Source organism: Herbaspirillum sp. RV1423, assembly GCF_000577615.1.
Taxonomy (GTDB): Bacteria; Pseudomonadota; Gammaproteobacteria; order Burkholderiales; family Burkholderiaceae_D; genus Herbaspirillum.
On sequence record NZ_CBXX010000002.1, the window covers coordinates 173,014 to 230,684 of the forward strand.

Annotated in this window: 53 protein-coding genes (1 of these 53 running past the window's edge); 43 read left to right on the forward strand and 10 right to left on the reverse strand. The window is 61.5% G+C overall.

What is annotated here, in order from left to right:
* Positions 1-192: 192 nt before the first annotated feature.
* From RV1423_RS02620 to RV1423_RS02640, 5 genes are all read left to right on the forward strand, one after another.
* Entirely contained in the window at positions 193-1,500 is a 1,308-nt protein-coding gene (locus tag RV1423_RS02620) for an ABC transporter substrate-binding protein (protein WP_231502023.1), read from the forward strand.
* A gap of 14 nt (positions 1,501-1,514) precedes the next feature.
* Positions 1,515-2,228 carry a response regulator gene (locus tag RV1423_RS02625; protein WP_034292815.1) on the forward strand — a complete coding sequence of 238 codons (714 nt, stop codon included), beginning with the start codon at positions 1,515-1,517 and terminating at the stop codon, positions 2,226-2,228.
* 2 nt (positions 2,229-2,230) lie between these two features.
* Complete coding sequence (locus RV1423_RS02630; RefSeq protein WP_034292818.1) at positions 2,231-3,763, forward strand: ATP-binding protein; 1,533 nt, start codon at positions 2,231-2,233, stop codon at positions 3,761-3,763.
* A 149-nt stretch (positions 3,764-3,912) separates the two neighbouring features.
* Positions 3,913-4,797, forward strand: coding sequence for a carboxylesterase (locus RV1423_RS02635; protein WP_034292820.1), 885 nt, complete (start codon positions 3,913-3,915; stop codon positions 4,795-4,797).
* 17 nt (positions 4,798-4,814) lie between these two features.
* A complete protein-coding gene (locus tag RV1423_RS02640; RefSeq protein WP_034292821.1) occupies positions 4,815-5,339 on the forward strand; it encodes a DUF4118 domain-containing protein in 525 nt (174 codons plus the stop codon).
* Here RV1423_RS02640 and RV1423_RS02645 read toward each other — a convergent pair.
* Positions 5,336-6,529 carry an IscS subfamily cysteine desulfurase gene (locus RV1423_RS02645; protein ID WP_051516435.1) on the reverse strand — a complete coding sequence of 398 codons (1,194 nt, stop codon included), beginning with the start codon at positions 6,527-6,529 and terminating at the stop codon, positions 5,336-5,338. The two genes, RV1423_RS02640 and RV1423_RS02645, sit on opposite strands and share 4 nt — an antisense overlap.
* A gap of 237 nt (positions 6,530-6,766) precedes the next feature.
* Here RV1423_RS02645 and RV1423_RS02650 point away from each other — a divergent pair, with 237 nt between their 5' ends.
* The 11 genes from RV1423_RS02650 (at position 6,767) to gcvH (ending at position 17,719) form a co-directional block, all read left to right on the forward strand.
* Positions 6,767-7,696 (forward strand): LysR family transcriptional regulator, encoded by a 930-nt coding sequence (locus tag RV1423_RS02650; RefSeq protein ID WP_034292823.1) that lies wholly within the window; start codon positions 6,767-6,769, stop codon positions 7,694-7,696.
* A 78-nt stretch (positions 7,697-7,774) separates the two neighbouring features.
* Complete coding sequence (locus RV1423_RS02655; RefSeq protein ID WP_231502024.1) at positions 7,775-9,274, forward strand: NAD(P)-binding domain-containing protein; 1,500 nt, start codon at positions 7,775-7,777, stop codon at positions 9,272-9,274.
* Entirely contained in the window at positions 9,271-10,245 is a 975-nt protein-coding gene (locus RV1423_RS02660) for an ABC transporter permease (RefSeq protein WP_034292825.1), read from the forward strand. The genes RV1423_RS02655 and RV1423_RS02660 overlap by 4 nt, the downstream gene beginning before the upstream one ends.
* A 29-nt stretch (positions 10,246-10,274) precedes the next feature.
* Complete coding sequence (locus tag RV1423_RS02665; RefSeq protein WP_034293127.1) at positions 10,275-11,210, forward strand: ABC transporter permease; 936 nt, start codon at positions 10,275-10,277, stop codon at positions 11,208-11,210.
* Positions 11,207-12,214 (forward strand): ABC transporter ATP-binding protein, encoded by a 1,008-nt coding sequence (locus RV1423_RS02670; RefSeq protein WP_034292828.1) that lies wholly within the window; start codon positions 11,207-11,209, stop codon positions 12,212-12,214. The genes RV1423_RS02665 and RV1423_RS02670 overlap by 4 nt, the downstream gene beginning before the upstream one ends.
* Positions 12,207-13,223 carry an ABC transporter ATP-binding protein gene (locus tag RV1423_RS02675; protein WP_034292830.1) on the forward strand — a complete coding sequence of 339 codons (1,017 nt, stop codon included), beginning with the start codon at positions 12,207-12,209 and terminating at the stop codon, positions 13,221-13,223. The genes RV1423_RS02670 and RV1423_RS02675 overlap by 8 nt, the downstream gene beginning before the upstream one ends.
* A 58-nt stretch (positions 13,224-13,281) precedes the next feature.
* Positions 13,282-14,856: an ABC transporter substrate-binding protein gene (locus RV1423_RS02680; RefSeq protein WP_034293129.1), complete on the forward strand. Its 1,575-nt coding sequence runs from the start codon at positions 13,282-13,284 to the stop codon at positions 14,854-14,856.
* A gap of 18 nt (positions 14,857-14,874) precedes the next feature.
* Complete coding sequence (locus tag RV1423_RS02685; protein WP_034292832.1) at positions 14,875-16,197, forward strand: acyl-CoA thioester hydrolase/BAAT C-terminal domain-containing protein; 1,323 nt, start codon at positions 14,875-14,877, stop codon at positions 16,195-16,197.
* Positions 16,194-16,715 (forward strand): CMD domain protein, encoded by a 522-nt coding sequence (locus RV1423_RS29640; RefSeq protein WP_034292834.1) that lies wholly within the window; start codon positions 16,194-16,196, stop codon positions 16,713-16,715. The genes RV1423_RS02685 and RV1423_RS29640 overlap by 4 nt, the downstream gene beginning before the upstream one ends.
* A gap of 12 nt (positions 16,716-16,727) precedes the next feature.
* Positions 16,728-17,318, forward strand: a complete 591-nt coding sequence (locus tag RV1423_RS02695) for a peroxidase-related enzyme (RefSeq protein ID WP_034292836.1) — start codon at positions 16,728-16,730, stop codon at positions 17,316-17,318.
* Between the two features lie 23 nt (positions 17,319-17,341).
* Positions 17,342-17,719 carry a glycine cleavage system protein GcvH gene (gcvH, locus tag RV1423_RS02700; protein ID WP_034292838.1) on the forward strand — a complete coding sequence of 126 codons (378 nt, stop codon included), beginning with the start codon at positions 17,342-17,344 and terminating at the stop codon, positions 17,717-17,719.
* Positions 17,720-17,925: 206 nt separating this feature from the next.
* Here gcvH and RV1423_RS02705 read toward each other — a convergent pair whose 3' ends face one another.
* Together RV1423_RS02705 and RV1423_RS02710 are read right to left on the reverse strand one after the other, a co-directional pair.
* The gene (locus RV1423_RS02705) at positions 17,926-18,618 is read right to left on the reverse strand and encodes an ABC transporter substrate-binding protein (protein ID WP_373419946.1); all 693 of its coding nucleotides are present in this window, start codon (positions 18,616-18,618) and stop codon (positions 17,926-17,928) included.
* Between the two features lie 260 nt (positions 18,619-18,878).
* On the reverse strand, positions 18,879-20,951 hold the full coding sequence (locus RV1423_RS02710; protein WP_034292842.1) for an ATP-dependent helicase: 2,073 nt from the start codon (positions 20,949-20,951) through the stop codon (positions 18,879-18,881).
* Between the two features lie 394 nt (positions 20,952-21,345).
* Between RV1423_RS02710 and RV1423_RS02715 the strand changes: the two genes are divergently transcribed.
* Positions 21,346-21,630: a hypothetical protein gene (locus tag RV1423_RS02715; RefSeq protein WP_034292844.1), complete on the forward strand. Its 285-nt coding sequence runs from the start codon at positions 21,346-21,348 to the stop codon at positions 21,628-21,630.
* A 509-nt stretch (positions 21,631-22,139) separates the two neighbouring features.
* A complete protein-coding gene (locus RV1423_RS02720; protein WP_231502025.1) occupies positions 22,140-23,594 on the forward strand; it encodes a GGDEF domain-containing protein in 1,455 nt (484 codons plus the stop codon).
* Positions 23,595-23,598: 4 nt separating this feature from the next.
* Here the strand turns inward: RV1423_RS02720 and RV1423_RS02725 are convergent, their stop codons facing one another.
* Positions 23,599-24,477: a LysR family transcriptional regulator gene (locus tag RV1423_RS02725; protein ID WP_034292845.1), complete on the reverse strand. Its 879-nt coding sequence runs from the start codon at positions 24,475-24,477 to the stop codon at positions 23,599-23,601.
* A 106-nt stretch (positions 24,478-24,583) separates the two neighbouring features.
* Between RV1423_RS02725 and RV1423_RS02730 the strand changes: the two genes are divergently transcribed.
* The 11 genes from RV1423_RS02730 to RV1423_RS02780 all read left to right on the forward strand — a co-directional run bounded on the left by RV1423_RS02730 (position 24,584) and on the right by RV1423_RS02780 (position 34,910).
* On the forward strand, positions 24,584-25,081 hold the full coding sequence (locus tag RV1423_RS02730) for a heme-binding protein (protein ID WP_034292846.1): 498 nt from the start codon (positions 24,584-24,586) through the stop codon (positions 25,079-25,081).
* Between the two features lie 16 nt (positions 25,082-25,097).
* Entirely contained in the window at positions 25,098-26,663 is a 1,566-nt protein-coding gene (locus RV1423_RS02735; protein ID WP_081768656.1) for an MFS transporter, read from the forward strand.
* A gap of 13 nt (positions 26,664-26,676) precedes the next feature.
* Positions 26,677-26,928 (forward strand): hypothetical protein, encoded by a 252-nt coding sequence (locus RV1423_RS02740; RefSeq protein ID WP_231502026.1) that lies wholly within the window; start codon positions 26,677-26,679, stop codon positions 26,926-26,928.
* 207 nt (positions 26,929-27,135) lie between these two features.
* A complete protein-coding gene (locus RV1423_RS02745) occupies positions 27,136-28,224 on the forward strand; it encodes an ABC transporter substrate-binding protein (RefSeq protein WP_034292847.1) in 1,089 nt (362 codons plus the stop codon).
* 3 nt (positions 28,225-28,227) lie between these two features.
* Positions 28,228-29,070, forward strand: coding sequence for an ABC transporter permease (locus tag RV1423_RS02750; RefSeq protein WP_034292849.1), 843 nt, complete (start codon positions 28,228-28,230; stop codon positions 29,068-29,070).
* A gap of 11 nt (positions 29,071-29,081) precedes the next feature.
* The gene (locus RV1423_RS02755) at positions 29,082-29,879 is read left to right on the forward strand and encodes an ABC transporter permease (RefSeq protein ID WP_034292851.1); all 798 of its coding nucleotides are present in this window, start codon (positions 29,082-29,084) and stop codon (positions 29,877-29,879) included.
* A gap of 11 nt (positions 29,880-29,890) precedes the next feature.
* A complete protein-coding gene (locus RV1423_RS02760) occupies positions 29,891-30,724 on the forward strand; it encodes an ABC transporter ATP-binding protein (RefSeq protein WP_034292853.1) in 834 nt (277 codons plus the stop codon).
* A gap of 53 nt (positions 30,725-30,777) precedes the next feature.
* Positions 30,778-32,016, forward strand: a complete 1,239-nt coding sequence (gene soxC, locus RV1423_RS02765; protein ID WP_034292855.1) for a sulfite dehydrogenase — start codon at positions 30,778-30,780, stop codon at positions 32,014-32,016.
* Positions 32,003-32,587: a cytochrome c gene (locus RV1423_RS02770; RefSeq protein ID WP_034292857.1), complete on the forward strand. Its 585-nt coding sequence runs from the start codon at positions 32,003-32,005 to the stop codon at positions 32,585-32,587. Before soxC ends, RV1423_RS02770 begins: the two co-directional genes overlap by 14 nt.
* Positions 32,588-32,622: 35 nt before the next feature.
* Positions 32,623-33,546, forward strand: a complete 924-nt coding sequence (locus RV1423_RS02775) for a TauD/TfdA family dioxygenase (protein WP_034292859.1) — start codon at positions 32,623-32,625, stop codon at positions 33,544-33,546.
* On the forward strand, positions 33,543-34,910 hold the full coding sequence (locus tag RV1423_RS02780) for an LLM class flavin-dependent oxidoreductase (RefSeq protein WP_034292861.1): 1,368 nt from the start codon (positions 33,543-33,545) through the stop codon (positions 34,908-34,910). The genes RV1423_RS02775 and RV1423_RS02780 overlap by 4 nt, the downstream gene beginning before the upstream one ends.
* A gap of 76 nt (positions 34,911-34,986) precedes the next feature.
* On the opposite strand, the gene RV1423_RS02785 is transcribed toward RV1423_RS02780, so the two are convergent.
* Positions 34,987-36,333 (reverse strand): MFS transporter, encoded by a 1,347-nt coding sequence (locus RV1423_RS02785; RefSeq protein WP_034293137.1) that lies wholly within the window; start codon positions 36,331-36,333, stop codon positions 34,987-34,989.
* Between the two features lie 172 nt (positions 36,334-36,505).
* On the opposite strand from RV1423_RS02785, the gene cyoA reads away from it, so the two are divergent.
* From cyoA to RV1423_RS02825, 8 genes are all read left to right on the forward strand, one after another.
* A complete protein-coding gene (cyoA, locus tag RV1423_RS02790; RefSeq protein ID WP_034292863.1) occupies positions 36,506-37,501 on the forward strand; it encodes a ubiquinol oxidase subunit II in 996 nt (331 codons plus the stop codon).
* A gap of 96 nt (positions 37,502-37,597) precedes the next feature.
* The gene (gene cyoB, locus RV1423_RS02795; protein WP_034292865.1) at positions 37,598-39,601 is read left to right on the forward strand and encodes a cytochrome o ubiquinol oxidase subunit I; all 2,004 of its coding nucleotides are present in this window, start codon (positions 37,598-37,600) and stop codon (positions 39,599-39,601) included.
* Positions 39,594-40,229, forward strand: coding sequence for a cytochrome o ubiquinol oxidase subunit III (gene cyoC, locus RV1423_RS02800; protein WP_034292867.1), 636 nt, complete (start codon positions 39,594-39,596; stop codon positions 40,227-40,229). Before cyoB ends, cyoC begins: the two co-directional genes overlap by 8 nt.
* Complete coding sequence (gene cyoD, locus RV1423_RS02805; protein WP_034292869.1) at positions 40,226-40,696, forward strand: cytochrome o ubiquinol oxidase subunit IV; 471 nt, start codon at positions 40,226-40,228, stop codon at positions 40,694-40,696. The genes cyoC and cyoD overlap by 4 nt, the downstream gene beginning before the upstream one ends.
* Positions 40,697-40,722: 26 nt before the next feature.
* Positions 40,723-41,562, forward strand: coding sequence for an SURF1 family protein (locus RV1423_RS02810; RefSeq protein WP_034292871.1), 840 nt, complete (start codon positions 40,723-40,725; stop codon positions 41,560-41,562).
* Between the two features lie 46 nt (positions 41,563-41,608).
* Positions 41,609-43,015 (forward strand): ATP-binding protein, encoded by a 1,407-nt coding sequence (locus RV1423_RS02815; RefSeq protein WP_051516454.1) that lies wholly within the window; start codon positions 41,609-41,611, stop codon positions 43,013-43,015.
* Positions 43,005-43,541, forward strand: a complete 537-nt coding sequence (locus RV1423_RS02820) for a response regulator transcription factor (protein ID WP_034292875.1) — start codon at positions 43,005-43,007, stop codon at positions 43,539-43,541. Before RV1423_RS02815 ends, RV1423_RS02820 begins: the two co-directional genes overlap by 11 nt.
* Before the next feature lie 551 nt (positions 43,542-44,092).
* On the forward strand, positions 44,093-45,043 hold the full coding sequence (locus RV1423_RS02825; protein WP_155835005.1) for a hypothetical protein: 951 nt from the start codon (positions 44,093-44,095) through the stop codon (positions 45,041-45,043).
* 97 nt (positions 45,044-45,140) lie between these two features.
* On the opposite strand, the gene RV1423_RS02830 is transcribed toward RV1423_RS02825, so the two are convergent.
* Together RV1423_RS02830 and RV1423_RS02835 are read right to left on the reverse strand one after the other, a co-directional pair.
* Positions 45,141-47,216, reverse strand: a complete 2,076-nt coding sequence (locus RV1423_RS02830; protein WP_034292879.1) for a PAS domain-containing sensor histidine kinase — start codon at positions 47,214-47,216, stop codon at positions 45,141-45,143.
* Positions 47,206-48,729: an ATPase domain-containing protein gene (locus RV1423_RS02835; RefSeq protein WP_034293139.1), complete on the reverse strand. Its 1,524-nt coding sequence runs from the start codon at positions 48,727-48,729 to the stop codon at positions 47,206-47,208. The genes RV1423_RS02830 and RV1423_RS02835 overlap by 11 nt, the downstream gene beginning before the upstream one ends.
* A gap of 301 nt (positions 48,730-49,030) precedes the next feature.
* On the opposite strand from RV1423_RS02835, the gene RV1423_RS02840 reads away from it, so the two are divergent.
* Positions 49,031-49,462, forward strand: coding sequence for a response regulator (locus RV1423_RS02840; RefSeq protein WP_034292882.1), 432 nt, complete (start codon positions 49,031-49,033; stop codon positions 49,460-49,462).
* Between the two features lie 42 nt (positions 49,463-49,504).
* Here RV1423_RS02840 and RV1423_RS02845 read toward each other — a convergent pair whose 3' ends face one another.
* The 3 genes from RV1423_RS02845 to RV1423_RS02855 all read right to left on the reverse strand — a co-directional run bounded on the left by RV1423_RS02845 (position 49,505) and on the right by RV1423_RS02855 (position 51,515).
* Positions 49,505-49,759 carry a hypothetical protein gene (locus tag RV1423_RS02845; protein WP_034292884.1) on the reverse strand — a complete coding sequence of 85 codons (255 nt, stop codon included), beginning with the start codon at positions 49,757-49,759 and terminating at the stop codon, positions 49,505-49,507.
* A 182-nt stretch (positions 49,760-49,941) separates the two neighbouring features.
* A complete protein-coding gene (locus tag RV1423_RS02850; RefSeq protein ID WP_034292886.1) occupies positions 49,942-50,436 on the reverse strand; it encodes a GFA family protein in 495 nt (164 codons plus the stop codon).
* 188 nt (positions 50,437-50,624) lie between these two features.
* Entirely contained in the window at positions 50,625-51,515 is an 891-nt protein-coding gene (locus tag RV1423_RS02855; protein WP_034292888.1) for a PCC domain-containing protein, read from the reverse strand.
* 358 nt (positions 51,516-51,873) lie between these two features.
* On the opposite strand from RV1423_RS02855, the gene RV1423_RS02860 reads away from it, so the two are divergent.
* The 5 genes from RV1423_RS02860 to RV1423_RS02885 all read left to right on the forward strand — a co-directional run.
* Positions 51,874-54,294, forward strand: a complete 2,421-nt coding sequence (locus tag RV1423_RS02860; RefSeq protein WP_034293140.1) for an ATP-binding protein — start codon at positions 51,874-51,876, stop codon at positions 54,292-54,294.
* A gap of 63 nt (positions 54,295-54,357) precedes the next feature.
* Positions 54,358-55,077 (forward strand): methyl-accepting chemotaxis protein, encoded by a 720-nt coding sequence (locus tag RV1423_RS02865; protein WP_034293142.1) that lies wholly within the window; start codon positions 54,358-54,360, stop codon positions 55,075-55,077.
* 10 nt (positions 55,078-55,087) lie between these two features.
* Complete coding sequence (locus RV1423_RS02870; RefSeq protein ID WP_034292890.1) at positions 55,088-55,639, forward strand: hypothetical protein; 552 nt, start codon at positions 55,088-55,090, stop codon at positions 55,637-55,639.
* Positions 55,640-55,664: 25 nt separating this feature from the next.
* Entirely contained in the window at positions 55,665-56,033 is a 369-nt protein-coding gene (locus tag RV1423_RS02875) for a response regulator (RefSeq protein ID WP_034292892.1), read from the forward strand.
* A gap of 245 nt (positions 56,034-56,278) precedes the next feature.
* Positions 56,279-57,671 carry the 5' portion of an ethanolamine ammonia-lyase subunit EutB gene (locus RV1423_RS02885; protein WP_034292894.1) on the forward strand. Its footprint extends 5 nt past the window's final position, so 1,393 of the gene's 1,398 nt are visible here — the first part of the coding sequence; it begins with the start codon at positions 56,279-56,281; its stop codon lies beyond the right edge, outside the window.

Consider the following 57,671-nt stretch of genomic DNA (forward strand, 5'->3'; position numbering starts at 1 on the left):
ATTACATTTCTTTACAAAACCTGAGTTCAAATAATGTTCTTATCGCGTTGGAGTGCGTAGAACTCATTTCATAAATAGGCGTGAGATAGGCGTGAGATGCCTTCCAGTTACGCTATAGTCACACGCGCTTTGGAGACGCATCAAACCATAATGATAAAAATGACAAGGCCCGGATTGAAGTTGCACAGGGAGATGAATCTGCGCGCCGCAACATTCTTGTTGGCGGCGATATTGCCGTTCTGTTTTTGCCAGCCTGCGAGCGCTGCCAGCCTTGCAGTACCGGGGCAAACACAGCAGCAATCGCAACAATCTCTGCAGGTGCTGCACTGGTGGACCTCGGTCGGCGAACGCAAGGCGGTCGGCGTGCTGATCAGCAAGCTGGCCGAGCAGAATATCCAGTGGCGCGACGCCGCCATTCCGGGCGGCGCCGGCATCGGCGCCGGCAAGGTGCTGAAAAGCATGGTGCTGGCCGGACATGCACCCGAAGTCACGCAACTGAACGGCGTCATCTTCGGCGAATGGGCCGACCTCGGCCTGCTGCTGGAACTGGACAATGTGGCCGTGCAGGGCAACTGGCAAAAGCTGCTGTTCCCGACCGCGTGGTCGCTGCTGAACAACCACGGCCACGTCGTCGCCGCGCCGCTCGGCATCCATCGCATCAACAATCTCTACTACAACCTGGCGATCTTCAACCGTCTCGGGCTGAGCGTGCCGCGCACCTGGGACGAGTTCGAACAGGTCGCCGTCAAGCTGAAGCGGGCCGGCGTCGTCCCGCTGGCGCAGAGCAGCGAGTCGTGGCAGGTCGCCACCTTGTTTGAAACGCTGGTGCTGGCCGAAAGCGGTCCGGCCTATTATCGCCAGTTGTTCGTCGACTTGAACCAGCGCGCGTTTGCCGATGCACGCCTGCTGCATGCGCTCAGGCGCCTGCGCGGACTCAAGCAGGCCATGTCGGCGCCGGTGCGCGAACGTCCCTGGACCGAAGTGGCGCGCGAGTTTGCCGACGGCGATGCCGCCATGTTCATCATGGGCGACTGGGCCAAGGGCGAGTTCAATGCCTGGGGATTGAACGCCGACCAGCAGTTCGGCTGCGCCGCCGTGCCGGGCACCGCCGATTACCATTTGTACAGCATCGACACGCTGGCGATGTTCGCCGACGATTATTCGCACCAGCCGGCGCAGGAAGTGCTGGCGCAAATTGCGATGTCGCCGGCGGTGCAATCCGACTACAATAAATTCAAGGGCGCGATCCCGGTCTGGCGTTCGCCGGACACCAGCAGGATGGATAGCTGTGCGCAGAATTCGTGGCGCGTGTTCAGCAAGGGCGCGACCTATCAGGCGCCGAGCCTGGTGCATCGCATGGCGGCCGACGAAACCACCAAGGACGCCATCGTCGCCGAGCTGCGGCGTTTCTTCGTCGACGACCAGATCAGCGAGGTCGAGACGCAGCGGCGACTGGCGGCGATCGCCAGGGCGCTTTCGCGCAGCGGTAAAGTGGACTAACCAGACAAGCAACAATGACGCGCAAAATCCTCATCGTCGACGACGACCAGAAAACCCGGACGCTCCTGAAAACCTATCTGGAGAAGAACCAGTACGAAGTGCGCCTGGCGCATAACGGCGAAGCCTTCCTGGCCGAGTTCCAGCGCTATGCCGATGAGCTGTCGCTGGTGATCCTCGACGTGATGCTGCCGGACACCGACGGCTTCGCGCTGTGCAAGATCGTGCGCCGCAAATCGAATGTGCCGATCATCATGCTGACCGCCAGCTCGGATGAGACGGACCGCGTGGTAGGTCTGGAGCTCGGCGCCGACGATTACATCGCCAAGCCCTACAGCCCGCGCGAACTGCTGGCGCGCATCAAGGCCATCCATCGCCGCACCGGCATCGACAACGCCGCCGCGCCGCGCTTCTACCGCTTCGTCGGCTTCACGCTGGATACGGTGGAACGCACGTTGTTCGACAGCGCAGGGCAGGTGGTGGCGTTGACCGGCATGGACTATCAGTTGCTGAAGTACTTCGTCGAACATCCCGGGGACGTATTGGACCGCAATGTGCTCAGCGAAGAAACGCGCGGCCGCGACGCCGGTCCGCTGGACCGTTCGCTCGACGTGCAGATCAGCAAGCTGCGCCTGCGCCTGAACGACGGCGGCAAGCAGCCGCATCTGATCAAGACCGTGCGCGGCGCGGGTTACGTATTCTCGGCCGACGTCACGGCAGCGTCGGCCTGATCATGTCGGGGGTGTTGCCGCCATCACCGCCGTCGCCGCCGGACAGGGCTTTGCGCCGCCCGTCCTTTGCCGCGGTCACGCGCGTGCTCGACTGGCTGCTGCCGAATTCGCTGCTGGGCCGCTTGTCGGTGGTGATGATCTTCGGCGTACTGGTAACGCAACTGGCCGGCGGCCTGATCTGGGCCGCGCAACTGCGCACCAGATCCGAAGCCGAGACGCGCATCGCCGCGCAACACCTGGCGCACAGCGCTTCGGGCGCGATCCGCTATTTCATGAGCTTGCCGTCCAATTACCGGCCGATCATGATCCAGCAACTGCGCGAAATGGGCGGCACGCGCTTCTTCATCAACGCCAACAGCGCACGGGTGCCGATCCCGCCGATTGCGCACAACTCGCTGGCCGACATTGCAAGCGAAGCAGCGCTGGAAACCTTGAAATCCGACCTGGCGTTCCTGCCGGAATTCCATCTTGCGTTCGCGTGGCCGGATAACCTGCCGGTATCCGACGACGGGCTGAAGATCGGCGACCTGCCCGACAGTTGGGTGCAGCACATCCTGTTGATCAAGCCCAATCCGGCGCCGGTGCTGGTGATCCAGACCCAGATCGAGTCGGGCAAATGGCTGTACCTGGCGGCGTTGATGCCCAATCCTTACTTCCTCGACAGCAGCAATCCGCTGTCGCTCGACCGCGTGGTGTTGCAAGGCTTGTCGCTGGCGGCGATCCTGTTGCTGACGATCCTGGTGGTGCGCTGGACCACGCGTCCGCTGGCGGCCTTGTCGGATGCGGCCGAAGCTTTCGGCAAAGGCGAGACCGTGCCGGAACTGCCCGAGACCGGCAGCCGCGAGTTCGTCAAGACCGCGCGCGCCTTCAGCGGCATGCGCGAGCGCATCAAACGTTACCTGGAAGACCGCGAGCGCCTGTTCGTGTCGATCTCGCACGACTTGCGCACGCCGATCACGCGCCTGAAGCTGCGCACCGAATTGCTTGACGACGACGACATGCGCACCGAATTCCACGACGACCTCGATGAACTCGACATGATGGTCAAAGGAGCGTTGCAGTCGGTGAAAGACAGCGATATCCACGAGAATCGCACGGAGGTCCGGCTCGACGCGCTGGTCGCGCGCATGATCCGCGACGCCAGCATGGCCGGTCATGAAGTGGCGTTCGAGCCGTGCGGCATCACCGTGATCGCCAAGCCGCTGGCCCTGAAACGCGCCATCGGCAACCTGTTCGACAATGCGCTGCATTATGGCGAGAAGGTCGAGATTTCGATCCGCCAGTCGCAGGCGCTGGAAGGCGACATGGTCGAAATCGAGATCCGCGACCACGGCCCCGGCGTGCCGGAAGACGCCATGGGCAGCCTGTTCCAGCCTTATGTGCGGCTGGAGCACGGACGCAGCGCCAACAGCGGCGGCATGGGCCTCGGCCTGGGCATTGCGCGCAACATCGTGCAGGCGCACGGCGGCGAATTATTACTGCGCAATCACCCGCAGGGCGGCCTGATCGCCACCATCATCCTGCCCGCCAGATAAACGGCGAGACATCCCGGCTCGTCAGCAGGCGTGAGCGACAATGCGCATCGCTCGATGCGCCGGTTCGCGAATGAAGCTGATTAAAATGCAATACGAGACTACAATGTAGCCCAAAGAATTTTCTTTGGTATCTCGCTAACGAATCACGCATGAATCAGACCGCACGCCAAGAACATCAACTCGAACGCCAGGCCGAGCGCCACAAAGATCACGCGGTAATCTTGCTGCACGGCTTGTGCGGGACGAGCCTGGAGCTGGGCACCATTCCCAAGGCGCTGAAAAAAGCCAATTGCAATGTGGTCGAGATACAGATCCCGAACTATTCCGCCGCGCTGACCGAACCGGGCGTCACGCCCAACTGGATGGACTGGTGCGCCATGGTGGAAAGCAGGGTGGTCAAGCTCAAGGAAGAGTACAAGACGGTGTCGCTGTGCGGCCTCAGTATGGGCGCCACGCTGGCGCTGGCGGTGGCCAGCTTCAGCCGCGAAGTGCTGTGCGTGGTGCTGTTGTCGCCGGTGCTGAAATACGACGGCTGGTCGATTCCCTGGTATCACCGGATGATGAACATTCCGTATAGCCTCGGTTATCGCAACTGGACTTACAAGGAAAGCGATCCCTACGGCATCAAGAATTTCGAGATGCGCCGACGGGTCGCCAATGCGCTGAAAAAAGACGGCGTGGCGGCGGTCGGCGCGGCAGCCATCCCGGCGCGCCAATTATGGGCGGCGCAAAAACTGATGGCGTATGTGCGCAACTCCTTGCCGCTGGTGCGCGCCAGCGCGCTGGTGATCCATTCCATCGACGATGAAACGGCCGCGCCGCGCAATGCCGAGATGATCATGGAGAACATCAAGTCGGAAGTGCGCAAGGTGATCTGGCTGGGCGACTGCTATCACATCATCACGGTCGACAATGAGCGCGAGATCGTGACCAACGAAGCGGTGCAGTTCATCAAGCGCAATATTGAAATGCACAGCAACGACATGTCGCTGAAATATCTGCTGCATAATGCGCCGTTGAAGGATCGCCGCTAGGCGCCCGAGGATATGTCATGACTGCCATCAAACTTAGAAACGCCAAACGCTGGAAGACCGGCGGCCTGCGTCCCATCCTGGTCTGCCTGTGCGGCTTCGTCATCGCTTTCGCCTTGCGCTACGTGCTGAGTCCGGTCGTCGACGAAGCCATGTCGATGCTGTTCTTCGCGATCAACTGCATTGTGATGAGCTATCTGTTCGGCTTTGCCTATTCGTTTGGCTTGCTGCTGTTAAGCATCCCGACGGCCTTGTTCTTTTTCCGCAAGCCGTATTTCATGATGGATGGACTGGGCGACAAGGATGTGTTCCTGATCGTGGTGTACGGCAGCATCGTGATGCTGACGTCGTTCATCATTGAATGGCTGCAGCGGGAACGTTATTCCGCCGTGCTGCAGCAGCGCGTGTCGGAAACGCGCTACCAGATGCTGATCGAGTCCGACCAGGCGCGCCGCGCCGAATATGCCGAGCATTTCGAGGCCGTCGCCAAGCGGCAGAGCGAGGAAGCGCGCCCTGTCGGCGTGGCCGAACCGCGGCAACCTTAGGCCTGCAGCAACTGGTGCAACGTGTTGATGGTGTAGTCGATTTCCGCAGCAGTCGTGTAGCGCCCCAGCGAAAAACGGATGGCGCTGCGCGCCAATGCTGCCGGGCGGCCGATCGCCGTCAGCACGTATGACGGCGCCGCATTGGCGGAATTACAGGCCGAACCGGCCGAGACGGCGATATCCAGCAACTGTCCCGCCACCGACACTTCTCCCCCCAGATCGAAACTCACATTGAGGTTGTGCGGAATGCGCGCCGTTTCGGAGCCGTTCAGCACCACGCCGGGCAGCGCCTTCAGGCCTTGCCACAAACGGTCGCGCAAGATGCGGATGCGCGCCGCTTCTTCATCCAGCAAACTCGCGGCGAGCGCAAAGGCTTCGCCCATGCCGACGATCTGGTGCGTCGCCAGGGTGCCGGAGCGCATGCCGTTTTCATGGCCGCCGCCGTCGATCTGGGCTTCCAGCTTGAGCGCCGGATTGTGGCGCACGAAGAGGGCACCGATGCCTTTCGGACCATAAATCTTGTGCGCGCTGAACGACATCAGGTCGACCTTCAGCGCACGCAGGTCGATGGCGATCTTGCCGGCGGCCTGCACTGCGTCGACATGGAACACGATGCCGCGCGCCCCGCAGATCTCGCCCAGCTCGGCGATGGGCTGGATCACGCCGATTTCGTTGTTGACCATCATGACCGAGGCGACGATGGTGTCCGGCCGCAGCGCGGCCTGGAGCTGCTCGACCGTGACCAGGCCGTCGGCCTGCGGTTGCAGGTAGGTGACTTCGAAGCCGGCGCGTTCCAGCGTGTGCATGGTGTCGAGCACCGCCTTGTGTTCGGTGCTGACGGTGATCAGGTGTTTGCCGCGGCCGGCTTCGCGCAGAGCATGGGCTGCGCCTTTCAAGGCCAGGTTGTTGGATTCGGTGGCGCCTGAGGTCCAGACGATTTCGCCGGCTTGCGCACCGACCAGGGCAGCGACCTGCTTGCGCGCCTTTTCCACAGCGGCCTTGGCTTCCCAGCCGAAAGAATGCGAACTGCTGGCAGGATTGCCGAACTTCTCGGTCAGGTAGGCGCACATCCTGGCTGCCACCTGGGGATCGACCGGCGTGGTCGCGGAATAATCGAGATAGATCGGAAACTGCAGCGGCGCTTCGTCGGCGGCGACTGAGGGGGAGGGACAGGCAGAAGGAGCATTCATGACGATGAATCCGAAGTGAGGATGTGCTTACGGTACGACGAAATGTATAGATGAAAAACGAATATAAACTAATTTCAATATGCAATTTTCAACTTATGGAAAAACTCGCCTCATGAAAGCTGATCGGCCTTGGCTGCACCGTATTCGCAATTTTTCGTATTAAGTTATGCAAAATGATTATACTTAAACAGAATATATATTGCCCTATAATTCGAAAATCATATAAACCATAATAATATGGACTTAAACCAACTGGAAGCTTTTTCGGCGGTCATGACGATAGGCAGCGTAACCGGAGCCGGGCGCAGCCTGGGACGGTCGCAACCGGCCGTCAGCAAGGCGATCCAGGACTTGGAAAGCGAACTCGGCTACGCGCTCTTTGACCGCAACGGTCCGCGTGTGACGCCCACCGACAAGGCTTTCCTGTTGTATGAGGAAGTCGAGCGTTCCTTGGTCGGTTTGCGCACGATCCGCGAGCGCGCCCTCGAAATCGGCCGTGACGAAATCCAGCCCATCCATTTGGTGGCGACCCCGGCGCTGGCCTCGACCATTGCGCCGGCAGCCCTGAAACTGGTGGAAAAGAACGGTCTGCCGGAACATATCCATCTACGCAGCGCTTCGGCTGAACAAGTCGTGCATTCGGTGCTGCACCGCACCGTCAGCCTCGGCCTGACCAGCCTGCCGGTAGGGCACCGCGGCCTCGACCTGCACTGGATCGGCCAGGCGCCGTGCGTGGCGGTGCTGCGCACGGACAATCCGCTGGCGAAGGCGGATGTGGTGACGATCGATGCCTTGCGCGGCCAGCGCATCATCACCATGTCCAATCGCTACCGTTTGCGCCAACGCATCGATATGGCGCTGGGACAGGACAAGCCCCTGGACGTCGCCATCGAAACCAATACCTCCTTCAACGCCATCATGGCCGCGCATGCCGGACTGGGCGTGGCGCTGGTCGAGCCGATGACGGCGCTGGGCATGCCGATCGAAGGCCTGGCGGTGCGACCGCTGGCGGTGAACATCCCGTTTTATTTCGGCGTGGTCACGCCTTTCGGCAAGCCGGTCGACGGCTTGACGCAGGCGCTGATCGGCGCCATCGAAACGGCCGCGCGCGACATTTTGCACGGTTTCGTCAAGCGCGACGCCGGCGACCATGACGATTTGCTGTGAGCGCAGGTGAGCCATTGATCGAACGACAAGCATGCACAAGATATTTCAACTTCAGCCGACACGGAAAGGGCGTTCATCGTGAGTGAAGCCATTGATACCATACCGGCGACGCCGGGAGCCGGCGGGCTGGCCGCGCTGGAAGTCCGCCTGCGGCAAGACCTGGCCTGGCTGGAATTGCCGGCCAAATCATGGATGCCGGCCACGACCGTGGACGGCAATCCGGTGCTGGACGTGGCCATCATCGGCGGCGGCCAGGCCGGCATGGCGGCGGCGGTGTCGCTGCTGCACCTGGGCGTCAATGCAGTGATCTACGATCAGTCGCCAGCCGGTTTTGAAGGGCCGTGGGCGACCACCGCGCGCATGGAAACCCTGCGTTCGCCGAAAAAGCTGACCGGCCCTGCGCTGGGCTTTGCGGCGCTGACGTTCCGCGCCTGGTTCGAGGCACAGTTCGGGCTGGACGAGTGGGAAGCGCTCGACAAGATTCCGCGCCTGCAATGGATGGATTACCTGCGCTGGTACCGCAAGGTGATGGCGCTGGACGTGCGCAACGATCATCGCGTCGGCGCCATCGTGCCGCGCGCCGACGGCGTGGTCGAACTGCACATCGAGGCGCCGGCCGGCAAGTCGGTCGTGCTGGCGCGCCGCGTGGTGGTGGCGACCGGCCGCGACGGCCTTGGCGGCGCCTACCTGCCGCCGCTGGCGCAAAGCCTGCCGCGCGAACTGTGGGCGCATTCGTCGGATGACATGGATTACGGCAAGCTGGCCGGCAAGCGCGTCGGCGTGATCGGCGCCGGAGCGTCCTCGATGGACAGCGCGGCGACGGCGTTGGAAGCTGGCGCCGCGCGCGTGGATCTGTTGATTCGCCGTCGGGAACTGCCGCGCATCAACAAGGGCAAGGGCGCCGGCAATCCGGGCCTGACCAACGGCCACCTGCATTTGCCGGACGAATGGAAATGGCGCATCCGCCATTACGTCAACGTGCAGCAGACGCCGCCGCCGGGCGGCAGCGTGCAGCGCGTGGCGAAATTTCCCAATGCGCGTTTCCTGTTCGGCGCCGCCATCGACAAGGTCGAGGTCAACGCCGACGGCTTGCGCGTGACGACGCCGCGCGGCGTGTTCGACCTGGACTTCCTGATTTTTTCGACCGGGTTTCGCATCGACTGGACCGTGCGTCCCGAGTTCGCGACAATCGCGCCGCACATCCGCAACTGGCGTTCGCGCTATATGCCGCCGCTCGGCGACGAGGACATGGAGTTGTCCGATTCGCCCGATCTGGGGCCGGTATTCGAATTCCAGCAAAAACATCCCGGCAGCCTGCCCGGACTGGAGCGCGTGCATTGCTTCTGCTATCCGGCGGCGCTCTCGCACGGCACGCTGTCGGGCGATATCCCGGCCATCAGCGACGGCGCGCAACGGCTGGCGCAGGGCATCGCCGCCTTGTTCTACGGCGAAGATGTCGAGTTCCACTACGCCAATATCCAGGCCTACGCCGAGCCCGAACTGGTCGGCGACGAATGGACGCCGTCCGAGCCGACCGAGGCCGAGCGAGCGGCATTGGGCGCGGGAGCCGGCCGATGAGCGGGACGATCTTGCGCAGCGTCCTGCAGGCGTTCGCGGTGCTGCTGTTGATGACGGTGATCGTCTTCTTCGGCCTGCACATGATCGGCAATCCGGTCGACATCCTGATCGGCCAGGACGTCGACCAGGTCGATCGTCTGCGCATCATCAGGGAGCTCGGACTGGACCAGCCGATCTGGCGCCAGTACCTGGCCTTCCTCAACGGCGCGCTGCACGGCAATCTCGGCAACAGCTTCGTCTATAACGAACCGGCCATCAAGCTGATCTTCCAGCGCCTGCCGGCCACGCTGGAACTGGCGTTCGCCGCGCTGATCCTGGCCGTGCTGATCGGCATTCCGCTCGGCCTGCTGGCGGGACTGTTTCCCGAAAATCCATTCTCGCGCATGATCATGACCGGCAGCATCCTCGGCTTTTCGCTGCCGACCTTCTGGATCGGGCTGATGCTGATCATGGCGTTCAGCGTCTCGCTGGGCTGGCTGCCTTCGGGCGGACGGGGCCAGACGGCGGGGCTGTTCGGCGTGCAATGGTCGTGGCTGACGGCCGACGGCCTGCGCCACCTGATCCTGCCGGCGCTGAATCTGTCGCTGTTCAAGATATCGCTGGTGATCCGCCTGACGCGCGCCAACGTGCGCGAAGTGCTGCCGATGGATTTCGTCAAGTTCGCCCGCGCCAAAGGCCTGTCTCCGTTGCGCGTGGTGCTGATGTATGTGTTGCGCAATACGCTGATTCCGCTGGTGACGGTGCTCGGCCTGGAGTTCGGCTCGACCATCGCGTTCGCCGTGGTGACCGAAAGCATCTTCGCCTGGCCCGGTTCGGGCAAGCTGATCCTGGACAGCATCAATGCGCTGGATCGTCCGGTCATCGTGGCGTACATGATGGTGATCGTGTGCCTGTTCGTGACGCTGAACCTGATTGTCGACGTGCTGTACAAGGTGCTGGATCCGCGTGTGCGGGTGGAGGCGCGAGTATGAGCGACCTGCCTGCGACAAACGCCGCGCCCATGACGCAGCAGGAAGTGCGGGCCAGGGTTGCGGCCCTGTCGGCATTCCCGGCGCCGCGCCGCGAGTCGCCGTGGCGCCGCGTGATGCGCGGTTTCCTGGCGTCGAAGACGGCCATGTTCGGCCTGGCGGTCGCCGTGCTGCTGATGATCGCCGCGCTGGCCGCGCCCTGGCTGACGCCGCAGAATCCCTACGACCTGATGCAACTGGACGTGCTCGACGCGCGCCTGCCGCCCGGCAGCGCCAACGGTCTCGGCACGTATACCTATTGGCTGGGCACGGACGGCCAGGGGCGCGACCTGTATTCCGGCATCCTGTACGGCTTGCGCATCAGCGTCGGCATCGGCGTCGGTTCGGCGCTGCTGGCCGGCGTGATCGGCACCCTGATCGGTTTGCTGGCGGCCTATGCCGGCGGCAAGGTCGACAGCGCGCTGATGCGGCTGGCCGACTTGGTACTGTCGTTTCCGTCCATCCTGGTATCGATGCTGATCCTGGCTTACCTCGGCAAGGGCATCTTCAACGTCATGGTGACGCTGGTGGTGCTGGAGTGGGCCTATTACGCCCGCACTGCGCGCGGCCAGGCGCTGGTCGAGCGGCAGAAGGAATACGTCGAAGCCGCGCGCGGCCTGGGCGTGTCGGGCTGGCGCATCATGGTGCGCCACATCCTGCCGAACTGCCTGCCGCCGCTGATCGTGATCGGCACTTTGCAGATCGCGCGCGCCATCACGCTGGAGGCGACCCTGAGTTTCCTTGGCTTGGGCGTGCCGATCACCGAGCCGTCGCTGGGATTGCTGATTTCCAACGGCTACCAATACATGCTGTCCGGCGAATACTGGATCAGCTTCTATCCCGGCATTGCGCTGCTGATCGTGATCGTCGCCATCAACATGGTCGGCGACCGCCTGCGCGATGTCATGAATCCACGGTGGCAACGATGAGCGCGCCGACGTCTGTGCCCACACTTGAGGTACGCAACCTGCGTACGCACTTTTTTACGCCCGGCGGCGTGCTGCCGGCGGTCGACGATGTCTCGCTGACGCTGGAGCGCGGCCGCATCCTCGGACTGGTGGGCGAATCCGGATCGGGCAAGACCGTCACCGGTTTTTCCATCCTCGGCCTGCTGGACGCGCCGGGCCGCATCGTCGGCGGCCAGATTCTGTTCCAGGGCCGGGATCTGGTGACGCTGGACAAGAAGAGTTTGCGCGCCCTGCAAGGCAACCGCATCGCGATGATCTTCCAGGATCCGATGATGACGCTGAATCCGGTCTTGCGCGTGGACGAGCAGATGATCGACGCCGTCCAGGCGCACAGCAAGGCCGGCCGCGAGCAGGCGCGCGAGCTTGCCCGCGATACGCTGGGCATGATGGGCATCGCCAGCCCGGAAGAGCGCCTGCGCGCCTATCCGCATCAATTGTCCGGCGGCATGCGCCAGCGCGTGGCGATTGCGATCGCCTTGCTCCACAAGCCGGACCTGATCATCGCCGACGAGCCGACCACGGCGCTCGATGTCACGATCCAGGCGCAGATCCTGTCGGAAGTGCAAAAGCTAGCGCGCCAGCATGGCACCGCGCTGATCTGGATCACCCACGATCTGTCGGTGGTGGCCGGCCTGGCCGACGACATCGCCGTGATGTATTCCGGCCGCATCGTCGAACAGGGCAAGGTCGCCGATGTGCTCGACCAGCCGCTGCATCCGTACACCCAGGGCCTGATCGGCAGTTTGCCGAGCAACAACCGCCGCGGCGAGCGGTTGCGCCAGATTCCCGGCCTGACGCCGAACCTGCTGCATTTGCCGCCGACCTGCGCGTTTGCTGCGCGTTGCGAACGCGTCAGCGAGCAATGCCTGACGCGTCCCGGGATGACCGAGCCGCTGCCTGGCCATGCGGTGCGTTGTTTCCATCCGGCCGTGCCGGTTCATGCAGTGGAGTTCCGTCATGGATAAGGCAAGCGACAAACGCATCCCGCTGGTGGAAGCGCGCCAGGTCGGAAAACGCTTCGGCGAACGCAAGCCGCGCCCGTTCGAGCGTCAGTTGACGGCGCGCGGCTGGATGCGTCCGGCCGCCGTTACGCGGGCGCTCGACACCGTCGACCTGCATGTCATGCCCGGCGAAGTGGTCGGGCTGGTGGGCGAATCCGGCTGCGGCAAGTCGACGCTGGGCCGCATCGTCAGCGGCTTGCTGGCGCCGTCTTCGGGGCAGGTGCTGGTCGACGGCGTCGACCGCAACCGGCTTAGCGCGCGGGAAGCGCATGACACGCGGCGCAAGGTGCAGATGATTTTCCAGAATCCCTACGCCAGCCTCAACCCGCGCCTGCGCGTCGACCAGATCGTCGGCGAAGCCGCGCTGATCCACGGCAAGGCGGACAAGGCCGGACTCGACGATTACGTCTGCGCGCAACTGTTGCGCGCCGGCCTCGCCCCGGAACTGCGCGACCGCTATCCGCACCAGTTCAGCGGCGGCCAGCGCCAGCGCATCGGCATCGCCCGCGCGCTGGCCGTGCAGCCGCAGATGCTGGTGGCGGACGAAGCGGTGGCGGCGCTGGACGTGTCGATCCAGGCGCAGATACTGAACCTGTTCATGGATCTGCGCGAGCAGCTCGGCCTGACCTATCTTTTCATCAGCCATGACCTGGGCGTGGTCGAGCATGTCTCCGACCGCGTCGTGATCATGTACCTGGGACGCATCGTCGAAAGCGCCGCCGTCGATGACCTGTTCGCGCGGCCCAACCATCCGTACACGCAAGCCTTGCTGGCCGAAGTGCCGCGGCTGCAGGCGCGCAACAAGTCCTTTACGGCGATCAAGGGCGAGATTCCCAGTCCGCTGAATCCGCCCCCGGGATGTCATTTTCATCCGCGCTGCCCGCATGCGATGGCGCGCTGCCGCGAAGAAGCGCCGGTGCTGAAGGAAGTCGCGCCGGGCCATGCGAGCGCATGTCATTTGAACGACCAGTAAGCCATATCGCGTTTCAGAACCGCAGTTTTTATCCCACACCCAACCGAGGATGATGAACATGAAGAAAACAGTACTTTCCAGCCTCTTGGCCGTTGCGCTGCTCGGCTCGGCGGCCGTCGGCGCCAACGCGCAGACGCTCAACATCGCTTTCGCCGATCCACTGTCGTCGCTCGATCCGCAACTGAACAATCATGCCGGCGACCGTTCTGTCGACCTGCATTTCTGGGACTTGCTGGTCGAGAACAACTACAACAAGCTGCAACCGGGCCTGGCGGTGAGCTGGAAGAACGTCGATCCAAAGACCTGGGAGTTCAAGCTGCGCCCCAACGTCAAGTGGCAGGACGGCAAGCCGTTCACCGCCGACGACGTGATTTTCTCGTATCAGCGCGCACGCAACGTGCCGGGCAGCGTGGCAACCTTCGCCGGCTACCTGCGTACGGTGGAATCGGTCACCGCCAAGGATCCGCTGACGCTGGTCGTCAAGACCAATATCCCGAACCCGGACCTGCCGCTGAACCTGGCCTCGGTGCATATCGTCAGCAAGCACGTCGGCGAGAAATCCCAGACCGAGAACTACAACAGCGGCGCCGCCATGGTCGGCAGCGGTCCGTATAAATACGTGTCCTATACGCCGGGCGACCGCGTCGTGATGGAACGCAACAATGATTACTGGGGCCAGAAGCAGATCTGGGAAAAGGTCAACTACCGCTACATCAACAACGCCGCCGCACGTACCGCCGCCTTGCTGTCGGGCGATGTCGACGTGATCGACAAGGTGTCGGTGTCGGACCTGGCCAAGCTGAAGCAGTCGCCCAACGTCAAGGTGTTCCCGTACAACGGCCTGCGCGTGCTGCTGCTGCAACCGACTTTCCATGAAGGCCCGAGCCCGTACATCACCGACAACAACGGCAAGCAGCTCGACAAGAACCCGCTGCTCGACGTGCGCGTGCGCCGCGCGCTGTCGCTGGCGATCAACCGCAAGGCGCTGGTCGACCGCATCCTGCAAGGCGCGGCGACCGAAGCCAACCAATGGATGCCGGCCGACACCTTCGGCTACAACCCGGACATCAAGAACATTCCCAACGATGTGAACCAGGCCAAGAAGCTGCTGGCCGATGCCGGTTTCCCGCAAGGCTTCAAACTGACCATCCACGTGCCGAACGACCGTTACCCGCAAGCGCCGGAAACCATGCAAGCCGTGGCGCAGTTCTGGACCCGCATCGGCGTCAAGACCCAGGTGGAGGTGTTGCCGTGGGCGTCGTATTCGGCGCGCGCCAACAAGAACGAGTTTGCCGTCAGCGTGTTGGCATGGGGTAACGGCACCGGCGAAGCCAGCTATGCGCTGGTGAACGTGCTGGCGACCGTCGACGCCAAGAAGGGCCTGGGTGCTTCCAACTGGAACCACTACAGCAATCCGGCAGTCGACAAGGCATTGGCCGATTCGACGGCGGAATTCGACGCCGCCAAGCGTGAGGCCATCCTGCGCAATTCGGCCAAACTGGTCTCCGACGACGTCGGCGTGATCCCGCTGTATCACTATCAGAACATCTGGGCTGCGAAAAAAGGCCTGACGGTGACGCCGGCCAGCAGCGATCGCACCACCGCGATGATGGTGACGCAGGACAAGAAGTAAGCAAGGAAGGAGGACGCCATGTCCACGTTGAACATCACTGTCAGTCCCGCCGATGACCTGATCGACGTGCCGCGCCGCATCGTCGTCACCGGCGCGCAGCCGGGCGAGCTGGTGCAGGTATCCAGCCGCACGGTGCGCGCCGGCGCGGTGTGGCGCAGCAGCGCGCATTTTGTCGCCGACGATGCCGGCCATGTCGACCTGACGCTGGCGCCGGCGGTGGAGGGCGGCTATCGCGGCATCTCGGCGATGGGCTTGTTGTGGTCGCAACGACCTGAAGAGGACGGCAAGCGCGAGCTGTTTCACGCCGATGTGCAACAGCCGCTGACGACGACCTTGCAGGTCAGCGCGGTCAGCGGCGATGCGGAGGCGGAGCTGACGCAGCGCTTGTGTGCCGCCGGCGTCACGCGGCGCGAGGTGCGCGATAACGGCCTGGTCGGCACGCTGTTCCTGCCTCCGGGCGAGGGGCCTTTTCCGGCGGTGATGATCCTCAACGGTTCCGGCGGCGGCATCAACGAACCGCGCGCGGCCCTGTATGCGTCGCGCGGCTACGCGGCGCTGGCGCTGGCGTATTTCAAGGCGCCGGGACTGTCGGATTATATTTCCAACACGCCGCTTGAGTATTTTGAAAAAGGGCTGGACTGGTTGCGCGAGACGGTCAGGCCGCCCGGCGATTTTGTCGCCATCAACGGGCAATCGCGCGGCGGTGAGCTGGTCTTGCTGCTGGGGGCGACATTTCCCGAAAAAGTCTCGGCCGTGTTGGCCTATGTGCCGAGCGCGCTGGTGCATAGCGGGCAAAATGCCGCCGATCCGGCAGTCGGCCGCGAAGGTCCGACCTGGTTGCTCAAGGGCCGGCCGCTCACGCATCAATGGGAAAACAATCGCCACGCCAGTTGGGCGCCGTTCGACGGCGGCGCGCCGCCGCACCGGCATGCGCTCGCCATGCTGACTGCCTTGCAGGACAAGGATGCGGTGGCGCGGGCGCGTATCCATGTCGAAAACATCCAATCGCCGGTGCTGCTGTTTTCGGCCACCGACGACGGCTCGTGGCCGTCCAGCGCGTATTCGAAAATGGTCCGCGACAAGCTGGAAGAAGTCGCGCATCCGCATGCCGTGGAATGGCACGACTACCAGGATGCCGGGCACGCCATCCTGTTTCCCTTTGTGCCGACGACCCAGACGACTTACGCACATCCTGTTTCCAAACGCATCAGCACGGGCGGCGGCGAGCCTGCCGCCAACGCGCATGCGGACAAACATTCCTGGCACCACGCCCAGGAATTCCTGGCCAATGCGGTCAAGGCGCATTTGTCGGCGCATCCAACCCGAAAGGAAGTTTCATGACGACGCAAGTGGAATACCACATCGACAACGATCTCATCGACAAGCTGGCCGGCCTGCAGGCCGGCAGCCAACTGCATGCCTTGCGCCACCAGCGCGAGAAGGTCGCGGTCGCCTCGCAGGGAAGCTACGACACGCTGTTCGACCCGGCGCTGGAAGGCATTGGCCTGGACGAGCGCCTGCTGGTCGCCTTGTACGCCTGTCGGCTGGCCGGTGCGCAAGATGTCGCCGCGCATTACCGCGCGCGCCTGGAAGCCTTGCCTGCCGACGCGGCGCAACTTGCCGTGGCGGCGTCAGGCGAGCCGGAGCAATTGCCCGCAGGCCGCCTGCGCGCCATGCTGATCTTTACGCGCGCCCTGACCGAGCGTCCGGTGGAAGGCGACAAGGCTGCCTTGCATACCTTGCCCGCCGCCGGCATCAGCACGCCGGCCGTGGTCGCGCTGTCGCAACTGATCGCCTTCATTTCCTATCAGATCCGCGTCGTCGCCGGACTGAAGGCAATGAAACTGGCCAGCAACTGATCCGGAGGAATTATGAGCGCCATCATCAAATCGCACGGCTTCACCAATGAAACCCTGGACTGGAAGGCCTGGCTGGACGTCATCGACCTCGACAAGGCCGGCGAAGACCAGATCAAGGTGCTGGAAGAGAGCCATCCCAAGGCCAAGGTATCGGATTACTACCTGTTCCTCGGCCACCAGCCCGACATCCTGCGCCAGCGTTCGGCTGCCTTCAACGCCATCATGTATGCGCCGGGCGGCATGTCGCGCGCCGAGCGCGAACTCGGTTCCATGGTGGTGTCGCGCATCAACGGCTGCGTGTATTGCGCTTCGGTGCATGCTCAGCGTTTCGAACAGTTGGCCAAGCGCAACGACACCGTGCAGCAGGTATTCGACGATCCGTATACTGCCGGCGTCGATGCCCGCGAAAAGGCGATCACGCAGTTTTCCATTGCGCTGACCAAAAATCCCAACGGCATCGACGGCGACAGCATCAAAGCCCTGAAGGACGTCGGCCTGAACGAGCAGGAAATTCTCGACCTGATCCATTCGGTCGCGATCTTCGCATGGGCCAACCGCCTGATGCTGAACCTGGGCGAGCCGGTATTCGCGGCGGCTGAATAAACACCATACGAGAGGAGACAGGCATGCTGATACCCGATGAGCTGGTCTATGCCGATACGCACGAATGGATCAGGCTGGAAAACGACGGCACGCTGACCGTCGGCATCACCGATTTCGGCCAGGACCAGCTCGGTCCGCTGGTCTATGTGCAAACGCCGGAAGTCGGCAGCGCGCTCGCCCGCGGCGCCGAGGCCGGCGTGGTCGAATCCAACAAAACCGCTTCCGATGTGCATGCGCCGGTGGCCGGCGAAGTCATCGCGGCCAATCCACTGCTGACGGACACGCCCGACGCCATCAACGGCGCACCTTACGAGCAGTGGATTTTCAAGCTGCGGCCGGCGGCGACGTTCGACGCGTCAGGGTTTCTGGATGCGGCAGGATATCGGAAATTGATCGGATAAACGCAGGCTTTGCGGGGAATACCGTTTGGTTAAGCCTGTTCGTATCTATCGCAGCCGTCCCAGCGTTGTGAAGACGGTCGATACGACGCTGGGTCCTGACGTGCGTCAGGACGACGGGCTTAAGGTTCTGCAATCGGCTTCAAGTAAAAAAACAAGCACGCGTTATCGAGTGGAGACGGCCATCGGAAGCGGCAGGAATCACGGGGCTAGTCATTTTCCTTGGCGACCAATGCTCCTTCGATGTGATGCCTGGCCAGCGACGCCGCGACAAAGCCGGACGCTTTCATATCCTCTACAAACTTCGAGAGGTAGACGGCAGCTTCATTGCCTCTGGCTTTTGGTACGCCCATCGCCTGGCGGATGACCATGAAGCGTTGATCCAGAATCCGCAATCCGCCGGCCTTTGCGGCATCTTTTTCCAATTGTTGCCGGACTCCGGCAGCTACCGTCAGATGCTGATCCAGAAAGCCCTGGACGACGGCCGGGGAGGTCGGTATCCGGACGATCGTCGCACAGTGCAGTTCGCGCGTGAGGAACAGGTCATAGGCGCTGCCTTGGCCGACAGCCACGGTGATGCCGAGCTGGTCGACCTGTTCGTTGGCGGTGATCGGCGAATCTTCACGCACGGCGTAAAAGCCTTCAATCAATACATAGGGGCCGGTGAAACTGATTTCCTGGCCGCGTTTCGGATCGACCGCGAAAAAGCCGATGTCCGCTTTGCCTTGCTCCACGTTTTCGACCGACGCGCCCGCAGAGCCGACCGCGACCAATTGCAGCGGAACGCCGAGCCGTTTTGCGAGTTCGATCGCAAGGTCCACGGACACGCCGACCGGCTCGCCCGTCCTGGCGTCCAGATCGGCCAGCACCGGATTGCCGAGATTGATCGATGCGCGCAGCATACCGGCAGGTGCGAATATCGACACCATCGCCGACGCCATTGCCGAGTTTGCATGCTGCTGCGGTTGTGAACGATTTGCTTGAGTCATGGTGATTCCCGAGACTTGCGCCAGTGCGGCGGCGTTGCATACCAGAAGGACCGATAGGGTCGAGAAAAATTTCACCTAGTCCTTGATTGTCGAAAATTTCTTCATCCTGCTGACCTTATATCAAAAGTCGAGGGAGCGGTTTCCATCGGTCATGGACGCCATGTTACATGGCTTCATTTCCACATCCCGCGCATGCGCGCCGCCACATCGACCCGCATTTGCTTTGCATCGGGGCGGCCGCTCGGTCCGACCGCGACGACCGGCCAGGCGCTGCTGGAGAAATGCGGCAGTATGCCGGGCGGGATGAAGCGCGTGCGCGAGGCGTAGACATGGCGGTCGCCCTGGGCGTGCTGGCCGCCGGTGAAAAATTTCTGCGGCACCATGAGATGCAGGTCGTCTTTGGCGCGCGTCATGGCGACGTAGAGCAGGCGCCGTTCTTCTTCGATTTCATCGCTGTTGCCGGCGGCGAGGTCGGCCGGGATGCAGCCGTCGACGACGTTGAGGATGTAGACCGATTTCCATTCCTGTCCTTTGGATGAATGGATGGTCGACAGGATCAGGTAATCCTCGTCGAGCAGAGGCACGCCGGACTGGTCGCTGGTGGCGTCCGGAGGATCGAGCGTGAGTTCGGTGAGGAAGCGTTCGCGCGATGGGTAGCCGGAGGCGATCTGTTCCAGTTGCAGCAGGTCGGCCTGGCGCGTGGTCGCGTCTTCGTGCTTGCGTTCCAGATGCGGCGCGTACCAGTTGCGCGCATGGGCGATCTCGCCGGGCCAGCCGGTCTTGCCTTGCGCCATGAACTGCAGGACTTCGACGAAGCCGGTCCAGTCCTCGCCGGCGCGCGGCGGCGCAGGCAGGGCGGACAAGGCGGCGATCGGATCGGCCTGCGCCGACATGGCGTCGAGCACCTTGTGCGCCGAACCGGGACCGACGCCGGGCAACAGTTGCATCAGGCGGAAACCGGCCACGCGGTCGCGCGGATTCTGGACGAAACGCAGCATCGCCAGCATGTCCTTGATGTGGGCGCTGTCGAGGAATTTGAGGCCGCCGAATTTGACGAAGGGGATGTTCCTGCGCACCAGTTCGATTTCCAGCGGGCCGCTGTGGTCGGAGGCGCGGAACAGTACGGCTTGCTCTTTCAGCGTGCTGCCGGCTTCGCGGTTTTCCAGCACGCGCTCGACGATGTAGCGCGCCTGGTCGGCCTCGTCGCGCACCGAAACCAGGCGCGGCTTGTCTTCCGAGGTGCGCTCGGTCCACAGGTTTTTGGTAAAGCGTTCCAGCGCCTTGTCGATCACGCTGTTGGCGGCGGCGAGTATGGGTTGCGTCGAGCGGTAATTGCGGTCGAGCGTGACGATGTCGGCCGGCGGATCGAAGGCGCGCGGAAAATCGAGGATGTTGCGCACCGTCGCCGCGCGGAACGAGTAGATCGCCTGGGCATCGTCGCCGACCACGGTAAGGCCGCGGCCATCCGGTTTCAGCGCCAGCAGGATGGACGATTGCAGGCGGTTGGTGTCCTGGTATTCATCGACCAGCACATGGTCGAAACGGGCGCCGATATCGTCGGCCAGCAGGCGGTCTCCGATGGTCTGGGCCCAGTACAGCAGCAGGTCGTCGTAATCGAGCACGTTGTGCGCCTGCTTGGCTTCGACATAGGCGCCGAACAGCGTGCGCAATTGCGCTTCCCATTCGGCGCACCACGGGAAGACCTTGTGCAGGATGCTGTCCAGCGGAGCTTCCGCATTGACTGCGCGCGAGTAGATCGCCAGGCACGTCGCCTTGAGCGGAAAGCGCTTTTCGGTTTTGGACAGGCCCAGTTCGTGGCGCACCAGGTTCATCAGGTCGGCCGAGTCTTCGCGATCGTGGATCGAGAAGTTGGGATCGAGGCCGATCTGCTCGGCATATTCGCGCAGCAGTCGCGCGCCGATGCCGTGGAAGGTGCCGGCCCACGACAAGGCATCGGCCATGATGCGGCCGTTGGCGCCGAGCGCTTCGCCGCAGATGCGTTGCACGCGGCGCGTCATCTCTGCGGCGGCGCGGCGCGAAAAGCTCATCAGCAGGATACGGCGCGGGTCGGCGCCGTTGACGATCAGGTGAGCGACGCGGTGCGCCAGAGTATTGGTCTTGCCGGAACCGGCGCCGGCAATCACCAGCAAGGGGCGTGCGAGGGCGGACGGCTGCCCCGGCGCGATGCCGAATTCCACGGCCTTGCGTTGTTCGGTGTTGAGTTTTTCCAAATAGTCGACGTTCATCTTGAACCTTGGGGCGACGCTGCGCTGCAAATCGGCGCAAAGCGCTTATTTTACTGGTGTTTTATACAGCTATTCGCATGGTTTGCAAAAACATTCATCCCGACCAAGAAACGTCCTGTTCTTGCCGCGCCGGTGCGGCCGAACGGGTGACGCTGAAATGTTTTTTGGCGAGAGATGAAAGACCGTCAATGAATTCGGTGACAGAGTCGTCTATACTAAACAGGAAGCACATTCTTCCATGCGCTTCGGTATCTCGGGAAAACCAATACTGACGCGGCTTTCCAACATACTTCGTAGCGACGAAATAGTCTCGAATTTATAGAAAAATCGCTTGTGCAAAACGCGGGCGGCTGGTTAGAATTTTCCCTCAACAACAGTCATTGGAGGTGCGGTCATGGATAAAACTCTCGCTCTGCTTGATTGTTTGGCTCAGCTCAAGGAAGCGCAGAACTGCGCCGATGCCTTACTGTCGGACATCGTCGCCGACGCCGTGCGCGCCAACAAAGGCAAAGGGGGCATTCCCAAGCCGGCCACACTGAAAGCCTTCCGCAACGCGCTCAAGTCCGCCAATACGCATTGTTACCAGGCCGAACTGATTCTGGCCGAATTCGATGCATTGCAGACTGTCATGCCGTTGGGACATCCTCAGCCCATCCAGACGATGTTTTACAGCGTGTAAATTCCCTGTGCGTTCCTCGTCCGCCTTGCGCGGGCGGGAATTTTTTCAGGCGTGTAGTCTGTCGTCCTTCCCTCATTGCAAATTCAGCATCACTGTTGTCCTGACGCCGGTCGCGACGCAGAGCCTCAGCGTTCGCCGGGGCGACTGCAATATCATGATGCCTGAATGTCGGCATGGCAACGGCACGCGCGTGCCGTTATTTCTGCCGATGCAACAAAGCCTTTCAGCGTCGCGCTGCTCCAAGGCACTTCACGGAACGTTGTCGCCGCAAGGCGCTCAGAGAATCATGTTGCCCTTGATCCGGGCGACAGACCATCGCGCAGTTTGTGTCTACAATGGCTGCGACAGGCATGTAGCTTGCATCCCCTCCCGCCATCCAAAGCAATATCGAGATACCAGGACATTTTCCAGCCAGGCTTTGCGGAGGTAAATTGCGGCGCGGATTTTCACTCGAGACGAAATGGCCCAGGCCCCTGATCCAGGATGGATGGGGGCTGTCCGCATGCTTCGTGCTGCTGTCTTCGCTGGTGCTCGTGGTGATCTGGGGCATCACGATGATGCATGTCGCCGGCGAGAAAAAACTGGCCATGGAGAGCGCCGCTGCCGAAAGCAAAAACATGGCGGCCGTCATGGCCGCCAATCTCAACGACAGACTGAACCGGGCGGTGCAGTATGCGGCCATCGGCAACAAGGTGCTCGATGGCGATACGGCTGCCGGCGATTACCTGGGACTACTCTTCAACGGCGACAGCGTGTATGTGCGCGCCGCGGTGTTCGATGCCGATATACGGCTGCGCTATTCGTCGTCCGGCCTGCCGACCGAGAGTGAATTCGCGCAACTGATCGGACAGGCTTATCCCGAGGCGCCTTCCGGCGTGAGTCCGAAACCCGGTTCGGTGACCTTCGGCAAGACGGACGGCCATACCTGGCGCATGCCGATGCTGGTGTCGCTGCAAAGTCCCGGCAGCGGAGCGCGCGGATATTTTGTCGCGGTGCTGGATATCGGACGTTTCCTCAATGAATACCAGCAGATCGGCAATGGCTATCGCGTTTCGGTCAATGGCAGCGCGGGAGCTGCGCTGGTGGCCTTGAACGATGGACGACTGGCGAGCGGAAACGACAGCGGCAGCGCCGACAAGCAAGAGGGGCGCGACATTGCGCGCACGCCGCCGGGCGTGAGCAACCAGCAGAAGCTGGAAGCTTATCCGCTGAGCGTGACGGTGAGCCTCGATCCCGGGTTCATCGTCGCGAACCTGACGCAGTCGCATAATGAGTATGTCCGTTACGCCATCGTCATTTCCATTGCGGTGGTTTCCCTGACGCTGATCCTGATCGGCATTTCTTACCATCGGAAGAAACTCTACGAACGCCTGGCGCGTTCCGAGCAGGAAAAAATTTGCCTGATCGAACAACTGGAAAGGGAAAAGACGCGCGCGTATCAACTCGCCTCGCATGATTATCTGACCGGCATTCCCAACCGCATGCTATTCAGCGAGCTCGCCGCGGCGGAGTTGTCCAGGGCCAAACGCAGCGCCAACCTGTACGCTTTGTTCTTCATTGATCTCGACGGATTCAAACCAATCAACGACATGCTCGGCCATGCTGTCGGCGATATGTTGTTGCAGGCGGTGGCGCAGCGGCTGTGCGCGAGCCTGCGCGAATACGATCTGGTAGCGCGCCTGGGCGGCGACGAATTCGTCGTACTGGTGTCGGATATCAAACATCAGAACCAGATCGCCGACATCGCCGACAAGCTGATCAAGACCGTCGGCGCGCCGTTTCTCAACCTCGGCGGCTATGAAGTCAGCACCAGCCTGAGCATCGGCATTGCGCTGTATCCCGACGACGGCCATAGCGTCGACGAGCTGCTGTCCAAAGCCGACGCCGCCATGTATGCCGCCAAGAAAGCCGGCAAGGGCGCCTATCGCTTCCATGACCGCGCCGCGCGTTGCCTGTCGGCCTGAGTTTTTATCGGGCGGCTTGCCGCGCTTTCAACTGCTTCAGGAAAACCTTTACCACCGGCGACTTTTCATGCCGGCGCGAAGCCAGGGCGATCGCACCGGGGATGGATTTTCCTTCTATCTGGCGATAGACCACGCCGGGCATATGCACGCGCTCCATCACCGAGGCAGGGACGATGGCGACGCCCTGGCCCAGCGACACCAGCGTAATGACCGCCACCAGGCCGCCGGGATTGTGAATCGTGCGCGGCACGAATCGACCGCGGCGGCCGACTTCCACTGTGCCGGAAGCCTGCTCGGGCAGGATGAACCGTTCCGATGCCAGATCCGCCGCCGGCAGGATGTCCTTGCGCGCCAGCGGCGATTGCTCCGGCAGCGCCGCCACGAAGTCGTCATACAGCAGCGTCATGAAAGTCACGTCGGCCGGGCAGGGAACGGGCGGGCGGATGAAGGCGAGATCGAGGCTGCCGTTGCTGACCTCCAGCGGCAACGTGTCCATCGGCGCCTCGATCAGGTTGAGCTGGACCAGCGGATAGGCTTCGCGAAAGCGCGCCACTTCGGTTTGCAACAGGCCCGAATAGGCCGCAGAGGCAATGTAGCCGATTTCGATGCGGCCGATTTCGCCGCGGCCGGCGCGGCGCGCCGCTTCCTCCGCCCGTGCGGCTTGCTGCAAGGTGCGCAACGCTTCCTCCAGGAATACTTCTCCCGCCGACGTCAGGCTGACCGAACGCTTGGTGCGATGGAACAACCGCACATCGAGCAGGCGCTCGATTTCCTGTATCTGCTTGGTCAGGGCCGGCGGGGAAATGCCGAGCTGTTCGGCTGCGCGGGCGAAGTGCAGCGTCTCGGCAACGGCGGCGAAACAGCGGAAATGGCGAAGCTCCAGGATAGTCTCCGATAATTAACCTGATGGAAATTAAATTGCACTTTAACTGTAATAAATATAATTATAGGCGGGATTAGAATGACCGGACCCAATCAAAGGAGATGTCATGCAAGCCAGTCGAATTATTGCCGTTGTTACCCTGTGTCTGCTGGGAACAGGAAGCCTCACGCATGCCGGAGCCCAGCAAAGAGAAGCTGCGGCGAGCAAGCGCATCCTGACCTTGGAGAGCGCAAAGACAATTGTCGCCGCAGCGCAGGAAGAAGCGCGCAAGAACGGCTGGCCCGGCGCGATCGCCGTAGTCGACGACGGCGGTTGGCTGATCGTTGCCGAGCGCATGGATAACGCGGCGACCACCGTCGGCCCGTCGATTGCCGTCGAGAAGGCGCGCACCGCCGCCTTGTTCAAACGTCCGTCCGCCGACCTGGAGAACGCCATCAACAATGGCCGTCCCGCAGCGATCACGGCGCCGGGCCTGGTCATGATGGAAGGCGGTCTGCCGATCGTCATCGACGGACAAGTGGTTGGCGCCATCGGCGTCAGCGCCGACACCAAGGTGCACGACAGCCAGATCGCGCGCGCCGGACTTGCGGTGCTGAAACCATAAAAGCAATCCCGCCGCCATGACCGCGCCATCCCGAGCCGAGGAACATCCCGACGCCGTGCGTCGGCGCAAGGAACGCAATATCCTGCTGATCTGCTCCAGCGTGTGCGCCCTGATCGTGCTCGACACCAATATCGTGGCGGTGTCGCTGCCGTCGGTGGCGCGTTCGCTGCACGCCGATTTCAGCGACATCGAATGGATCGTCAGCGCCTACATGCTGGCTTTTGCTTCCTTGCTGTTGCCGGCCGGCAGCCTGGCCGACCGTTTCGGACGCAAGCGCATGATGCTGCTCGGCCTGGGCCTGTTCAGCCTGGCTTCGCTGGGGTGCGGACTGGCCTGGTCGGCCGGCGCGCTGCAGGTCGCGCGGGCGGTGAAGGGCGTCGGCGCGGCCATGCTGCTGACCTCGGCGCTGGCCGTGATCGGCCACGTCTTCCACACTGAAAAGGATCGCACACACGCTTGGGCGGTGTGGGGCGCCTGCATGGGCGTATCGATGACGGTGGCGCCCTTGCTTGGCGGCGTGGTCACGCAATTGCTCGGCTGGCGCTGGATTTTCCTGTTGAACCTGCCGGTATGCCTGTGCCTGGGGACGCTGGTCTATCGCGAGGTGGGCGAATCGGGCGACGCCAACGCGGCCAGGCTCGATCCCTGGGGCAGCCTGTTGCTGAGCGGCGGGCTGTGTTGCCTGATCTGGGCGCTGATCAATGCCAACGCGTCCGGCTGGGACAGCCACGCGACCTTGTTGCGCGCCGGCAGCGGCGTGTTGCTGCTGGCGTTGTTTGTACCGATCGAACTGATGCAGGCGCGGCCCATGATCGACTTGCGGCTGTTCCGCCGGGCGCCGTTCGTCGGCGCGGTGCTAGCCATGTTCGGTTATGCCAGCTCGGCGCAGGTGATGATGACCTTTCTCCCGTTGTATCTGCAAAACGCCTTTTCGTATTCCGCCATTGTCGCCGGACTGGCGATGCTGCCGTTCGCGCTGGCGATGATGGTTTTCCCACGCGTGGGCGCAGCGCTGACGCGTTACATGCCGTTGCACGCTCTCATGGCGCTTGGCATGGCGCTGGTGTGCATCGGCAACGTGCTGGTGGCGATTGCCGCATATGCGGGAACCTACTGGATGGCGCTAGCCGGCATGCTGGTGACCGGCAGCGGCGCCGGGCTGCTCAATGGCAATACGCAGAAAGCCATCATGCATTGCGTGCCGCGCGAACGCACCGGCATGGCGTCCGGCATCAGCACCACCACCCGTTTCGCGGCGATCGTGCTGGCGATCGCCAGTCTCGGATGCGTACTTACGGTGCGCACCGGCAGTTACCTGAAAGACGCTTTGATCGGCGCCAATCTGCCGTTGCCCGTCGACTTCAGCGACGTGGTCGAGCGCGTCGTCGCCGGCGATAGCGCCGCAGCCTTGTCGGGACTCGGCAACAGCCTGCAGGCGCTGCATATCGCCCAGACCGGTTTTGCCCATGCGTTTTCGCTGTTGATGCTGGTTGCGGCGGCGATCGCTGCAGTTTCGGGAGTATTGCTGTTCTGTCTGATGGGCAGCCGCACGAGTGCTCCAGCGGAAGCCGTGCCGGTTTAACCAAGGAGTCGCCATGTCTTCCTCGTCATCCAAAAACGCGGGCAACCGCTCTTTCCTCGCCACGCTGGTGGCGGTGTTCCGGTCTTTCGTCGGCTTGCACAGCGGCAGCGGCGTGCATCATCGGCAGCGAGCCTCGGCTTTCATTCTTGCCATCTTGCTGCTGTTTTCGTTTACTGCGCACATGATGGAGCTGGATGCGGCATTGCTGCACATGTTGGCCGGGCTGGGGACCGACTGCGTGTGGTGCGCTGTGACCCCGTACTGAAGTTGGCGCGCCGCGAAGATATCGTCGCCGGCACTCGTCTGCTATTGCGTCGGCATTACTCGCCGAGTCTCATGTGACGCGAAATACTTTCGCATAAGGACATACGAATTCATTCGTTTGTCGCCGGTTTCCCCTTACCTATACTTGATCGCAGCATTTTCGCCATCGCGGTGATGTGCATCGATATGGATACGGAAAGGGAAACTCATGAGCTTGGATCGCAGAACTGTGCTCAGGCATCTGGCCGCAAGCGGCGTCGGCGCAGGTGCGGCTTTGCTGGGTCTGCAAGCGCGCGCGGCAAACCAGCCGGCAACCATTCGCATCGGCGTGGCGCAGCCGGGCATCGGCAATCCGCCGGTATTTTCCGGCAGTTCAGCCGCCGTGGCCAATGCCAAAGGCTGGGTCGAGGAAGAGTTCAAGGCGGACGGCATCAAGGTCGAGTGGTTCTTCTTCAAGGGCGCCGGTCCGGCGGTTAATGAAGCGCTCACCAACAGGCAACTGGATTTCGCCTTCCAGGGCGACCTGCCTGCCATCGTGGCCAAGTCGGCCGGTCTTAAAACCAAACTGGTGCTCGCCACCGGCGTGCGCTCCAACATCTATCTGGCGGTGCCGCCTGATTCGCCGATCCAATCGGTCAAGGATCTGCGCGGCAAGCGCGTCGCCATCTTCAAGGGCACCAATGCCCAGTTGCCGATCAATCGTGTGCTGGAAGCAAACGGCCTGCACGAGAAGGACTTGCGCGCCATCAATCTCGACCAGGCCACAACGCTGGCTGCGCTGAGCACCAAGGACATCGACGCCGCTTTCGGCAACATCAACCTGCTGCGCTTGCGCGACAAGAATGCCGCGCGCATCGTCTACAGCAGCAAGGGCGGTTCGCCGATCTTCACGACGCAATCGCATGTGCTGGTGACTGAAGAGTTCGCGCAGAAATATCCGGAAGTCGCCGCGCGCGTGGTCAAGACGTTTGTGAAGACGTCCAAATGGGCGTCCGACGAAGTCAATCGCGAAGAAGTGCTGCGTTTGTGGGCCAAGGCCGGTACTCCCTACGAACATTGGAGGGAAGACTACGACGGCGAGCCGCTGCGGGTGCGCATCAATCCCAATTTCGATCCCTTCCTGATTGCGCGTTACAAGGATTCGGTGGAGCAGGCCTACCGCTTCAAACTGAGCCGCGCAAAATTCGATGTCGATCAGTGGATCGACCAGAGTTATCTGAAGGCGGCGCTCAGGGATCTGCGTCTGGAAAACTACTGGCCGATTTTCCAGGCCAACGGCAAGATACTGGGGACCTGAGCGATGAGCGTGCAGCCAGCCGCATTGCAAATCCCGCCGGGCGCAACGCCGGCCCCCGGGACGGGTTCTTCGTTTGCGCGCCGGTTCGGCAAATGGTCGCCGCGCTGGCTGGCCTTGCCGTTTCCCTTGTTCCTCTTGTTGTTGTGGTACGTCGCCGCCCGGTTTGAATGGGTGGCGCCGCAAGTGCTGCCGTCGCCGCAAGCGGTGCTGCTGACGTTCATTGACCTGGCGGCATCGGGAGAGATGTTCGACAACCTCAGGATCAGCCTGCTGCGCGTGCTGTTGGGCTTCGGCGTGGGATTGGCGGGCGGTTTGCTGCTGGGGGTGGCGATGGGACTGTCGCCGGTGTTCAAGGATTATGTCTATCCCTTGTTCAAAGCTTTCAGCCAGGTGCCGGTGCTCGGCTGGCTGCCTTTGCTGATGCTGCTGGTCGGCATCGACGAAGCGCTCAAAGTCATCCTGATTTCCAAGGCGGCGCTGGTGCCGATCGCGCTCAACACGTACAAAGGAATCGAGAACGTGCCGGCGCGTTACGTCGACGTGGCGAAGGTGCTGAAGTTCTCGCGCTGGCAATTGCTGACGCGCGTGATTTTTCCCGCCGCGCTGCCGCCGATCTGGAACGGCGTGCGCTACGGCTTCACGCACGCCTGGCTGGCGCTGGTGGTGGTCGAGTTGCTGGCGTCGTCGGAAGGGCTGGGCTACATGATCGTGTTCGGCCGCCAATTGTTCCAGCTTGATGTGGTCATGGCCGCGGTGGTGGTGGTCGGCGCGGTCGGCTACACGCTCGATCGGGTGCTGGCGCATATCGAAATCATCCTGCTCGGCTGGCGCCGCAGCGGATTCTGAAAGGACGGGCGATGGCGCGATCCGACTATCAGGACAAACATCCCGTTCCCAAATTCCTGCGCGGCTGGATTCTGCCCGCCGTGCTGCTGCTGTCGTGGTGGCTGGCGGTGCATTTTCACTGGTCCGACTCGCCGCTGCTGGTGCCGGTGGGCAAGGTATGGGAAACCGCCGTCGAGCAGTTCCGCAGCGGCGAATTGCGCGTGGCGCTGGAAGCAAGCCTGCGGCGCGACCTGATCGGTTTCGCAATCGGCGTCGGCGCCGGACTGGCGTTCGGCATTGCCTTCGGTTTGTCGCGGCTGTTCGAGCGCATGATCGGCCCGACCTTCCATACGCTCAAGCAGATATCGCTGTTCGCCTGGATTCCCTTGCTGTCGGTCTGGTTCGGCCTGGGTGATGCGGCCAAGGTGGCTTTCCTGTCGCTGGCGGCGTTCTTTCCGGTGGTGCTGAATACTTTTGAAGGCATACGCAGCGTTCCCGGCGAGCTGATCGAAGCGGCGCGCGTATTGAAATTCAATCGCCGCCAGTGGCTGTTCAAGCTGATCCTGCCGGCGGCATCGCCGTCGATCCTGGCCGGCATCCACCTGGCCCTGATCTATGCGTGGCTGGCGACGCTGGGCGCGGAATACCTGCTGGTGTCGGGCAAGGGCATCGGCAACACCATGATCGACGGCCGCGAGTTGTTCATGATGGATCTGGTGATTTTCGGCGTGATCGTGGTCGGTTTCGTCGGCTTTACACTGAACTGGCTGGCGGCGCGGATCGAGCGCCGGCTGTTGGCGTGGCGCGGCCGGTCGGTGGCGCAATTTTAGAGGGGGGAAGTATGTCGCAAGCCGGTACGCTGGATATCCAACATCTGAGCAAATCCTATCCCGTCAAGGACGGCGATCTGGCGGTCCTCGAAGACGTCACGCTGACGATCGCGCCGGGCGAGTTCGTCAGCATCGTCGGCTCCAGCGGCTGCGGCAAGTCGACCTTGCTGCGCCTGATCGTCGGACTTGAGGAAGACTATCAGGGACAAGTCCTGCTGGACGGGCAACGCATCGTCGGCACCAGCCTGCGGCGCGGCATCGTGTTTCAGGAGCACCGGCTGTTTCCGTGGCTGACGGTGGAGAACAATATCCAGCTCGGCCTGCTCAACGCCGACCTGACGCCGGGACAAAAACGGTCGGCGGTGCGAGAGCACATTGCGTTGGTCGGTCTTGAAGGATTTGAAAAATCCTATCCGCATCAATTGTCCGGCGGCATGGCGCAACGCGTGGCGATTGCGCGCGCGCTGGTCAGCAGGCCGGAAATCCTGCTGCTGGACGAACCGTTCGGTGCGCTCGACGCATTGACGCGCGCTTACCTGCAGCAGGAGCTGCATCGCATCTGGCAGGCGGAAGGCATCACGATGATCCTGGTGACGCATGATGTCGAAGAAGCGATTTATCTCGGCGACAAAGTAGTGGTGATGGAGCCGCGCCCGGGACGCATCCGCCGCATCGTGCCGGTGAGCCTGGCGCATCCGCGGGAACGTGCAGCAGTTGGTTTTGCCGAGGTCAAACAGCAGGTGTTGCGGGAGTTTTCCGGCGACAGCGCCAGCCTCGCGGAACCGCCTCTGCGCAGCGATGCGGCAGAGCCGGAGGAGCCGCGCCAATGGCGGTTCGCCATCTGAGGCGAATCACGCCGCGCAGTAAACATAAGCACAACGCAACGAGACAAATACGAATGAGCAGCAAACTGAATCAGACAGCCGGGCGCAGGCGCTTCCTGCGCGGCGGCGCCATATTGGGAGCGAGCCTGGCCGCCGGCGCGCGCGCCGAACCGTTGGTGGTCGCGCCGTGGAGCAAGACGCCGGGCGAGCCGGTCCTGTGGCATCCCTATGGCGAACCGTCGCCGTTCGAAAAAAACGTGGTGCGCCGTTCGCGCGGCCCTGCGCCGTTACCGGGCGCGAATTCGTCGATGACGCCGCTGCAGGACCTGCACGGCATCATTACGCCGACCGGGCTGGTGTTCGAGCGCCATCATGCCGGCATTCCGCAAATCGATCCGGAACAGCATCGCCTGGCGGTGCATGGCCTCGTGGAACGTCCGGTCATTTTCACGATGAACGACCTGGTGCGCCTGCCGTCGGTATCGCGCATCCATTTTCTCGAATGTTCGGGCAACACCGGGCGTGAATGGAAAGGCCCGGGAACGGCCTCGTTGCAATTCAGCCACGGCTTGCTGTCGTGCTGCGAATGGACTGGCGTGCCGCTGGCGACCGTCCTGGAAGAAGTCGGCGTCAAGCCGGAAGGGGCATGGATACTGGCTGAAGGAGCCGATTCGGCGGGCATGACGCGCAGCATCCCGATCGGCAAGGCGTTTGACGACGCCTTGCTGGTATATGCGCAGAACGGTGAACACCTGCGGCCCGAGCATGGGTATCCGCTGCGGCTGCTTCTGCCCGGTTTTGAGGGCAACATGAGCGTCAAATGGCTGCGCCGCCTCAAGGTGGGACGCGAACCGTTCATGTCGCGCGAGGAAACGTCGAAGTACACCGATTCGCTGCCGGACGGCACGGCGCGCCAATTCACCTTTCTGATGGAGACGAAATCGGTGATTACCTTCCCGGCGCCCGATCATCGTTTGAAGGAAAGCGGCTTCTACGAAATTTCCGGCCTGGCCTGGACAGGGCGCGGACGCATCAAGCGTGTCGACGTATCGACTGACGGAGGTCGCAACTGGCGCGAGGCGCGTCTGCAGGAGCCAGTGCTGGATCGTGCACTGACGCGCTTCCGGCTGCCGTGGCGATGGGACGGTGCGCCGGCCGTGCTGCAAAGCCGGGCGCTGGACACGAGCGGTTTTGTGCAGCCGAGCGGCGCACAACTGGTTGCGGCGCGCGGCTTCGAATCCAACTATCACTTCAATGCCATCCAGAGCTGGAAAGTGGCGAGCGACGGAGTCATCACCAATGTCCAGGTGTAGCGCATCGTCCCTCACTGCGTTTGCGCTTGCACTGCTGTTCAGCATGCAGGTGCAAGCCCAGGTCTATGGCGTCGGTCATGCGGCAAGCGAGCGCGATCTGGCGGCATGGAATATCGACGTTGCCGCCGACGGCGCGGGCTTGCCCGCCGGCAGCGGCAGCGTGGAAAGCGGCAAGACCGTCTATGCGCAGCAATGCGCCGCCTGCCACGGCGCCAAAGGCGAGGGCAAGCCGGCCGACCAGTTGGTGGGCGGCAAGGGCACGCTGGCATCGTCCAATCCGGTCAAGACCATCGGCAGTTTCTGGCCGTACGCTACCACGGTATTCGATTTCATCAACCGCGCGATGCCGTACAACGCACCGCAGAGCCTGACGCCGGACGAGGTGTATGCGGTGACCGCCTATCTTCTGCACCTGAACGGCATCGTCGCCGCAGACGCTGTGTTCGATGCGCGCTCGCTGCCCAAGGTACGCATGCCTAATCGCGACGGCTTCATCGGCGATGGCCGTCCGGACACCAGCAACGTCGCCTGTCAGAGGAATTGCGGCATTCCCGTACGACGCAAGCCTTAAACCCCCAACCAGTCATTTTCGTGAAGGAGAACAAGATGTCCGAAGCATTGCTCGATCTGCATCCCGTCGCCGGCCGCATCGGCGCTGAAATCCGCGACGTGCGCCTGTCCGGCGACCTCGGCCGGGAGACGTTCCGCGCCATCCGCCAGGCGCTGCTGAAGTACAAGGTTTTGTTTTTCCGGGGGCAGCAGCACCTCGACGATTCTGGCCAGGAAGCCTTCGGGAAGCTGTGGGGCGAACTGGTGGCGCATCCGACAGTGCCGGTGCGCGACGGCACCGACTATCTGCTGGAGCTGGATTCGGTGCACGGCGGACGCGCCAATTCGTGGCATACCGACGTCACCTTCGACCTGGCGTATCCGCAGGCGTCGATCCTGCGCGCGGTGGTGATCCCGCAGGCGGGCGGCGACACCGTCTGGGCCAATACGGCGCAAGCGTATCTCGACTTACCGCCGGCCTTGCGCCAACTGGCCGACAGCCTGCGGGCGCTGCACACCAACGACTACGATTACGCCGCGCGTTTCAATGTCGACGATGCAGGCTTGAAGCGCTATCGCGAAATCTTCACCTCGACCATCTATGAAACCGAGCATCCGGTGGTGCGCGTGCATCCGGAGACCGGCGAGCGCACGCTGGTGCTGGGACATTTCGTGAAGAAGCTGCTCGGTTACCCGACCGGCGATTCCGATCATTTGCTGCAACTGCTCGGGAGTTATGTCACGCGTCTCGAAAACACCGTGCGTTGGCGCTGGTCCGTCGGCGACATCGCGATCTGGGACAATCGCGCTACCCAGCATTATGCGATCAATGACTACGGCGACCAGCACCGCGTGGTGCGGCGCGTGACGATTGCGGGCGACGTGCCGGTCGGCGTCGACGGACGTCGCAGCGTATCGCGCAATGTACAAGACAAGGTGCGCACGACTGCGGCCATTTCCAGCGTGGCGGTGGCGTCATGAGCGGCCCGAAGAAACAACTGAAGCTGGGCGCCTTCGTGCAGGCCACCGGGCATCATGTCGCCGGCTGGCGCCATCCGCGCTCGCAACCCGACGCCGGACAGAATATCGCGCATTACAGGCAGATTGCGCAGACCGCCGAGCGCGCCAAGTTCGACGCCTTGTTCCTGGCCGACGGCGTGGCGATTCGTTCGCACGATGCCGAAACTCTGCACCTGACTTCGCGCGCCGCGACTTTTGAGCCCCTGACCTTGCTGTCGGCGCTGTCGCAGGCAACCGAATATATCGGACTGGTGGCAACCGTCTCGACCACCTATAACGAGCCCTATCATGTGGCGCGCAAGTTTGCTTCGCTCGACCATCTGAGCAACGGCCGTGCCGGTTGGAACGTGGTGACGTCGTGGTCGGAGTCGGAAGCGCATAACTTCAACCTGGACAAGCATCCGGAGCATGGCGCACGCTACGAGCGCGCCGAAGAGTTCGTCGATGTGGTGCGCGGCTTGTGGGATAGCTGGGAGGATGACGCCTTCCGTTTCGACCAGGCCGAGGGTGTGCATTTCGACAGCAGCAAGCTGCATGCCATCCATCACAAGGGTAAGCATTTCTCGGTGCGCGGTCCGCTTAACGTGGCGCGGCCGGTGCAGGGACATCCGGTGGTGGTGCAGGCCGGTTCTTCGGAGCCGGGGCAGGAGTTGGCGGCGCGCACGGCGGAAGTCATTTTTACCGCCCAGCAGTCGCTGCAGGACGCACAGCGTTTTTACAGCGGCCTGAAGTCGCGCCTGGACAAATACGGGCGCCATCCGGACGAACTGAAGATCATGCCGGGCGTGTTCCCGGTGGTCGGCCGCAGCGAGAGCGAGGCGCAGGAGAAATTCGAAGAACTGCAATCGCTGATCCACCCGGCCGTCGGCTTGTCGCTGCTGCAGCAGCATCTGGGCGGCGTGGACTTGTCCGGCTATCCGCTCGACGGTCCCTTGCCGGACAACCTGCAGGAGCCGAACGGCACCAAGAGCCGCTTCCAGTTGGTGACGGCGTTGGCGCGGCGCGAGAACCTCAGCATCCGCCAACTGTATTTACGGGTGGCGACGGCGCGCGGACACTGGTCGATCTACGGCACCCCGGAAAGCATCGTCGACCGTCTGGAGGACTGGTTCCTCCACGGCGGCGCCGACGGTTTCAACATCATGCCGCCGACCTTGCCGGGCGGACTGGATGATTTCGTCGAACTGGTGCTTCCAGAGTTGCGCCGACGCGGTTTGTTCCGCACCGAGTATGAGGGTAGGACCTTGCGCGAAAATCTCGGACTGGCGCGGCCGGCGCACAAGATCTACCGGCAGGGTGGCGACGTGTTCGACCGGGTGGCGTAAGCAGATTCCCGGGAAGCAAAGAAAAACGGCCTGGCATGCATACGCAGCCAGGCCGTTCTCATTGATGCCTGCAGGATCAGCGAATGTCCAGCGCGCGATTGACGCTCAGCGCCGCCAGCGAGCAGACCGCGCCCGACAGCAGGTAAATGCTGACATACGCCAGGCCGAAATGCGCCGACAGGCCCAACGCCACCAGCGGCGCAAAACCTGCGCCGACCAGCCAGGCCAGATCGGAAGTGAGCGCCGCGCCGGTGTAGCGGTATTTGCTCGGGAAGTTGGCCGTCACTGCACCGGCAGCCTGGCCGTACGACAGGCCGAGCAAGGCGAAGCCGATCAGGATGAAGGTGTCCTGGCCGGTATCGCCGCCGTTCATCAAGGTCGGCACGAAGCCGCTCAGCACTGCGATCATCACCGCCAGGGCGCCTAGCGTGGTGCGGCGGCCGAAGCGATCGGCGATCGGGCCGGACAGCACGATGCCGACCATCATCAGCACGGCGCCGAACACCTGCACCATCAGGAAGTCGCTCATCGAGCGCATCGAATACAGTGAAATCCACGACAGCGGGAACACCGACACCAGATGGAACAGCGCATAGCTGGCCAGCGCGGCGAGGGCGCCGATGATCAGGTTGCGTCCCTGGGTACGGGTGATCTCGATGACGCCGGTCGGTTCCAGTTCGCGCTCTTCCAGCAGGCTCGAATACTCTTCCGAGGCAACCAGGCGCAGACGGGCGAACAGCGCCACGACGTTGATGGCGAATGCCACATAGAACGGATAGCGCCAGCCCCAGTCGAGGAAGTCCTCATTGCTCAGATTGCCGATCAGATAGGCGAAAACCAGCCCGGCGACGATAAAGCCGACCGGCGCGCCCAACTGACCCAGCATGGCGTACCAGCCGCGCTTGTTCTTGGGCACGTTCAGCGCGAGCAGCGACGGCAGGCCGTCCCAGGATCCGCCCAGCGCCAGTCCCTGGCCGATGCGCAGGACGGCCAGCAGGACGATGGCGGTGAAGCCGAGGTGATCATAGGTTGGCAGGAAGGCAATGCCCGCCGTGGACAGACCCAGCAGGAAAAGGGCCAGCGTCAGTTTGACTTCGCGCCCGAGCTTCTTCTGGATTGCCATGAAGAGGACGGTGCCGAACGGCCGCGCGAGGAAGGCAAAGGAAAAGATGGTGAAGGCATAGAGCGTGCCTTCGAGGCGTTGTTCAAATGGAAAGAAGATTGTGGGAAAAACCAACACCGAGGCTATGGCATACACGAAGAAATCGAAGTATTCTGAAGCCCTTCCGATGACCACGCCGATTGCAATATCGCCTGGCGCAATCGCCGGATGATCAGATTTGGCATTATCAGAACCACCGACAGGCGTATTTCCGGAAAATTTACCAGGAAGTTCAGGGTGATGAATATGAGTGCTGGCCATGATCATTGTCTCTCTTTCTTGATTCGGTCTGTGACGCCGCTACGTTCCGCGCAGGCATTGCCGATTTTTGTTGTTGTCCCGACATCAGGGTGGGACAAATTGTCCAATCGCCAATGCTTAACGGTAAGTGTACATTAGCATGATTTGCTAGCTCCGACTGGACTTTCCCTGCATGTTTTCACACCTCATTCGCCGCGGACTCGTTTTCCTGGCTGCAATTTTGTTGGCTGGTTGCAACACGGTTGTCCTGAATCCTTCGGGAGACATCGCCAACCAGCAAGGCCGGCTCATCGTCATTTCGACCATCCTGATGTTGCTGATCATCGTCCCGGTGATTGCGTTGACGATCCTTTTTGCCTGGCGCTATCGCAAGAACAATACCGCCGCGCGCTACGAACCCGACTGGGACCATTCGACCCAGCTCGAACTCGTGATCTGGGGCGTGCCGCTGCTGATCATCATCGCGCTCGGCCTGCTGACCTGGATCAGCACCCATACGCTGGACCCGTACCGCAAGCTGTCGCGCCTCGACGCGCAGCGTCCCATTCCTGAAAACGTCAAGCCGTTGACCGTCGAAGTCGTCGCGCTGGACTGGAAATGGCTGTTCATCTATCCGGAGCAGGGCATCGCCACGGTCAATGAAATGGCCGCGCCGGTCGATGTACCCATCGAGTTCAAGATTACTGCTTCCACGGTGATGAATTCGTTTTATATCCCCGCGCTGGCAGGGCAGATTTACGCGATGCCGGGCATGCAGACCAAGCTCAATGCCGTCATCAACAAGCCGGGCGAATTCGAAGGCTTCTCGGCCAACTACAGCGGCGCCGGTTTCTCGGACATGCGCTTCAAGTTCCATGGCGTGAGCAATGAAGACTTCGACGCCTGGGTCAAGAAGGTCAAATCCGGCGGCGGCGCCCTCAAGCGCACCGAATACCTGGCGCTGGAAAAGCCGAGCATCAAGGACCCGGTGCAGCACTTCAACGCCGTCGACGGCACGCTGTTCCACGCGATCCTGAACCGTTGCGTCGCCGAAGGCCAGGTCTGCATGGACAAGCAGATGATGACCGACAAGAACGTCAAGGATGAAGCCACGGGCGCAAAAGAGGGCGCAGCCAAAGACGCGCCCCAGGAAGTCGCCCAGGCCGGCGGCCAGCACCACCATGAATAATCAATCGAAAGAACTGCCGGCAGCAGCGATGCAAGCGGCCGGCGGAGGCGCCCTGCAATATGGCGCCGCGACCTTCTTTTTCAGCGGAAAGTAACGATGCTAGACCAAATTGACATGACCAAGCTGATCTTCGGCCGTCTGAGCTGGGACGCGATTCCCTTTCATGAACCCATCCTGCTGATAACATTCATCGGCGTGCTGATCGGCGGCGTCGCCGTGCTCGGCGGCATTACCTATTTCCGCCTGTGGGGCACATTGTGGCGCGACTGGATCACCAGCATCGACCACAAGAAAATCGGCATCATGTATGTCATCCTCGGCATCGTCATGCTGTTGCGCGGTTTTGCCGATGCGCTGATGATGCGCGCCCAGCAGGCGCTGTCCTTCGGCGATTCGGTCGGATTCCTGCCGCCGCATCACTACGACCAGGTCTTCACCGCCCACGGCGTGATCATGATCTTCTTCGTCGCGATGCCGCTGGTGACCGGACTGATGAACTATGTCGTGCCGCTGCAGATCGGCGCGCGCGACGTGGCGTTCCCGTTCCTGAACAACTTCAGTTTCTGGATGACGACATTCGGCGCCGGCCTGGTCATGGCGTCGCTGTTCGTCGGCGAATTCGCGCGTACCGGCTGGCTGGCCTATCCGCCTTTGTCGGGCATCCTCGGCAGTCCTGATGTGGGGGTGGACTATTACATATGGTCATTGCAGATTGCCGGGGTAGGGACGCTGCTGTCAGGCATCAACCTGATCGCGACCATCGTCAAGATGCGCGCGCCCGGCATGAACATGATGAAGATGCCCGTTTTCACCTGGACCGCGCTGTGCACCAACGTGCTGATCGTTGCGGCTTTCCCGATCCTGACCGCGGTTCTCGGCATGCTGTCCCTGGACCGCCTGGCCGGCACCAACTTCTTCACCAACGATCTCGGCGGCAACGCCATGATGTACGTGAACCTGATCTGGATCTGGGGCCATCCCGAGGTCTACATCCTGGTGCTGCCGGCGTTCGGCATTTTCTCGGAAGTGGTTTCCACGTTCTGCGGCAAGCGCCTGTTCGGCTACACCTCGATGGTGTATGCAACCATCGTGATCACCATCCTGTCCTACCTGGTCTGGCTGCATCACTTTTTCACCATGGGTTCGGGCGCGAGCGTCAATTCGTTCTTCGGCATCACCACGATGATCATCTCGATCCCGACCGGCGCCAAGATCTTCAATTGGCTGTTCACCATGTACCGTGGCCGTATCCGCTTCGAGCTGCCCATGCTGTGGACGGTCGGCTTCATGATCACCTTCGTGATCGGCGGCATGACCGGCGTGCTGCTGGCCGTGCCTCCCGCCGACTTCGTGCTGCATAACAGCCTGTTCCTGATCGCCCACTTCCACAACGTGATCATCGGCGGCGTGCTGTTCGGCATGTTTGCGGGCATCAATTACTGGTTCCCGAAGGCCTTCGGCTACAAACTGGACGATTTCTGGGGCCGTTGCTGCTTCTGGTTCTGGCTGATCGGTTTCTGGGTCGCGTTTACGCCGCTGTATATCCTCGGATTCATGGGCGTGACGCGCCGCATGAGCCATTTCGAAGATCCTTCGCTGCAGATCTGGTTCCAGATTGCTGCCGTGGGCGCCGTGCTGGTTGCGCTGGGCATTGCATCGTTCATCATCCAACTGGTGGTCAGCTACCTGCGCCGCGACGAGCTGCGCGACACTACCGGCGATCCATGGGGCGCCCGTACGCTGGAATGGTCGACGTCGTCGCCGCCGCCGGACTACAACTTCGCTTTCACGCCGCGCGTGCATGACAACGATGCCTGGGCCGACATGAAAGCCAACGGCTACGTCCGTCCGAAAGAAGGTTTCGTACCCATCCACATGCCGAAGAACACCGGCGCAGGCTTTATCATCGCCGCCCTGAGCGCCGTGATCGGCTTCGCCCTGATCTGGCAGATGTGGCTGCTGGCCGGCGCCGGTTTCATCGCCATCATGGCCGCGATCATCACACATACTTTCAATTACAAACGCGATTACTACATCCCGGCCGACGACGTCGTCCGTGTTGAAGCCAACCGCACACGCTTGCTGGATAGCCATGTCTGAGATTTCCACTTCCTCCGCCGCCACCATGGGCGCAGCGCCAAGCTCGCGTTATTACGTCAAGGAACATCATCCCGAAAACGGCACCTTGCTGGGTTTCTGGATGTACCTGATGAGCGACTGCCTGATCTTCGCCTGCCTGTTCGCTACCTATGCCGTGCTGGGCCGCAACTATGCGGGCGGTCCGACTGGCGCCGAGTTGTTCGACCTGCCTCTCGTGGCGATCAACACTTCCTTGCTGCTGCTGTCGTCGATCACGTACGGCTTCGCCATGCTGGAAATGCAAAAGAAGAAGGTCAGGACCACGCTGATCTGGCTGGCCGTCACAGGCTTGTTCGGCGCCGGCTTCATCTATCTGGAACTGTATGAGTTCGTGCACCTGATCCATGAAGGCGCGGGTCCGCAACGCAGCGGTTTCCTGACGTCGTTCTTCGCGCTGGTCGCAACGCACGGCCTGCACGTCACATTCGGCATCGTCTGGCTGATCACGCTGATGTTCCAGGTCGGCAAGCATGGCCTGACGCCTGAAAACGGCCGTCGCCTGATGTGCCTGTCGATGTTCTGGCACTTTTTGGACGTGGTCTGGATCGGCGTTTTCACCTTTGTTTATCTGATGGGAGTCCTGCCATGAGCGCGCAACAGCATCAAGAACATCCGTCGCACGCCGAGAAGTATGGCCATCAGGACGGTTTTGACGTACATCACCACGACCATACCGCCGACCACGGCAGCCTGAAGAGCTACACCATCGGCTTCGTGCTGGCGGTGATCCTGACCGCAATTCCGTTCTGGCTGGTCATGGGCAACGTGATCGAAAAGTCGAGCACAGCAGGTTTCGTCCTGCTGGGCCTGGCTGTGGTGCAGATCGTCGTGCACATGATCTACTTCCTGCACATGAATTCCAAGTCCGAAGGCGGCTGGACCATCCTGGCGCTGATCTTCACGATCATGGTCGTGGTAATCATGCTGGCCGGTTCGCTGTGGGTCATGTATCACCTGAACCACAACATGATGCCCGGCATGAGCCAGGACCTGTTGCAGGAAGCAGTGCCCGGTTCGATGCAAAACATGCAGCACAACATGCCCGGCATGAAGTGATGCGCGTTGTCGCATCGTAATCGACAGTGATTGACAGTCAGTCTCCGGGGCGCGCCGTTGCGGAAGCAGCGGCGCGCCCCCGGTCTTCCGGGCTGCGCCGTTTTCTGGCGTTTTTCCTGCCCGTCGCTTTTGTCGGCGTATTTCTCATATTTGTTGCTCTCGGCAGTTGGCAGGTCAAGCGCCTGTTCTGGAAGCTCGACCTGATCGAACGCGTTGACCGGCGCGTCCATGCGGCGCCTGTCGTGGCGCCTGGGCCCGATGCATGGCCGGCGATCAGCGCGGATTCGCATGAATATCTCCATGTCCGCCTCGCCGGCACGTATCTGTATTCGCAAACCGCGCGCGTACAGGCCGTCACCATTTACGGCAGCGGCTACTGGCTGCTGACGCCGCTGCGCAGCGCCGACGGTACGGTGACGCTGATCAATCGCGGCTACATTGCCACCGGCGCGCATGATGTGAAAGAGGGCGCAGGCGACGGCCAGGCGGAAGTGACCGGCCTGCTGAGGATCAGCGAGCCCGGCGGCGGTTTTTTGCGCCATAACGATCCCGCTGCCGACCGTTGGTATTCACGCGACGTGCTAGCGATCGCGCAGGTGCGCAAGCTCGGCAATGTCGCGCCGTATTTTGTCGATGCCGACGCTGCTTCCGCCAGTTCGATACCCGAACAGCAGCGCGCCGCCGCCGGCGAGCCGCTCGGCGGATTGACGGTAATTGCCTTTCCCAACAACCACTTGGTTTATGCTCTCACCTGGTACGGACTGGCCCTGATGACGGCCGGCGCCGGCTTCTGGGTCATGCGCGACGAAAAACGCCGGCGCGCGGCCCGTCCCGACCAGGAAAGCAAAGATGGCAAGCAAGGCTGACAATCTGAATCACCCCGACATATCGACGCACCCGAATACCGACGCCATGGATAGCGTTTTCCAACTTTCCAACGTCCCCCCGGCAAGTCCCGAGACATCCGCGAGCGGTCCCGACCGCGCCGCCGGCCACAAGAACATGTTGCAACTGATCCAGTTGCGCTGGATTGCCGTGTTCGGCCAGATCACCACCATCATCGTGGTGATTTTCGGATTCGACATTCACCTGCCGTTGCCGCACATGCTGGAGGTGCTGGCCTGCCTGATCGCCTTCAACATCGGCAGCCACCTGCGCTGGCATGAGCGGCCTTTCGTCACCAACCGCGAGCTGTTCCTGGCGCTGCTGGTCGACGTGGCCACGCTGACCGTACAGCTTTACCTGAGCGGCGGCGCCAGCAATCCATTCGCCTTCCTGTACCTGCTGCAGGTGATTCTCAGCGCCGTGCTCCTGGAAGCCTGGTCGACCTGGACCATCGTCGGCATCACCAGCATCTGCTTTGCCGGGCTGTCGCAATTCTTCGTGCCGCTGTCGCTGCCGCCGGATCCTTACGATGGCCTGTTCAGCCTGTATGTCGAAGGCATGCTGATCTGCTTCCTGCTGATTGCGGCCTTGCTGGCGATTTTCATCACACGCATCAGCCGCAACCGCCGGGTGGGGGATGCGCAACTGGCAGCCTTGCGCCAGCGCGCGGCAGAAGAGGATCACATCGTGCGCATGGGCCTGCTGGCGTCCGGCGCGGCGCATGAACTCGGCACGCCGCTGGCGACGCTGTCGGTGATCCTTGGCGACTGGCGGCGTATGCCGGAATTCGCCAGCAATCCGGTGCTGCTGGAGGAGATCGGGGAAATGCAAATCCAGTTGCAGCGCTGCAAGACTATCGTCAGCGGCATTCTGCTGTCGGCCGGAGAGGCCCGGGGCGAATCCTCGGTCAAGACGACGCTGCACACCTTCCTGGGTGACCTCGCGGAAGAATTCCGCGCCACCCGGCCCGTGGTTTCTTTCGATTACCGGAATGACATCATCCAGGACATGCCGGTCGTCTTCGATTCCGCGCTCAAGCAGATGATCTGCAATGTGCTCGATAACGCGCTGGAGGCGTCGCCAAGATGGTTGAGCCTGACGGCATCGCGCGAAGGCGGCGAGCTCCGCCTGGTGGTGGATGATACCGGACCGGGTTTTCCTACCGGCATGCTGGGGCAGCTCGGCAAGCCCTATCAATCGACCAAGGGCAAGACCGGCGGCGGCCTGGGCCTGTTCTTTGTCGTCAATGTGGCGCGCAAGCTCGGCGGCACGGTCACGGCGCACAACCGTGAAGAGCATGGACACATCGCCGGCGCGTCGGTGCGACTGACGCTGCCGCTCTCGGCCATCAGCCTGGAACCGGAAAACCCCGAAGAATCCGCCGGACCGTCCGGAAAGGAACAAGTGAAAGAGGACAGGCAACATGCCGGCTGAACGTCTGCTGCTCATCATCGAAGACGACGCCGCGTTTGCGCGTACGCTGGGCCGTTCGTTTGAACGGCGCGGCTATGCCGTCCTGCTGGCGGCCAACCAGGATGAGGCCGGAGCATTGCTCAGGCAGCACAATCCAGGCTACGCAGTGGTCGATCTCAAACTCAACGGCAACACTTCCGGCCTGGCCTGCGTGCAGATGCTGCACCAGCATGACGAGGCGATGCTGATCGTGGTGCTGACGGGTTTCGCCAGCATCGGCACCGCGGTCGAGGCCATCAAGCTGGGCGCTTGCCAGTATCTGGCCAAGCCGTCCAATACCGACGACATCGAAGCCGCCTTCGGTCATGTGGCCGGCAATACCGAAGTGGAATTGACCACGCGTTCGACCTCGATCAAGACGCTTGAATGGGAACGCATCCATGAGGTGCTGGTGGAAACCGATTTCAACATCTCTGAAGCGGCGCGGCGTCTCGGCATGCACCGGCGCACGCTGGCGCGCAAGCTGGAAAAGCAGCGCATCAAATAATCAGGATTGGATTGATCACATTTTTCTGTGTATCAATTGAACATCGTGTCTGTATCTCTCTTTGTATCGGATATGAAATGCGTTTCACAGCGCGTGGATTTCTGATCGCGTGAGCTTAATTCTCTATGTTGTTCACGGCGCCGGGAGATCAGTGTTGCGCATCGCTCATTCCCTCGCTTTGTGTATTCCAAGAATGCATCTCGCAAATGAAATTTAATCTACATTAAGTTAGATTAATTTCGATGTGTTTCAGCGGCACAATGTCGTGTTGAAATGTTCTCTTGACAGAGGACATTACGCGTTCATCGGGAAACGAACACAACAGTCTCTACAAGGAGATTTAGGTGAATGGCATTTTTCAGTGTTGCATGATAACGTTGTCCGATAGAGGATTGAGGTGGTTCTAACGGCAGTATCGCGAGAGACAACGGGCCAAAAATCCACGATGACCAATCGCACTCGCTCAGCGTCGGGCAATAATCCTGTTTGCGAAACTGTATCCTGTTGAGTTCACCGATGGAAAAACGAGAGCAGGGCTCGGAAAAATGTTGATGTATTCCGACAAGGAAAAATCCATTCATTTTCTGATCATGCCTGACAGTCAGACGAGCAAGGCCATCGATAATCCGGATATCTCTTTTTCTTTAGGAGCGGGAAATAACTGGAATATCCTGACTGAGATGCTGGAAAATACCCAGGATGAAGCATTTGTCAAAAGTATTCTTGTGCATTTCAAGGACTCGGATTTTGAAGATGAAGCCTTTATAGAAGCATTCGGGTCTGATTACGTGAACGCGATAAAAAAAGGGAGACGGATGCTCTTAAAGAAGACTTATGCTTATAACGAGTCGATAGTAGGCCGCCGTCTCGATGAAACAACAATGCAAGCCCATTTAGATCGATATCACGATGATTTGATACAACGACTTAATCAGGTGATGGATGAGATGACCACGTCTCAGTCGGAATTGATGTTGAATACCTGGTTGCATGCTGTGAAGTTTGTCGGAGGGGTCATAGCAATCGGATTGTCGTTGTTTGCGGCGGGAGCAGGCGTAGCAGGACGCTTTGCCGTTGCCGGCAGGTTCGGGTTAGCCGGGCTGACAACGGCAATTGCTACCGAGACAGGCGTCTGGCTGACTAAAAAATATACTGCAGATCATCCAGCAGAAGCAGAGGCTGCGTTTCGCGCCTGGCTTGCGACCGTAGTCACAGAGACGGTCATTTTTCTCGTCGGGGTGGTGCCAGCGGCTAAATGGGTTTATAAAGGCTCGATAGGTGCAATCGTGACGGACAAAATATGGTCCAAGGTAGTGGTAAAGGTGATCGAGCGTACCTGGGGACCCAGCATTGGCCTGTTGGGACTGAAGGTCGGTCCGGATTTCTCCTCCTATCTGGAGAATGCCATTGCAAGAGAATTGATCAAACAGGGGATGCCAGACCCAAGAGAGATTTTGGATTTCTGCGAGAGTCGCCCCGGGAATGGCGGGAGTAAAACCTGATCGGCCGATGGCAAGACACTAGAACGCATTTCATAAATAGGCGTGAGTGCGAGTCTCTGGTGTCCGTAGAAAAAATTGAAGTGAGCGCAAACGCGCTTCATCGAACTATATCGGCGCGCAGCGCCCGCTTCACGCTGCTGGCCAGATCACTGATCTGGAACGGCTTGCGCAGCACGGCGTCCAGGTCGATGACTTTGCCGACGGCCTGCATGTCGGCATAGCCGGTCGCCATGATGATCGGCAGATGCGGATTGCGTTCGCGTGCCGCGGCGATGACTTCGGCGCCGTTCATGCCGGGCATCAGGAAGTCGACGATCAGCAAGTCGAAATTCCCGGCATGCAGCTTCTCCAACCCAAACCAGCCGTTTTCCGCCTGTTCGACCGTATAGCCCAGTATTTCAAGGCATTCGACGATGAATTGACGCACTTGGTCATCGTCCTCAATCACCAGGATGTGGCCCGACTCCTTCGGCTCCAGCGGCTGATCCAGCATTTCCTGGTAATGCTCGCGCAGCGGCATCGCGCTCAGCACCGGCAACCAGACTTCCACCGTCGTGCCGTTGCCGAGCGTGCTGTCGATGCGCGCCAGCCCGCCCGACTGATCGGCGATGCCGTATACCTGGCTGAGTCCCAGGCCGGTGCCTTTGCCCACTGCCTTGGTGGTGAAGAAAGGATCGAACACCTTGCTGATGATGTCCGGCGAGATGCCGGAGCCGGTGTCCTTGACCGCGATCACGACGTAAGTGCCAGCCTTGAGCACGCCGTCGCGCGCGTGGCGCTGGCGCACTTCAATGCGCAGGTTGCCGCCGTCCGGCATGGCGTCGCGCGCATTGATCGCCAGGTTGAGGATCGCCATCTCGATCTGGTTGGCGTCGGCGACCGCGCGCGGCAACGACGTCGGGATATCGATGGCGACGTTGATGCCCGATCCCACGGAGACGGCGATCAGGTCTTTCATCCCTTCGATGACCGCTTCGATATCGACCGGTTTCAGATCCAGCGTCTGATTGCGCGAAAACGCCAGCAACTGGCCGGTCAGCTTGGCGCCGCGCTTGGTCGCATTGCGCGCCGAACCGGCCATGCGCTTGATGCGTTCGTCGGAGGACAGGCGTTCGATCAGGTCGACGTTGCCGATGATGACGTTGAGCAGGTTGTTGAAGTCGTGGGCGATGCCGCCCGTGAGACGGCCGATCGCCTCCATTTTTTGCGCCTGCACCAGTGCAATCTGGGTGCGTTCGCGTTCGGCCATTTCCTTCATGAGCCGGTCGTTGGCCTGGGCCAGTTCCGAGGTGCGTTCTTCGATGCGCAGCTCCAGCGTCTCGTTGAACTGCTGCAATGCGCTCTGGCTTTCGAGCAGCCGATTTTCCGCTTCGCGGCGGTCGCTGATATCGAGCGAGACGCCGGCCATGCGCACAGGCACGCCGCTACGGTCATGCACTGTCCGGCCGCGAATCTGCACCCAGTGCACTGACTTGTCGGGCCACACCACCTGATACTCGATGGAAAAGTCATCCCGCGACAGCATGGCTGCTTCGATCACGTCCAGATGGCGCTGGCGGTCCTCGGCATGGATGGCGCTGAGCAGGTCGTCATACGTGAACTCGCTGTCCGGCGAGATGCCGAAATGCACCTTGCAGGTTTCGGACACGATCAGGATCAAGGTGTCCAGTTCCAGGCTCCATGAGCCTAGGTGGCCGGCATGCAGCGCCAGACGCAAATGCTCTTCCGAACGAGCGCGCTCGTGCAAATGGCTGCGGCTGAGGTATTGCCGGCGTCGCGCGCGAAGGGCCGAAACGCTGGCGCGCAGCAAGGTCTCGGCGTTGACCGGACGTTCCAGCAGGATCATGTTGACCAGGCGTTCCAGCACGTCCAGCACCGGGTTGCGCTCCTGGCCGTGCTGCCGTGCACTGAGAATGACAAAAGGAAAATCGGACCACGACTCCTGCTGTTCAACCCAGCGATGCAGTTGCGAAAAGTCGGCATTGGCGAGCGCTTCTTCGGTGATCAGCGCAGCGCCGGCGCCGGTCGCAAGTTCTCGCAGCAAGACGCTATAGTCCGGACATACGGCGCAGTTGAGGCCTTGGCTGCCGAGCGTCTGCTCGATGACCTCCGCATCCCTGCCGTGCGGGGCGAGAACAAGGATGCGTTCTTCAAGAGGCAGGTTAACTGGCATCGTGTTTCAGTACAGGCGTTTTGCCGCGATAAGTCGGCAAGCCGCTCATGATGCCCTCGAAATCCTGCAAAGCTTCCCCAACTTGCAGCCCGGACCTCGGGCTGAGGCGGAATTCGTGGATCGTGCGCATGTGGTGGTTGGTGCGGCTCTTGACGACGGAAATTGCGGTCGCAATATCGCCGTGCGCCTCGAAGAAGCGGAACATGAGGATGCTGTCGCTGAGATAACTGAGATCGACGTCCGAGCGGATTTCTCCGACCAGGCCGTGCTGGCCCAGCACCAACAGGGTAGTGACGCCCTGCTGGCTCAGGTAGGTCAGCAACTCGTGCATTTGCAGCAACAGGTATTTCTCGCCCGGCATCGCCTGCAGATAGGCGTTGAGGCTGTCGATGACGGCAAAAGTGCGGCCTTCGTTTTCGACCGCGCGGCGGATCGTCGCCGCGAACTCCCCCGGGGACATTTCGGCCGGATTGATCTGGTGCAGCGTCAGGCTGCCGTCTTCGATATATTGCGAGATGTCCATGCCGAGCGAAAGCGCGCGGCTGCGCAGCGTACCCCGGCCTTCGTCGAACAGGTAGTAGGCGGCGCGTTCGCCGCGTTGCAGGGCGGCCAGCGTGCAGCGCAATGCGGTGGTGGTCTTGCCGGCGCCCGAGGGGCCGCTCAACAGCGTGTTGGTGCCGCGCGCTAGTCCGCCTCCCATCAGGGTATCCAGCGCCGGCACGCCGGTGCTGCTGAGTCCGTCCTCGAATTCGCTGAAATGCTCGGCGGCGATCAGGCGCGGGAATACGCGCATGCCGCCGGTTTCGAGGACGAAATCGTGATAACCGCCGGTGAAACTGATGCCGCGCATTTTGATGACGCGCAGGCGCCGTCGCTCGGTACCGAAATCCTGGGCCAACTGTTCCAGGCTGATGACCCCGTGGGCGATGCTATGCAGTTGCAGGTCGCCGACTTCGGCGGTGCGGTCGTCGAGCATCAGCACGGTGCATTTGCGCGTGGAAAAAAAACGCTTCAACGCCAGGATCTGGCGACGGTAGCGTAGCGGATTGTGCGCCAGCAGCCGCATTTCCGACAGGCTGTCGAAAATCACGCGCACCGGCTTCAGCTCATCGACACGCGCCATGACGCTTTTGACGGTTTCACCGAGTTCGACTTCGGACGGATGCAGGATGGATTGCTGGAAATCGGGATTCAGGTCTTCGTCATCGATCAGCTCGTACAGGGACAAGCCATCCAGCGACCAGCCGTGCGACGCCGCGACCGCGTGCAATTCCACTGCCGTTTCCGACAATGTGATATACAACCCGGCTTCGCCGTGAGCCAGTCCTTCGAGCAAGAACTGCAAGCCGAAAGTGGTCTTGCCCGTGCCCGGCGTGCCTTCGACCAGATAAAGGCGATCGCGCGTCAAGCCGCCGCCCAGGATTGTATCCAGACCGGTGATACCGGTAGCAGATCGGTTTGGTCTGGAGTCTGATGTGCGATCCGGTGTGAGGTGGTGTCTTTGTTGATCCATCACGTCGATATCGTTGAAGTTGCGTTGATTCGGCAAGGTCGCCGGAGAGCTATCTGTTATGCAACTCACTGTAGCAGCAGGGCGGACGGGCCCCTGTCAGATGACCCCTGAAACTTTTGTAAGACATTCTGAAGTTGTACTGTCAAGCCAGAGCCGGCAAGGCTTGTGGATTTTCACAATAATCGCTGCGGCCCTTGATTGCCGCCGATAATGCATTACTATCGACATCAGCAACTTATCGGGAGTCGGCAATGTCCGGCTTTTCTGTTCAATCCGTGTCGATATGGCAATGCAGACAACAATGACCACGAGCTTACCAGGCCCTGCAGAGCAGGCCGACAATTCCGGCCTGTATATTCTGGTGGTGGAAGACAATCTGGACTCGCAACAACTTATATGCGAACTGCTGGTGGTCCTCGGTCATCGCGCAGAGGGCGTCGGCAGCGGCGAGCAGGCCCTGGTCGAGTTGGAGACGCGTTGTTTCGACGTGCTTTTCACCGACGTCAGCCTGCCCGGCATTTCGGGCATCGAGCTGGCGAAAAAGATCAGCGAAAAGACACCCTCGATCAAGATCATCTTCGCCTCAGGTTATGGCGCGCAGATCGGCAAGAATATCGGTGCCGGCGCCTTCTCCCTGCCCAAGCCCTACGACGTGGAGCAGTTGCAGCAAATCCTCGACAACATCGGCCGGGAGTTGCAGGGCGCCAGCCGCCGGCGCATCGCCCGGCACTGACATCGTGGCGCGACCGGGAGGGCCTCCGTCGGTCCGCAGGTATCAGGGCCAGGGCATCGGCGTCACGTCTTCATATTGTGCCTTGGCTGGTTGCCGTCCGGAGGCAAGGCCGGGATGCAGTCGGGCGCCCAGGAGCAATTGCAGTTCGCGGTCGGTGGCGACGAAATCGGATGCCTCCAGCGGCTGCGCCGTATTGGGCCAGTTTTCCACGGCCCAGCGGCGCAGTTCGCGATAGCGGCGAATCAATTCCTCGGCATACTGTTCGCGCGCCTGCGGTTCGTCGGAATGTGCATTCATCAGAAACTCCATTGACGTCAATAATGATGGCAAGTCTAAACCCTGCGGCCCTGGGGGCGGCATCGGACGGCGCCTGATTGCCATGTAGGACGGCGGCAGTATCTATTTCTCAGCGAGCGGAAAGAAGAGCCGCAATGCGTTTCGGCAAATCCGGCAAAAGCGTGGCGAGGAGGCCCGGGCAGTTAATCCGGATCGGCAAAGCCCAGACGCTGATGCCATTCGAGCAGCGATTCTTGTGGAAATTCGTCGAACTGCTTGTCCTTGCGGCCTGCCTTGACTTCGACCCACGGCGCTTTGTAGTTGAGCAACAGATGGGTATATTCGGGCGGCACCGGCAACGGCGTGTCGATGGCCGAGGCGAAAGGATGGACCAGATCCGGCCAGGTCGGATCGTAGAGCCACAGCGCGCTGCCGCAGCGGCGGCAGAAATGGCGCTGGCCGGTGCTGGTGTGGATGCGCTTTTCACCCTTGCGTTTGAGCCTGGCGTGATAGACGCTGACGTCGTCCGCGCCTTTGACCTTGAGGCTATGGAAGTCGCCGCCGATGTTGACGGCGTAACCGCCGCCGCCCTGGGTCTTGCGGCAGATCGAACAGTAACAGCGCTGGTAAGGGTAGGGCGTATTGCTGTCGAGCGTAAAACTGACGGCGCCGCAATGGCAGGATCCTTTGAGTTTCATCTGTTCCTCATCCGTAGTGGGATCGGTAGGCGGCATCAGCTTGCGCCCATTGCCGTCATGGTTTCCCTGGCCATGCCGCACGTCATATCCGGTGCGGCTGGATGGACGGCATGGTACGGCATGACCGGTTTTCGCAGTATAGCCCCGCGTGCTTTCCTGCCGCTACATTGAAGACATGCCGCCGTAAGTTAATCCGCCAACTCTTCCAGCACCAGTTCAAAACAAATCAGCACGGGATTGCGTCCGCGCGCCAGCACGCCTTGGCAGACATGGCCGCGCGGATCGATCAGCGCGATGTCGAGCCGCGCCCGCAGGCCGTCGGGGCCGCTGCAGACGCGGCCTTCGCGCACCAGGATTTCGGTTGCGAGGTCTTCCACGATGCGTCCGTCCTCGAACTCGGCGCCAATGATGCTGCCGACGCTGCCGCGTATCGCGGCATTTTTGAAGCCATGCATGCGGCAGGCTTCTTCGATCGCCATGGTCAGGTCCTGGTCTGGACGAATCCGCGCCAATATGATGCGGCGACCGCCGTCGCGTTTCTGTTCGGCGACCAGGGCGGGGTGGAATAGTGTGAAATGGGTTTCCGGATCGAAGCGCGTTTCCATCGTGGCGTTGCGCAATCCCCATACCTGCGCTTGTACGGTCTCGGCAACGACGGTCCGGTCCGTCAACAGATGCCCGCCGCGCCGCCGGCCTTGCGCATCCGTCCAGATCGCATGGCAATGCACGAAAGGCGCGCCGTCGCGACGGCCGTAGGTGGCGCAGGCCAGCTCGATGGCGACGCCGCCGGCGACTTCATGCGGCGCGCTGTAAAACGCCGCATGCTTGCCGTCGTGCGACAACGCCGGCATCAGGAAATGGTGCGGCGAAACCTTGAGGTTCTCGATGCGAAGGGCGCCGCCTTCAATGCCGGCAGCAGCCAGCGGGATCGCAATGGCGTCGCGCAGGTTGCGGCCTGCTTCGAGCGTGACGGTCGCGACGACGGCGTCGCCTGTCGCGCTGGCGATGCGCACCGGGTCGGGCGCACCGGGATGCCTGGCGCTGCGGGCGAAGGCGGTTGGTTGTTGCAGAGCTTGCATGTCGGTCTCCTTGCCGGGCGTCTGTGCGCTTTCGGCGATTTTTCTGGTGGCGAAAAAAGATGAGCGGACATGGTATCCCGCTTTCGGTTTTTGTGTTTCCGCAGTGGATGCGATGACAGGGCGTTCGTATTTTCGCCGACGAAGGCCCTGTTGATTTCCATGCGGCAATTATTATATTTCCGTGCGGAATCATTTTCTGTTCAGACGGGTTTTCACGCCTCTTCTTCCCTCTTTGGAAGGAGTTGTCACGCCGCAGTAATACTTCGATGCAACAATGCGCCGCATCACCTCCGAGCGCGCTGCGTCCGTGCTTCAGGCACGCTATCGCTCGTCTTCAGCCATCAGGGAAAAAGACAATATGACTATCCGTCTGCGCATCACCTTGCTCGTCATTCTCACCTTCATCGCCATCTCCGCCATCGGCGGTTATGCATTGTTCCAGTCGCGCGACAGCGCGGTGGAAGTCAGGTCGGTGACAGAAGGCGTGGTGCCGAGCGTACTGGCGTCGTCCGATCTGGTCGGGCAATTGAAGGACGTGCAACTGGCGGCCATGGTGATGGTGACCGAGACCGACAATCAACTGGTCGGGCAAGAGAATGACAAGCTCGCCGCCAAGAAAGCCGCGCTGGAAAAGGCCTTGGAATTCCAGGCCGGACAAGCCGTTAGCCAGGCGCAAAAAGGCCTGATCGTGCAAGCCAGGGAAAGTCTGGACAACTACTTCGGCGCCATCGACAACACCGCCAAGTTCAAGCTGGCCGGCAAGGATGCGCTGGCGCAGGCATCGTTCTTCGGCAGCGTGGTGCAGTACCAGGCCGAACTGGAAGGCGTGGTCGACACGCTGCGCATCGAAAAGAACCGCAGCAAGGACACCGCGATTGCCGCGCTGAACCAGAATCTGTCGTCGACCACGACCACGATCGCCATCGTCACCGCCATTGCGGTAGTGGGGTTGGCGCTGATCGGCTTCCTGCTGTATCGCCAGATCACGGGGCCGATCAGCCGCATGCAAAAAATGATGACCGAAATCGCGGTCAACCAGGATTTCACGCGCCGCCTCCCGGTCGACCGCATGGATGAAGTCGGCCATTCCATCGTCGCCTTCAACGGCATGATCGAAAAGATCCAGGAAGCCTCGGCGCAAGTGAAGCAAAAGACCGCCGACATGCAGTCCATGCTGCAAAACATCCCGCAAGGCATCCTGACCGTGGTCGACGGCAACAAGGTGCATCCCGAATATTCCGCCTTCCTCGAAACCGTGTTCGAAACGCAGGACATCGCCGGCCGCGACCTGATGGATCTGGTGTTTTCCGGCACCGGCCTGGGCGCCGACACCTTGTCGCAGATCGAGGCCATCGGCGGCGCCTGCGTCGGCGAAGACGTGATGAACTTCGAATTCAACGAACACCTGATGGTCGGCGAAGTCGAAAAGACGATGGCCGACGGTCGCGTCAAGATCCTCGACCTCAGTTGGTCGCCGATCACCGACGACGCCGACATGGTGATCCGCCTGATGCTGTGCGTGCGCGACGTGACCGAACTGCGCAAGCTGGCCGCCGAAGCCAACGAACAGAAGAACGAACTGGAAATGATCGGCGAAATCCTCGCCGTCAGCACGCCCAAGTTCCAGGAATTCATGGCAACCTCACGCCGCTTCCTCGATGAAAACGAGCAGATCGTCCACCAGAACCCGGAAGCGACCGCATTCGCCATCGCCAAACTGTTCCGCAACATGCACACCATCAAGGGCAACGGCCGCACCTACGGCCTGCTGCACCTGAGCAACGTGGTGCACGACGTCGAGCAGCATTACGACGACCTGCGCCATCCGGAAACCGGCGCGGTATGGGATCAGGAACATCTGTTGCAAGACCTGGCTAAGGTGCGCGCCGCCATCGACCGCTATGCCCGCATCAATGAAGTCACGCTGGGCCGCCAAGCGGCGCCGGTACAAACCGAAGCGATCGGGCGCCATATCCTGACGATCGACCGCAAGCATATCCAGGAAAGCCTGCATCGTCTGGAAACCGTCAATACCGCCAACCTGCACGAACTGGTCGCGGTGCGCAATGCGGTGCGCAAGACGTTGCGCCTGTTGGGCACCGAGACGATAGAGGAAATCCTGGCCAGCGTCACCGATTCGCTGCCGGCGCTGGCAAGCGACCTCGGCAAGGCTGTGCCCATGGTGGCGATCGACGACAACGGTTACGTGATCCACGCGCATGCGTCGGGATTGCTCAAAAATGTTTTCATGCACCTGATCCGCAACGCCGTGGACCACGGCCTGGAAACGCCGCAGGAACGTCTCGCCGCCGGCAAGCCCGAGGCCGGCACGATCAGCCTGCAACTGGGCGTGATGGACCACATGCTGCACATGGCGCTGTCGGACGACGGCCGCGGCCTCGCGCTGGCGCGCATTCGCCAGACCGCGATCGAAAAGGGCCTGATCGGTATTGACGAAGTGCAGACCGATGCCGAACTCGCGCGCCTGATCATGCGCCCCGGCTTCTCGACCCGCAGCGAAGTGACCGAGGTGTCAGGGCGCGGCGTCGGCATGGATGCGGTGCTGGACTTCGTCACCCGCGAACACGGCAGGATTGAAATCCAGTTCCTCGATCATGCCGAGGGCGCCGATTTCCGCGCTTTCCAGGTCAATGTGCTGCTGCCGGAAAACGTCGCCGTGGAAGTCGACGGCATCGACGTCGCCTATCCGCTGCCGGAGCCGGAGCAGGCCGTCTCAGTTGCCGTCGCGGCGGCGGGCAGCGATCCTCGCGTCGCCTGAGCGGAGCTGCAGGGTGCAGATTCAGGAACGCAACGGGTTTTGTCGTAAGGAAAAGCAGTCATGATGTGGAATTCGATTCTCTTTGCCGTCATCGGCGCCTTGCTGTCCGGCGTGCCGCTGGCCTTGGTGCTGCGGCGGCAGAAGACGCGCATGCAGCGCATGGTGGACCTGGAGCAGGTCGAGGCGCTCAAACGCAACGTCGATCTGACGCTGCAAGAACAGCAACACAGCATCGAGATGCACCGGCAGGAACTGGAAGCACAGCGTCGCGAGAACGACCAGCGCCTGGAACACACGCGGCGCGATACCGAGAAAGTGGTCGCGCAACTGAGTTCGCAGAATTCGGAAAGCATCGCCCGCGTGCTGGAGAACTGCGACGCCTCGCAGGAAACCATCGGCAATCTGCTGGGGTTGATGCGCACCTTCGAGCGCTGGCACGACGACATGAATGTACTGATCACGCATAACCGCGAGATGCACCGCAAGAACGACGAGTTCGCGCTGATCGTCAACCAGGTCATCATTGTTGCCCTCAACGCCTCGATCGAAGCGGCGCGCGCCGGCACTCACGGCCGCGGTTTCGCCGTGGTGGCGTCGGAAGTGCGCGACCTGGCGCAGCGCGCCGAAAAGCTCTCCAAGAGCTATCGCGCCAACCTGTACCAGAACGACCTGATCACCACCACCACCTTCCAGGACTTGCAGGCCGGCGGCAAGATGATCGTCGGCGCCATCATCGGACTCGACCTGATCAACAAGAAAACCAAGGAAGCGCTCGCCGCCTGAGGATATCGCCATGCTCACCCAGTCCGCCAAAGACGGTTTCGACACGCTGCTGACGCAATCGCTGAAATCCAGCCTGGCGCCCTCGGGAACGCAGGCTTGTGTTTCGGTGGTGCCGGACAGGGCCGACATTCCCGAGAAGAAGATGGTGGTGCTGACCGTGTCATCCTATCTGTTCCGCCTGATGGTGATGTTCTATTTCACGCCGGATGCCGTGACGCGCGCGCATTTTGCACGGCTCAACAACATCGACGAAGCGGAGATGAGCGAACAGAGCTTCATGGACGCCATCGCCGAAAGCGGCAACCTGTGCTGCGGCATTCTCAACCGCGACCTCGGCAATTTTTTCCCGCATATCGGCATGTCGACGCCGAACGTGATCGACAGCAACTGCGCGGCCTACCTGCAAACACTCAATTGCCAGCATATCCGGCATTTTGCGGTCGACATCGAACAGTCGCCGCGCTTTCATGTGACGCTGTGCGTGTCGGCCTATGCGGATATCGATTTCACGGTTTCCGCCGACGAACTGGGCAGCGATACCGGCGAGCTGGAGTTGTTCTGATTCTTTTCCCTTTCATAAGATACTCATGGCACAAATTCTCGTAGTCGACGATTCAAGCACCGTTCGCACCGAAGTGGGCGATTTCCTCAAGAAGAACGGCCTCGACGTCACCCTGGCGGTGGACGGTCGCGACGGCCTGGCCAAGCTCAAGAGCGATCCGTCCATCAGGCTGGTGGTCTCCGACGTCAACATGCCCAATATGGACGGCCTCACCATGGCGGAAAAAATCCGCAGCGAACTCGGCAACGCCAGCGTCAACATCATCATGCTGACCACCGAGAATTCGCCGATCATGAAGGAGCGCGGCAAGGCCGCCGGCATCAAGGGCTGGATCGTCAAGCCGTTCAAGGGCGACGCCGTGCTGGCGACGTTCAAGAAGCTGGTCGGGGCCTGATCAGCCGTTGTCCGCAGATTCCGGCGCGCCGGCGGTGTACCTTTGCGAGAACTCATTTCATCAATAGGCGTGAGATGCGTTCTCTCCAGAAAGGGCGCTGGCCGCGTTGTGCTCCTTGCTCGTAGCACCGCTACGCGACGCGTCACGCACCTTGCACTCCATCCCAAACAGGGCAAGCTCGCACTCACGCCTATTGATGAAATGAGTTCTATACTCGAGGCTGGATATATCGATAAAGGCCATCCATGTCCCTGTATCAGTTCAGGCACACCGTCGGTCCCGTCACGCATCAGTTCCGCGACCTGAAAGACCTCATGGCCAGGGCCACGCCGCTGCGCTCCGGCGACCTGCTGGCCGGCGTCGCGGCCAACAGCGCCGAGCAGCGCGCAGTGGCGCAGATGGCGCTGGCCGAACTGCCGTTGCGGCTGTTCCTCAATGACGTGCTGGTCCCGTATGAAACCGACGAAGTCACGCGCCTGATCCTCGACGATCACGATAGCGGCGCATTTGCCGCCATCAGCCATCTGACGGTGGGCGACTTCCGCAACTGGCTGCTGGGCGACGAGGTCGACAGCGCCGTGCTGAGCGCCGTCGCGCCGGGCATTACGCCGGAGATGGCGGCGGCGGTCAGCAAGATCATGCGCAATCAGGACCTCATCCTGGTCGCAAAAAAATGCAGCGTCGTCACCGCCTTCCGCAATACCATCGGCTTGCCGGGACGCCTGTCCACCAGGCTGCAGCCGAACCATCCGACCGACGACGCCGTCGGCATCGCCGCCAGCCTGCTGGACGGCCTGCTGTACGGCAGCGGCGACGCCGTGTTCGGCATCAACCCCGCCACCGACAATGTGCCGCAGGTGATCGACCTGGTGTCCATGCTGGCCGAGATCATCGCGCGCTACGAGATCCCCGCGCAATCCTGCGTGCTGACCCACGTCACCAACACCATCGCCGCCATTGAGCGCGGCGCGCCGGTCGACCTGGTGTTCCAGTCGATCGCCGGCACCGAAGCCGCCAACCGCAGCTTCGGCATTGACCTGTCGTTGCTGGACGAAGCGCGCCAGGCGGCGCTGGCGCTGGGACGCGGCACGGTGGGCGAGAACCTCATGTATTTTGAAACCGGGCAGGGCAGCGCGCTGTCGGCCGGCGCCCACCACGGCATCGACCAGCAGACCTGCGAAGCGCGAGCCTACGCCGTCGCGCGCAAGTTCAAGCCGCTGCTGGTGAATACGGTGGTCGGCTTCATCGGTCCCGAATATCTTTACGACGGCAAGCAGATCATCCGCGCCGGGCTTGAGGATCATTTCTGCGCCAAGCTGCTCGGCCTGCCGATGGGGTGCGACGTCTGCTACACCAACCATGCGGAAGCCGACCAGAACGACATGGACAACCTGCTGACCTTGCTGGCCACGGCCGGCTGCAGTTATGTGATGGGCGTTCCCGGCGCCGACGACATCATGCTGAACTACCAGACCACGTCGTTTCACGACGCGCTCTATGTGCGCCGGCTGCTCGGCTTGAAGCCGGCGCCCGAGTTCGAGGCATGGCTGGAGCGCATGCAGATCCTCGGCGGCGGCTCGCAGTTCCGCCTGAACGAAAGCCTGCCGCCGGCCTTTCGCGACGCCTTGTTGCGTCTGT

Bases quoted from the DNA above. Each gene is read 5' to 3' on its own strand.
- RV1423_RS02650 (WP_034292823.1), top strand. From the start codon at position 6,767: ATGGACTTAAACCAACTGGAAGCTTTTTCGGCGGTCATGACGATAGGC.
- RV1423_RS02820 (WP_034292875.1), top strand. From the start codon at position 43,005: ATGCCGGCTGAACGTCTGCTGCTCATCATCGAAGACGACGCCGCGTTT.
- cyoD (WP_034292869.1), top strand. From the start codon at position 40,226: ATGAGCGCGCAACAGCATCAAGAACATCCGTCGCACGCCGAGAAGTAT.
- RV1423_RS02865 (WP_034293142.1), top strand. From the start codon at position 54,358: ATGTGGAATTCGATTCTCTTTGCCGTCATCGGCGCCTTGCTGTCCGGC.
- RV1423_RS29640 (WP_034292834.1), top strand. From the start codon at position 16,194: ATGACGACGCAAGTGGAATACCACATCGACAACGATCTCATCGACAAG.
- RV1423_RS02735 (WP_081768656.1), top strand. From the start codon at position 25,098: ATGACCGCGCCATCCCGAGCCGAGGAACATCCCGACGCCGTGCGTCGG.
- RV1423_RS02710 (WP_034292842.1), bottom strand. From the start codon at position 20,951: ATGAACGTCGACTATTTGGAAAAACTCAACACCGAACAACGCAAGGCC.
- soxC (WP_034292855.1), top strand. From the start codon at position 30,778: ATGAGCAGCAAACTGAATCAGACAGCCGGGCGCAGGCGCTTCCTGCGC.
- RV1423_RS02685 (WP_034292832.1), top strand. From the start codon at position 14,875: ATGTCCACGTTGAACATCACTGTCAGTCCCGCCGATGACCTGATCGAC.
- RV1423_RS02740 (WP_231502026.1), top strand. From the start codon at position 26,677: ATGTCTTCCTCGTCATCCAAAAACGCGGGCAACCGCTCTTTCCTCGCC.
- RV1423_RS02680 (WP_034293129.1), top strand. From the start codon at position 13,282: ATGAAGAAAACAGTACTTTCCAGCCTCTTGGCCGTTGCGCTGCTCGGC.
- RV1423_RS02645 (WP_051516435.1), bottom strand. From the start codon at position 6,529: ATGAATGCTCCTTCTGCCTGTCCCTCCCCCTCAGTCGCCGCCGACGAA.
- RV1423_RS02860 (WP_034293140.1), top strand. From the start codon at position 51,874: ATGACTATCCGTCTGCGCATCACCTTGCTCGTCATTCTCACCTTCATC.
- RV1423_RS02745 (WP_034292847.1), top strand. From the start codon at position 27,136: ATGAGCTTGGATCGCAGAACTGTGCTCAGGCATCTGGCCGCAAGCGGC.
- RV1423_RS02755 (WP_034292851.1), top strand. From the start codon at position 29,082: ATGGCGCGATCCGACTATCAGGACAAACATCCCGTTCCCAAATTCCTG.
- RV1423_RS02760 (WP_034292853.1), top strand. From the start codon at position 29,891: ATGTCGCAAGCCGGTACGCTGGATATCCAACATCTGAGCAAATCCTAT.
- RV1423_RS02715 (WP_034292844.1), top strand. From the start codon at position 21,346: ATGGATAAAACTCTCGCTCTGCTTGATTGTTTGGCTCAGCTCAAGGAA.
- RV1423_RS02675 (WP_034292830.1), top strand. From the start codon at position 12,207: ATGGATAAGGCAAGCGACAAACGCATCCCGCTGGTGGAAGCGCGCCAG.
- RV1423_RS02750 (WP_034292849.1), top strand. From the start codon at position 28,228: ATGAGCGTGCAGCCAGCCGCATTGCAAATCCCGCCGGGCGCAACGCCG.
- cyoC (WP_034292867.1), top strand. From the start codon at position 39,594: ATGTCTGAGATTTCCACTTCCTCCGCCGCCACCATGGGCGCAGCGCCA.
- RV1423_RS02660 (WP_034292825.1), top strand. From the start codon at position 9,271: ATGAGCGGGACGATCTTGCGCAGCGTCCTGCAGGCGTTCGCGGTGCTG.
- RV1423_RS02785 (WP_034293137.1), bottom strand. From the start codon at position 36,333: ATGGCCAGCACTCATATTCATCACCCTGAACTTCCTGGTAAATTTTCC.
- RV1423_RS02830 (WP_034292879.1), bottom strand. From the start codon at position 47,216: ATGCCAGTTAACCTGCCTCTTGAAGAACGCATCCTTGTTCTCGCCCCG.
- RV1423_RS02665 (WP_034293127.1), top strand. From the start codon at position 10,275: ATGACGCAGCAGGAAGTGCGGGCCAGGGTTGCGGCCCTGTCGGCATTC.
- RV1423_RS02875 (WP_034292892.1), top strand. From the start codon at position 55,665: ATGGCACAAATTCTCGTAGTCGACGATTCAAGCACCGTTCGCACCGAA.
- RV1423_RS02775 (WP_034292859.1), top strand. From the start codon at position 32,623: ATGTCCGAAGCATTGCTCGATCTGCATCCCGTCGCCGGCCGCATCGGC.
- RV1423_RS02815 (WP_051516454.1), top strand. From the start codon at position 41,609: ATGGATAGCGTTTTCCAACTTTCCAACGTCCCCCCGGCAAGTCCCGAG.
- RV1423_RS02870 (WP_034292890.1), top strand. From the start codon at position 55,088: ATGCTCACCCAGTCCGCCAAAGACGGTTTCGACACGCTGCTGACGCAA.
- RV1423_RS02630 (WP_034292818.1), top strand. From the start codon at position 2,231: ATGTCGGGGGTGTTGCCGCCATCACCGCCGTCGCCGCCGGACAGGGCT.
- RV1423_RS02825 (WP_155835005.1), top strand. From the start codon at position 44,093: ATGTATTCCGACAAGGAAAAATCCATTCATTTTCTGATCATGCCTGAC.
- RV1423_RS02780 (WP_034292861.1), top strand. From the start codon at position 33,543: ATGAGCGGCCCGAAGAAACAACTGAAGCTGGGCGCCTTCGTGCAGGCC.
- RV1423_RS02840 (WP_034292882.1), top strand. From the start codon at position 49,031: ATGACCACGAGCTTACCAGGCCCTGCAGAGCAGGCCGACAATTCCGGC.
- RV1423_RS02845 (WP_034292884.1), bottom strand. From the start codon at position 49,759: ATGAATGCACATTCCGACGAACCGCAGGCGCGCGAACAGTATGCCGAG.
- RV1423_RS02855 (WP_034292888.1), bottom strand. From the start codon at position 51,515: ATGCAAGCTCTGCAACAACCAACCGCCTTCGCCCGCAGCGCCAGGCAT.
- RV1423_RS02640 (WP_034292821.1), top strand. From the start codon at position 4,815: ATGACTGCCATCAAACTTAGAAACGCCAAACGCTGGAAGACCGGCGGC.
- cyoA (WP_034292863.1), top strand. From the start codon at position 36,506: ATGTTTTCACACCTCATTCGCCGCGGACTCGTTTTCCTGGCTGCAATT.
- RV1423_RS02635 (WP_034292820.1), top strand. From the start codon at position 3,913: ATGAATCAGACCGCACGCCAAGAACATCAACTCGAACGCCAGGCCGAG.
- RV1423_RS02705 (WP_373419946.1), bottom strand. From the start codon at position 18,618: ATGCTGCGCGCATCGATCAATCTCGGCAATCCGGTGCTGGCCGATCTG.
- RV1423_RS02625 (WP_034292815.1), top strand. From the start codon at position 1,515: ATGACGCGCAAAATCCTCATCGTCGACGACGACCAGAAAACCCGGACG.
- RV1423_RS02850 (WP_034292886.1), bottom strand. From the start codon at position 50,436: ATGAAACTCAAAGGATCCTGCCATTGCGGCGCCGTCAGTTTTACGCTC.
- gcvH (WP_034292838.1), top strand. From the start codon at position 17,342: ATGCTGATACCCGATGAGCTGGTCTATGCCGATACGCACGAATGGATC.
- RV1423_RS02695 (WP_034292836.1), top strand. From the start codon at position 16,728: ATGAGCGCCATCATCAAATCGCACGGCTTCACCAATGAAACCCTGGAC.
- cyoB (WP_034292865.1), top strand. From the start codon at position 37,598: ATGCTAGACCAAATTGACATGACCAAGCTGATCTTCGGCCGTCTGAGC.
- RV1423_RS02620 (WP_231502023.1), top strand. From the start codon at position 193: ATGAATCTGCGCGCCGCAACATTCTTGTTGGCGGCGATATTGCCGTTC.
- RV1423_RS02670 (WP_034292828.1), top strand. From the start codon at position 11,207: ATGAGCGCGCCGACGTCTGTGCCCACACTTGAGGTACGCAACCTGCGT.
- RV1423_RS02835 (WP_034293139.1), bottom strand. From the start codon at position 48,729: ATGGATCAACAAAGACACCACCTCACACCGGATCGCACATCAGACTCC.
- RV1423_RS02730 (WP_034292846.1), top strand. From the start codon at position 24,584: ATGCAAGCCAGTCGAATTATTGCCGTTGTTACCCTGTGTCTGCTGGGA.
- RV1423_RS02770 (WP_034292857.1), top strand. From the start codon at position 32,003: ATGTCCAGGTGTAGCGCATCGTCCCTCACTGCGTTTGCGCTTGCACTG.